This is a genomic window from Mesorhizobium sp. Mes31 (genome assembly GCF_024519675.1).
GTDB lineage: Bacteria > Pseudomonadota > Alphaproteobacteria > Rhizobiales > Rhizobiaceae > Mesorhizobium.
The window spans coordinates 1-51725 of record NZ_JALJRL010000024.1 but is presented as its reverse complement, the minus strand read 5'-3'; the positions used below and the strand labels follow the sequence as shown (position 1 = coordinate 51725).

Sequence of the window (51725 nt, the reverse complement as noted above, 5' to 3'; positions counted from 1 at the left end):
AAGCGACGTGCCGTGATGAACCAGCATATCCGCGCATCCCGTGAAACGAGGCAAGGCATCGAGCCGCGCCTCGATTCCGAAGGCCTGTTCGACCTGCGCTACAGGGCATTCCTGGAGACGGTCTCGCATTTGCGCGTCCGTCTCCACCGCTACTGCGCGCGCATGACCGGCTCGGCTCTCGACGGCGAGGACATCATGCAGGAGGCGCTGTTCGAGGCTTACCGCAAGATCGGGCTGCTCGACGATGCACAGGCATTGCGGCCATGGCTGTTCCGCATCGCCCATAACAGGTGCATCGACTTCATCCGCAATCGCCGCACGCGGCTCAAGGCCGAAGCCTCCTATGCCAGCGATGAGATCGTGCTGCCCATCGAGCCCGCCGGTGCGGGCGCCGGCCGCGCCATCGAGCGGCTGGTGGTGCACCTGCCGCCGAAGGAGCGCGCCTGCGTGCTGCTCAAGGATGTCCTCGACCATTCGCTGGAGGAGATCGCCGACCTGGTCGGCTCGACATCGGGCGGCGTCAAGTCGGCGCTCAATCGCGGCCGCGCCAAGCTCGCCGCTCTTCCGGCGCAACCGGTCGCGGCACCCGCGCACGATCCTGAACTGGAGCGGCTGCTCGGCCGCTATGTCGAACTGTTCAATGCCAGGGACTGGGACGGGGTGCGGGCGCTGACCAGCGCCGATGCCCGGCTGCGGGTTTCGGACTGCTACAATGGCCTGCTCTCCCGCTCGCCCTATTTCATCGAATATGAGCGCAGCGAGCCCTGGCGCATGCGGCAAGATGCGATCGAAGGGGAGGCCGTGCTGGTCGTCGACAGGCTGCGGGGCCAGGCATGGCGGCCGGCCTATCTGGTGCGCATCCATGCCGATGGCGGCGTCATCGATCGCATCGCAGACTATTATGCCTGTCCCTGGATCCTGGAGATGATCTTCGCGGACGCAGGATGAAGCCCGGCCTTCCTTCTCCCTCTGAGGGAGAAGGAAGAAACGCTCACTTCGCGTCGTGAAAGATGATGCCGGCGGTGTGGCGCATGCCTGAGCGCAGCCGGCTGACGCCGTGGCGCAAATTGACGCGGTAATTGCCTTTCGTTCCCTGCACCGGCCGGTTGTGGACGGCGAAGGCAACGGCGTCGCCCTGGCGCAGCGGCACCACTTCGACCCGGCTCTGCATGCGCGGCCGCTGCTCGGTCAGCGCGAACTCGCCGCCGGTGAAATCCTTGCCCGGCTCGGAGAGCAGGATCGCCACCTGCAGCGGGAAGGCGAGGTCGCCATAAAGATCCTGGTGCAGGCAGTTGAAGTCACCGGGGACATATTGCAGCAGCAGCGGCGTCGGCCGCGTCTGGCCGGCGGCGTGGCATTGTTCGAGAAACTCGGCATGCGTGGCGGGGTAGCGCGTGGCGAGGCCCATGCGTTCGTTCCACCGGTTGGCGACCTCGGCCAGCCTGGGATAGAGCGCGCTGCGCAGGCCGCCGAGCAGGTCGGGCAAGGGATAGCGGAAATAGCGGTATTCGCCCTTGCCGAAGCCGTGCCTGGCCATATGGATGTGGCTGCGGAAATGCTGCTCTTGGGGATAGAGGCCGGCGATCTGCCGGCATTCCTGCGGCGAGAGCAGCTTTTCCATCACCGCGCAGCCGAAGCCGTCGAGTTCGGTGGTCAATGCCGGCCAGTCGTAGCCGGCGACGCGTGTTTCTGCTGCCTCGACCACGGATGCGGCAACCTTGGCGTGTGCGTTCATATCGCGGCCTCCTTGTCGAGCAAGGCGCGCTTGCGTTCGACACCCCAGCGATAGCCGGCCAGCGTGCCGTCGGTGCGCAGGACACGGTGGCACGGAATGCCAAGCGCGATCGCGTTGGCGGCGCAAGCCGTCGCCACGGCGCGGGCGCCGTTCGGCTGGCCAAGACGCCGGGCAAGTGCCGTGTAGGTGATGGTGGTGCCGCAGGGGATGGCGCGCAGCACGTCCCACACACGCTGCTGGAATGGCGTGCCGTGGCGCATGTCGAGCGGCAGGTCGAGACCGATGCCGGGCGTTTCGATGAAGCGGGCTATTGCCGCCAGATCGTCGCTCAAGGTTGCCTCGTCCTCGACCAGCATCCTGTCGGGAAAGTGGTTGGCGAACTCCTGCTCCAGCCTGTCGGCGCTGGAGCCGATCAGGATGGCGCAGACGCCGATATGGCTGCGTGCCGCCAGGACTTTTCCGATCTCGGAATCGCCGATGGCATAGGTGATGGTGTCGATGGCGACAGCGTTGGAGGCCGCCGCCTTCCCGTTGATTTGCATGAGGTTCATTGCCTTCACTCCTTTGTGTGTGCCTGAACCCTACAGAGGCGACATCTCGCGCTCACTCCGATGCTTGCTTTCAAATTCAAAATTTCAGGATCTGAGGGTGAACGGCAAGGTAGATGTTCTGCGGCGCCCCCCTCTGTCCTGCCGGACATCTCCCCCACTTGTGGGGAGATCGGCAGTTCGGGCGCCGGCTCTCTTCTTGCAACGGTGAAAATTGGCGAACGCCGTGGTGACGGCCAATCTCCCTCCTTGTGGGGGAGATGTCCGGCAGGACAGAGGGGGGCGCCGTAGAGCAGAACCTCTCATGCCACACGCGTAACGAACACATCGCCGAGCAGGAACACTTCGCCGGTCAACAGCCGCAGTTCGATCTCGCCGGTCGCGGTGCGGTTCCACTCGGCTTTGCCGTCATCGACAAGCTCGCCGATGGTAGCCAGCACCAGTGACTTCGCGTCGGGCTTGCGCCGGCTGCCGGCGGCTTGGGTCTGGCTGGTCGCATCGGTGCTGCCCTCGGAAGACCTTGCCATCGTGCGCATCGCCGGTCCCCGTCAGCCCCGCGAAGACTGGTAGGCCCTGTCGGCTGGCTTGGCCGACCCGCCGGGCGCGGCCTCGCGGTCGAGCAGCGCGCGCTTGCGCTCCGCTCCCCAGGCGTAGCCCGACAGCGCTCCGTCCTTGCGGATCACCCGGTGGCAGGGGATGGCAACGGCAAGATTGTTGGCGGCGCAGGCGGCGGCGATGGCGCGGGTCGCCTTGGGCGATCCGATGCGCAGTGCGATCTCGGCATAGGAGACTGTCCGGCCGGCCGGGATATCCTGCAAGGCCTGCCAGACACGCTGCTGGAACGCGGTGCCGCGCACATCGAACGGCAGGTCGAGGCCGAGCGCCGGCGCCTCGACGAAGCCGACGACGCGGGCGACCAGCGCCTCATAGTCGCGGTCGCCGCCGATCAGCCGCGCCTTGGGGAAACGGTCCTGCAGATCGCGCACCAGCGCGTCGGGATCGTCGCCGAGCAGGATCGAGGCGACGCCCTTCTGGCTTGACGCGACCAGGATGGCGCCGAGCGAGGATTGCCCGACGGCGAAGCGGATCTCCTCGTGGGCGCCGCCGGCGCGATAGCGCGTCGGCGTCATGCCGAGCATGCCGGTCGATTTCTCGTAAAAACGCCCGCTCGAATTGAAGCCCGCTTCGTAGATCGCCGTCGTCACGCTGGCGCCGTCTTCCAGGCCCTGGCGGACCCGGGCGGCGCGGTGTGCGGCGGCATAATCCTTCGGCGTCAGCCCGGTGACGGCCTTGAAGATGCGATGGAAATAGCCGGCGCTGCGGCCGGCGGCATCAGCCAGTTCGCCAAGCGACGGTTCCTCCTCGCTCTGCTCGATCCTGCGGCAGGCATCGGCGACCATCGCGGCGTTGCTGGCTTCGAGCGACGGGCCATCGGGATTGCAGCGCCGGCACGGGCGAAAGCCGGTCGCCTTCGCCTGATGCAGCGTGTCGTGCAGTTGGACATTCTTCGGATTGGCGCGCCGCGACGGGCAGGAGGGCCGGCAATAAACGCCGGTCGTGGCCACCGAGTACCAGAATTCTCCGTCGGCCGATTTGTCGCGCGCGACGATGCGTGCCCAGCGCGGATCGTCGGCAACCGGCAGCGGCGTGGATTTCAGGTCTCTGGCCAGGGTGATGAACATGGCCGTATTGAAGCCGCTGGAAGCCGGCCTCGCCACCCGTTTCCTGACAAGTGTCGGGATTGGGAAAGCTCCCGCCCCCCTGTCCTCAAGCCCTCGGCTCTCCTACGCCGCGCGCTTGGGCTCGATCGCGAACGGGCTGAGGCCGAGCCAGGTCTGCATCTTCTTGCCGATAGCCTGGTCGCCGGTCAGGGAAATCTTCGCCCCGGCCTTCTCGACCGTAAGCAGCCCCATCCAGATCGCCGTCATCGTGTGCAGGTCGGTGGAGACGTAGAGATCGACATCGAAGCCCGGATCGTACCAGCACAGATCGACCTCGCCGTGCTTTTCGACGATCAGCCACCACGACCGTTTGGACGCCGGTAGATCCTGATACAGAAATTGTATCACCGTGCGCCCCTCGGGCAGCGGCGAGGGGTTCAGGTTGCGCCGCATGTCCCACATCAGCAGCGACGGATCGAGGTTCTTCAGCGACAGCCGGGACTCGACCCATTTCTGCCCCCAGAAGCCCATCGCCTCGACGACCGGGCGCAAATCCCGGCCGGCCTCGGTCAGCCGATACTCGGAGATGCCTTTCTCGCCCGGCACTTCCTTGCGCTCGACGATCCCCGCCAGTTCGAGCTCCTTCAGCCGTTGCGACAAAAGGGTCGGCGACATTTTGGGCACGCCGCGGCGCAGGTCGTTGAAGCGGGTCGAACCCGCCACCAGTTCGCGCAGCAGCACCATCGTCCAGCGCGTGCACAGCACCTCGGCGGCCATCGATAGCGGGCAGAACTGTTTATATCCGTGCTGGGCCATGATTTGCGTTCCTCCCTCGAAGCTGGGCCGAACATTAGCCCTTCATGATTGAGGCGGCGAGTACAGAAACTGTACCGGCCCAGTACAGTTCGCGGACTGGTTGGCGCGGGCGCTGCCATGCGAGCCCTTTGGCCGGTTGCACGGGATAGCCCTGTGCGCCGCAACCAGGAGACTACCATGACCACTTACGTCATCGCAGACATCAAGGTGAAGGATCCCAAGTGGGTGCCGTCCTATGCCGCCTCGGTGCACGACCTCGTCCACAAGCATGGCGGCAGATATCTGTCGCGCAGCGGCAATGTGAAGACGCTTGAAGGCAAGCCGCTCGACACCACGCTGATCGCCCTGATGGCATTCCCGTCGGAAGCGGCGGCGCGAGCCTTCACCAACGATCCTGCCTATGCGCCTTTCGTTTCGGCCCGTCAGGATGGCAGCGACAGCCGTTTCCAGATGATCGACAACACCGATCTGGCCGGAACGATCCCGTATCTGCCGAAGGGATGATCGGCAGTCGTCGCATCGGGATATCCAAGCAACAACAGCCACGGCGCTTGCCTGCCGGGCCGCCGTATTTTCGGCGGCCGGCCCGCTGTGCTTTTTCAGGAAGAATGGAATGAACATGATAACAAACTTTCGCAGCAGGCTTCTCATGGCGGGGGCCATGCTGGCCGTCTGCGCCACCTTCGCGCAGGCGCATCAGGAAGCGGCCGCGCCCGCGGCCGGCGCCAGTCCGCTGGCCGACAAGGTGCGTGCCGCCAACAGCCGGTTTCTCGACGTCAAGGCCGCGACGGCCGAGGGCTATGCGCCCATTCCTTGCGCCAGCGGCATCACCGGCGGCGCCATGGGCATCCACTACGTCAACGGCCAGTATCTGAAGGACGACAAGATCGACATCGCCCGCCCCGAAGCGGTGATGTACGAGCCGATGGCCGACGGCCGGCTTAAGCTGGTGGCGGTCGAATACATCACCTCCAAGGGGCCGGCGTCGCTGGAGGGACAGCTGTTTAACTTCAACAGCGCGCCCAACCGTTACGGCCTGGGTGAATTCTACGAACTGCATGTCTGGGCCTGGAAGGGGAACCCGACCGGTACCTTCGCCGACATGAATCCGAAAGTGTCGTGCGAACACACGATGGCGCCGAGCCAGTAGCCGGCAAGGCCAGGCGGCACCAACGCCGCCTGGTCACACTTCCGCGGCCAACGGCGTCAGCTGAGCTCGCTCACCGCGGCGCCGGGGTCGGGAAGCGCCAATCCTGCGTCGGCGGCGCCCCGGCTCGCTTGCGGCAGAACGAAACGCCCTGTCAGGTACCAGAGCAACGACACGACAAGGATCGAGAGGTAGCCATCCACGGCATAGTGCCAGCCGGCGTAAACCGAGCCGAACAGGATGAGCGCCGCGAAGGACCAGCCGGCCATGGCCCACCGGCGCCCGAAACCGGTCAGGAACAATGCGTTGAGCGTGACGAAGGCGACATGCATGCTCGGCATCGCCGAGATGCCGGTGCCCAGTTCCGGGCGGCCACTTTCGTAGGTTGCAAGCAGATAGTTGGCATAGGCATGGACCGGCATGGCGTGGCCGTTCTGCGCCAGGGCGATTTGCAGCCCGGCAAACCGGTCACCGCCGTAGAGCTGGTCGTAGAATATCGGGCCAACGGACGACAGCAGGGTGGCCAGAACGGTACCGCACAGGATCGTGGTCAGCGCGAACGCCCATAGATAGCGCAGGCGTCTGGCCGGGCTGTTCCAGAAGGCGACGAAGAGCAGGGTGCCGAACCATTGGGCGAACCAGGCAAACCCATAGCTGGCAAAAATTATGGCCGAGACCGGTTCGGAAACGACGCTGTGCGCCCACGCCCAGGGATCTGTGCCATGCAGCCGAAGATCAAGCCCCGCCAGGACGCGGTCGGCATAGAATGGCACGATGTCTGGGATGGCAACCTTCAAGGTGGTGAAGGCGGTGATGCCGAGAAAGAACAAGACGATGACCGGCGCGGCACCCAGCCAACGCTGCGTGAGCGTGTCGAGCATGAACCTTGTTGGAGCATGCCGGGCAAATATCAGCGCCGCCACGCCAAGGCCGGCTGCCAGCAGCGAGGGCAGGAAGAAGACGAACGGCTCGGCATAGGACTCCGCCAGACGCAGGTAGCGATGCGGCTGCAGCCAAAGAGCGGCCACGGCATAGGTCAGACACAGAGCAACCAGTAGCCAACCGCCCCTGGTTGCCGCGACGTCAAGATCAAGAACGGAGGCTGAGCGGCCATTGCCACCCCGTTGCTCGCCATGCGTACTCATCGAAGGACACCCCGCCAGCTGTCCAGAAGACCCTTATGGGTATTTCACAGGCAATGTATTACCATCTGGTTACACTTAGATTTATGTTAAAGTTATAATATTTTTAGTCGATAATATTTGACTTGATACCAACGAACCGTTGACGAAGAGGTTGCGCGGCAACGCAACAGCAACATTCGCGGCCGCCGCGAGTTTCAACTGTGGAATTGCCGCATCGGGCTTCGACCGCGATCGAGAGTGGGCCATCGCCTGGATGGCGATGGCCCTGCAATCAGGCGGCCTTGATCAGGCCGAGCTGGGTGAGGGCGGCAACGCCGTCGTCGAGGCCGATCTCCTCGACGATCCGGCCGTCGACAAGCTTCAGCACGGTGGTGCCGGTGAAGCGCATGGTGCGGCCGGTGGCGGCGGGCAGCGAGCCGACGAGGAAATCGCTGAACGCCGGGCCGGTATGCGTGCCACCACCTTCCCACTGGCCGACGACATGGTCGCCCTCGGCGATGAGGTCGGCGGTGGCCCAGAAGTTGAGGTCCGGGAAGGCGGCGCGAAAGTCGGTCATGAAGGCCTTGATGTCGTCGCGGCCACGGCGCGGTTCATGCAGCGAGTATTTCAGCAGCATGTCGGGCGCGGCGATGTCGTCGACCACCGACAGGTCGCAGGTTTCACCCCAGAAGTCGGTGAACCATCTGACGACGACGGCCTTGTTGTCTTCTTGTTTGGTCATTGGGAGGTCCTCTTGTTGCTGATGGGGATCGCCGGCCAGCCGGCGACCTCGGGATCACCGGATTTTCCGATGACCCGGGGCATCACTAGGACGATCCGGCGGGCGCAAAACTCCGGTTCTTGCCGGCCAATCGAAAGGCGAACGATGAGGAAGGTGGGGCAGAAGCAGGGTCTGCCGCCTCTGACGACCAAGTAACGCTTTCTTCTCTGGTTTTGCTGCAGATTGCCGCGTGGCGGAGGTAAGCGAAACAGAAGATGACGCGTCAGGACAAGAAAAGTCGCAATGGAGCCTTCTGGGCAAAGGCGCTGGAACGCGCCCATCTCGGCGTCTGGGACTGGGATCTTCGGACCGGCGAATGCTTCTATTCCGCGACCTGGGCGCGGATGCTGGGCTATGATGAAAGCGAACTTGCCAACACCAGCGACCTGTGGCTGCAGCTGACCCATCCCGATGATCGCGAGCGGGCGCTGGCCAGCGGCGACCGCCACATTGCCGGTCAGACCGACGCCATCGAGACCGAACTGCGGCTCCGGCACAAAGCCGGCCACTGGGTGTGGGTGCTCGATCGCGGCGGCATCGTCGAGCGCGACGCGTCCGGAAAACCTGTCAGGCTGATGGGCGTGCAGACCGACATCTCCAAGCAGAAGGCCGCCGAAGCCGAGCTGGAGCAGGTCAATGTGCGCTTCCGCCTGGCGCTCGCCGCCAGCGGCACCGGCATCTGGCATCACGACGTCGACACCAATAAAAGCTACTGGGACCAGCGCACGCGCGAAATCTTCGGGCTGGTCTCCGATACCGACGAAGTGACCGACGACCTCTGGCACACTTTCCTGTATCCCGAGGACAAGGCGGTGACCGAGCAGGCGCATCTGGCACCGATGGGCACGCAGGACGTCGTCGCCGTGCAGTACCGCATCATCAAGCGCGACGGCGAGATCCGCCATGTCGAATCGCTGGTGCGGTTCATCGCCGACACGCAGTCGGCGGGTCAGATCCTCGGCACCGTGCGCGACATCACCGAGGAAAAACTGCGCGAGATGGAGCTTGCCTATGCAGCCCGTCATGATGCGCTGACCGGCCTGTGGAACCGCTCCGCCTTCGATCGGCTGCTCGCCGACCATATCGCGGCGGGTGCGCCGCTGGCGGTGTTCTATGTCGATCTCGACTACTTCAAGGCGCTCAACGACTTTGCCGGCCACGCCGCCGGGGACCAGGCTCTGAAGAGCGTAGCCGCCGGCATCCGCGCCTGCCTGCCGCAGGCGGCGCACGCGGCACGGCTGGGCGGCGACGAATTCGCGCTGCTGGTGCCGCATTGCGATGCCTCGCAGGCCGAGCGGATCGCAACCGCCGTGCTCGGCGCGGTGCGTGAGGCCGACCTCGGCACGGCCGCGTCCGCACGCAAGCTGGCGGCCTCGATCGGCATCGCCTTCATCGATGACGCCACCACCACGGTGGCCGACGCACTGGCTTGCGCCGACGACGCCTGCTATGCGGCGAAGGCTGCCGGGCGCAATCGTTTCGCGGTGTTCTCCGCGGCGGTGGAATCGGGGTCCGGCGGGCTCAACGCGGCGCGCGTCGCCGCCGACACGGTCGACGCCATGGACGACGGCCGGCTGAAACTGTTCGGCCAGGAAATCCATCTGCTCGGCAAGCCCTGGCAAGAGAGCCGCCATGTCGAAGTGCTGGCCAGGCTCGTCGGGCGCAACGGGCGTCTGGTGCCGCCAGGCGAGTTCATTCCAGTTGCCGAGCGGTTCGGCATCGCCTCGAGGCTCGACCGCTGGATCATCCGCACCGTGCTGTCGCGGCATGGCGCGGCGTTGCGCGCGGGTGCGCTGACGCTCGGCTTCAACCTGTCGGCGCAGACGCTGAGCGATCCGCAGCTCTGGGAGTTCGTCGACAGCGTCATCGACGAGACCGGCGCGCCGCATTCGGGCATCGGCTTCGAGATCACCGAGACCGCCGCCGTCACCAATTTCGACGCCGCCGAGCAGTTCGTGCGCCGGGCGCGCGAGCGCCGCTGCCAGGTCAGCCTCGACGATTTCGGCGCCGGCATGAGTTCGTTCGAATATCTCCGGCGCTTCCCTGTCGACACGATCAAGATCGATGGCTCCTTCATCGAGCACATCACGGAAAGTCGCTTCGACCGTGAGATCGTGCTGGCCATCACCAGCATCGCCCGCAGCCTCGGCTGCAATGTGGTGGGCGAGAAGATCGAACGGCACGACACACTGGCGATGCTCAGCGACATGGGCGTCGCCTTCGGCCAGGGGTTCCTGCTGCACCGGCCGGAGCCGCTGGAGCAGATTGTCGCGCGCGCGACCGGGGTAGCGACGGCCCGGAAGGCCTCGTGATCCGCGGTGTGTCGAGGTTCAGGTGAGGCCGGCCCCACCCGAACACGTCTCAGCCGGCTTGCCGAGCTGGCGATTGGGGAAATTCCAATACCCCAGCCTGGGGGCGCTTGTGCTGGGCTTCCGTCACCGTTTCGATCAACAGATCGAGGGTGTCACATGCCGAGCGGCTCGTTTCGTCATCGCCACGCAGATAGTAATAGGCTCGTTCGAGGTGGACACGGGCTGCTGAAAAATCGCTGGTCAAGGCTCCCTCCATGATCCCGCCCTAATGTAGGTTGCCGGACCGGGCGGAACGCGAGGTAAATATCCACAGGCGGCTTTTATTCAAATGCCGCGAAATCCCGCGAGGCCTGTCAGGAGTGACGCCAGCCAACTCTTTGCCGTGCCTTGCCGCGCGGCTAGAGTGCGGTTTCTCTTGTCCGAGGCGAGATCGATGATTGTCCAGGCCTGCATCAACGGCGCGCGCCCGCGTGATTTCCACCCAAGGCTGCCGCTCGACGCCCAGACGATGGCCAGCGACGCGGCGGCCTGCGTCGCCGCCGGAGCGGCAGAACTGCACATCCATCCGCGCGGCGCCGATGGGCGCGAAAGCCTGGCGGCTGTCGATGCGACGGTCCTCGCCGTGCGCCAGGCCTGCCCCGGCACGCTCATCGGCGTGTCGACCGGCGCCTGGATCGAGAACGATGTCGAGCGGACCCGCGCGGCGATCACCGGCTGGCGGGAACTGCCCGACTACGCCTCGGTCAATCTGTCGGAGGCCGACGCGCCCGGAGTGATGGAACTGCTGCGGCAGCGCGGCGTCGGGATCGAGGCGGGGCTCGCTACCGTTGCCGACACCGAGCGTTTCGTCGGCCTTGCCGGCCACGACCGGGTGCTGCGCATCCTGATCGAGATCGACATCCAGGACCTGCCGGCTGCATTGGACGAGGCGCAGGGCATCGCCGCCGTGCTCGAACGCGCCGGGGTGCGACGGCCGATCCTGCTGCATGGCGTCGACGTCACGGTCTGGCGGTTCGTCGAACTTGCGCACCGGAAGCGCTGGTCGACACGCGTCGGGCTGGAGGACGGCAAGACACTCGCCGACGGCAGGATGGCGAGAGACAATGCGGCGATCGTAGAGGCGGCCGTGGCGATTTTTCGCGGCGCGCCTGTGGGCTGAATGGTGGTCTGCTTCAGTTGTGCCCGCTGGCCGGTGCTGTCCAGGTGTGCAAAATGTGTTTCTGGATCTTGCCGGATGCGGTGCGCGGCAGGACATCCGTGATCAGGAATTCCTTCGGCACTTTGTAGCGGGCGATGCGGGCGCCGCAATGGCTGGCCAGCGCCGCCGGATCGACAACACGACCTGGCTTCAGCACGACGAAGGCGCGCCCGACTTCGCCCCAGCGCCGATCGGCGACACCGATCACGGCTGCCTCGGCGATGTCGGGATGGTCGAGCAGCACCATCTCGATTTCGACCGGATAGACGTTCTCGCCACCGGAAATGAACATGTCCTTGCGGCGGTCGACAAGGGTGACGAAGCCTTCGTCGTCACGCCGCGCGATGTCGCCGGTGCGGAACCAGCCATCGGAAGTGAAGACGGAGGCCGTCTCTTCCGGCCGGTTCCAGTAGCCGGATGTGATGGAGGGACCGGACAGCCATATCTCGCCTGGCTCGCCGGCGGCGACGTCGCCGCCATCCTCGTCGACGATGCGCAGGCCGATCGTTGGCGCCGGCAGGCCGGCCGAGCCCGCCTTGCGGGCGATCCGGTCGGCCTCGACCGGCATGCCAAGCACCGTGCCTGCTTCCGTCATGCCGAAGCCGTCGACCATGCACACGCCCTGTTCCAGCCACCAGTTGATATTGGCGGCCGGATTTGGCGCGCCGCCGGTGAAGATGGCGGTGAGCGATGTCCAGTTCGCAGGCGCGAAATCCGGATTATCGTGCAGCATTTTGGCCATTTGCGGCACGCAGAAATAATGGGTGACGCCAAGTGCGGGATCGGCGAGGCGACGGTTGGTGAGGCCGGCATCGAAGCCGGCTGAGATCAGCACCGTGCCGCCCTGCAGCAGCGGTGGACGCAGGCTGGTGATGAGGCCGATTACATGAAACATCGGCGCGTCGCAAAGGAAGACGCTGGCATTGCCGACCCGCCCCAGCACGCCGAAATTGACGGCGGTGGCGAAGGCGTTGCGCTCGGTGACGATGACGCCCTTCGGCCGGCCTGTCGTACCCGATGTGTAGAGGATGATCGACGGCGCATCGCTGGCCGCCAAAGAACGGCGGGGTGCCGGCGCCTGCACCGCGACCGCCGCCGCGAAAGCAGCGACCTCGACGGGCACGCAGCCCTTGGGCAGTGTCATCTCGAGGGCGGCGTCATGCAGCAGCAGCACCGGGTCGCAATCGGCCAGGATCGCCTGCTGCTCGGCGCCGGCGAGCCGCCAGTTGACCGGCACGAAGATGGCGCCGAGCCGCATTGCGGCCTGCTGCAGGACAAGCAAGTCGGCGCTGTTGCGGGCAAGCGTGGCGATCCGTTGCCCCTGCTCGACGCCGTAGCGGGTTTCGAGAACGCTGACGGCGCGCTGGATGGCCTCGTCGAGCGCGGCATAGGTCCAGCGCCGGCCGGATGCCAGGTCGGCACAGGCAACACGATCCGGCTGCGTCCTGGCATGCAGGGCCACGGGATCGGGCGATGTCCAGGCCGGCATTCGCATCTCCTCCCAGATCGCGTCGGTGGTTTATTATGTCATCTGGCCTTGTCGTAAGCGCCGAGGCCCGGCTTGTAGCTCTTTTCGTCGATGAACTGGCGGATGCCTTCCTTGCGGCCCGAATTGTCGTGGAAATTGGCCGCCTCCTGCGCCCGCACCAGATAATCCTCGGCGTTGTCGTAGGTCATTTCGGCGACGCGACGGATGGCATCCTTGGTCGCCTTGAGCGCAATCGGGTTCTTCTTCAGCAAGATGTTCGCAACCTCGGTGACGCGCGCCTTCAGGTCGGCCAGGGGCAGGCTTTCATTGACCAGCTTCCAGGCGGCGGCCTTCCTGCCGTCGATAAGTTCGCCGGTCAGCGCGTGGTACATGGCATCGCGCATCGACAGCAGATCGACAACCACCTTGGTGGCGCCGCCGCCTGGCAGGATGCCCCAGTTGATCTCGGACAGGGCGAACTGCGCCTCGTCGGCGGCGAAGGCGAGGTCGCAGGCGAAGAGTGGGCCATAGCCGCCGCCGAAACACCAGCCATTGACCATGGCGATGGTCGGCTTGCCGTACCAGCGCAGGCGCCGCCACCAGCCATAGGCTTCGGACTGCGCCTTGCGGATGGCGCCGAGACCCTTGGCTTCGGTTTCGCGGAAATACTCCTTGAGGTCCATGCCCGCCGACCATGCGCTGCCTTCGCCGGACAGTACGAGCACGCCAACATCGTCACGGAATTCCAGCTCGTCGAGAACCTCCATCATCCGCCGGTTGAGCACCGGGTTCATGCAATTGCGCTTGTCCGGCCGGTTGAATCGCACCCAGGCGATGCCGTTCTCGACGTCGAAGGCAACGGTCTCTTCGGTCATGGCTGTCCTCCCGTTCCTGGATGGAATGACGTTATTAGCTATGCAGCATAGCGATAATACCGCTATGTTGCATAGTCTTTTCCGCTTGACAAGAAGGGGGGATCGCGGCGATCGATTGAAGCATGGAAAAGGCACGGCTTCGCACCAGTCCCGAGGACGCGCTCGACGCGCAGATCGGCTACAATCTGAGGCGCGCCTCGGCCTTCGCCTTGAATGATTTTGCGGTCGAGCTGGCCGATGCGGCGCTGCGTCCGGTCACTTATGGCATGCTGGCGCTGATCGACGAGAGGCCCGGCATCCGCGCCGCCGAACTGTGCCGCGTGCTTGGCATGAAGAGCGCCAACATGGCGCCGCTGCTGGCCGAGCTCGAGGAGCGCGGGCTGGTCGAGCGCGACGACCATGCCGAGGACAAGCGCGTACAGGTGCTGACCCTGACGCCAGCCGCGAGGGCGGCTATGCCCGGATGGCGGCAACAGGTTCGCCGGCACGAGGACCGGTTCCTGCATCGGCTGACGAAAAAGGAGAGGGAAACGCTGCTGCGCCTGCTGCGCCTGATCTGGACGGACGAAGACTGAGGGGCTGCCGCATCGCCTTCGATGTCGCTTGAGGAACGATTGAAATAGGGGCACGGTGCGGAGAGATTGTCTCCCGCCACCTTCAGGAGTCCTTGCATGTCGCTATCCGGTACCGCAACCCGCTACGGAAGCCTCGCCCAGGCGCTTCACTGGCTGACGGCGCTGCTCGTGCTCATCGCCTTCCTGGTCTCGGAAGGTGGTCCTCCCACGCGCGTCTATTCAGCCGCCAACGCCTCGACGCTGCTGCTTCACGAGTCGCTCGGCTTCGCTGTTTTCTGGCTGCTGGTCATCCGCCTGATCTGGCGTCTGTTTGACCGCATTCCGGACGCTCCGCCCATGCCCGGGTGGATGGACGTCGCCTCGAGGGCAACGCACTGGGCGCTCTATGCGCTCCTGTTCGCGGTTCCGGCGACCGCCATGCTCGGCGCGTGGTTTGGCGGCCACCCGGTGACCGTCTACGGCCTGGGAGCGATCGGCCCGTTTTCCGGCACATGGGGCACGTCGCTGGCGGAAATCCATGGCACGCTTGGCGACATCATCCTGTGGCTCGCGGGCCTGCACGCCGCGGCTGCCATCTACCACCATGTCATCCTTCGCGATCGCGTGCTGAGCCAGATGGTGCCGGGCCTGCCCAATCCATCGTCCGGGCTGGGACGGCAAGCGCGGCCCTGATGTCTGCTCCGAAATGTCGAGAAGTGCCGGAACGGGATATTCCAGCGCCTTCCTCTCTTCGTCCTGACGCAATTGCGGACGGAAAACCGCTCACGCTTTTGCTGGGATTGCCCTAGACCGCAGCCACGATGACATGTGCCTGAATCTTGGCGGCGACCTCGCCGGTGCCATGTCTGTCTGCAATCGCGGAGGCGGCATAGTCGGTTGCAGCTTCCAGCTTTCCGGCGTCCCTGGCCTCGATCTCGCTTCGAAGAACAGTTCCCTGGCAGTAAGCAACGGCCGGAAGGCGCGGCGAGAAGGCACGGCTTTGTTCGGCTCTGGTTTCGATCATCACACGGGAGAAACCCGCGTCTTCCAGATCGCTGCGGATCAGGGCCGTATCGTGGTAGCCGTGCGGCGTGCGTGCCAGGAAGCGCGGCGGATCGTTCGGAAACATCCTTGCGAGAGCCTTCGTCACATCATCGGCAAAGACATTCTCCTCGATGCGGTCCCATACGTTGAACAAGAAATGTCCTCCGGGCTTCAGGACCCGCTTTGCCTCGCGGTAGGCGGATGTGCGGTTGGGAAAGAACATCGCGCCGAACTGACAACAAACGAGATCGAAGGCCGCATCTTCAAACGGCAGCGCCATGGCGTCCGCCTGGCGCCATTCGATGCGACTGTCGGGCGCTTGTCGCGAAGCGGCGTAGTCGAGCATCGGCTGGTTGAGGTCGGTTACGACATAGCTTGCGCCAGGGGACAGTCTTGGCGCCAGTGCGCGGGTGACAACCCCGGTGCCCGCGGCGATTTCCAGGACGGCGCCGGGCGACAAGGACGCTGCTCGCTGTGCAAGATCCGTGGCGAACGGCTCGAAAATCAACGGCACCATATAGCGGTCGTAGTTTTCCGGAATCGAGCCAGCAAAAACCTTGTCCGTTTCCAACATCGCTATCTCCCGCCGTCCGTTCGATGGCTCGCAAGACTAGCATAGAATTGTCTGCCTTGGGTCGCTTTCGACCGCGAGGCATCCAACAGCATAGGCGGCCATGTCGGCGGCAACTCCGCGAAGGCGTCCGGAGACCTACGCCTCGATCGCCAATGTGAAGCCGGACGCCTTGCCGCTGATCCAGCCAGAGCCTGATCCCGAAAGTGGGTGCCGGTTTTCGAAAAGATCATGCTCAATCAGACAGAGAGCAGGGGCTCACGACAAAGGCCGTTCCCCCGCATCGAGCAGCCATTGCCGCACGGCCTGCGTCGGTTCGGGATGGCGCTGTTTTCTCGGCACCACGACGTGGAAATCCTGCGTGCCGCGCATCTCGCCGCTCACCGGCTGGACCAGCCGGCCGGCGGCGAGGTCGGCGGTGACGAGAAAGCGGCTGGCCAGCGCGATGCCCTGGCCGGCGATAGCGGCGTCGATGGCCAGGCTCGTCTGGTTGAAGCGCATGCGTTTCAACTCGGTCGTCATCTTCAGGCCGACGGCCTTCTCCATGAATTCCGGCCACAGATTGTGCGCGTCATGCAGCAGGACATGATGCTGGATCTCGGCCGCCGCGATCTCGACGGCTCCGTGCGGCAGCAGGGCAGGGCTGCAGACGGCGATGATCTGCTGCGCGAACAACAGGTCGACGATCAGGCCGGCGCCGAAGGGCGGGCGGCCTTGCCGGACCGCGATGTCGACGCCATCGGCCTGAAAACTCGACAGGCTTTCGCTGGCCAGGACACGCAGGTCGACCAGCGGATTGTGCGCCACGAAGTCCTGCAGCCTGGGGATCAGCCATTTGGTGGCGAAGCTCGGCGTCACGCTGATCGTCAGCCGCGCCGGCTCGGGGCGCAGCAGCAGCGTCGCCTCCGAGATCAGGTCGAAGGCGCGGCGGATGTTGGGCACATAGGCGCGACCCTCGTCGGTGAGCGCCAGGCCGCGCGGCAGCCGCTCGAACAGTTTTGTGCCGAGATCGGCCTCCAGCCCGCGAATGTGCTGGGCCACCGCGCCTTGCGTGACGTTCAATTCCTCGGCGGCGATGCGGAAGTTGAGATGGCGCGCCGAGGCCTCGAAGGCGCGCAGCGCATTCAGTGGCGGCAGGCTCAGGAAGGCTTCGGGCATGCAGGAGTTTTTCTATAGGCTGATTTCAGGCATTCTGGTTCGAACCGGGCGAGAAAACCAGCTATATCACTGCCCGGATCCCGAAAATACTGCTTGCAGAGTCCTGCCAACCCCAAGAGGAAAATCGAATGAGTGTAGAAAAAGTGGCTGTTGTGGTGGCTGGCGGCAGCGGCATGGGTGCAGCGGCGGCGAAGCGCCTGGCGGCGGACGGCTTCAAGATTGCCATCCTGTCCTCGTCCGGCAAGGGCGAGGCGCTGGCCAAGGAGTTGGGCGGGCTCGGCGTCACCGGCTCCAACCAGTCGAACGACGATCTGCAGCGTCTCGTCGACCTGACGCTCGAGCGCTTTGGCCGCATCGACGTGCTGGTCAACAGCGGCGGCCACGGGCCGCGCGCGCCGATCCTCGAAATATCAGACGAGCAATGGCACACCGGCCTCGATGTCTATCTGATGAACGTCATCCGGCCGGTGCGCATCGTGGCCCCCCACATGGTCAAGCAGAAGGCTGGCGCCATCATCAACATCTCGACGGCCTGGGTGGTCGAGCCGAGCCCGATGTTCCCGACCTCGGCGGTGTTCCGCGCCGGGCTTGCCGCCTACACCAAGATCTTCGCCAACACCTATGCCGCCGACAATGTGCGAATGAACAACGTGCTGCCCGGCTGGATCGACAGCCTGCCCGCCACCGAGGAGCGCCGCGACAGCGTGCCGATGCAGCGCTACGGCACGAGCGAGGAGATCGCCGCAACCATCGCCTTCCTGGCCTCCGAAGGCGCCGGCTATATCACCGGCCAGAACATTCGTGTCGACGGCGGCATCATCCGCGCTATCTGATGGCAAGCCAATGACAGGGGCCGCATCTCGGCGGACACTGATATCAAGTGGTTGTCGGACCGGGCCAATCGGCATTCGGCCATTGCGTGACATGCTTCGAACCGTCATCCTCGACCCATGATGAGGAGGGGCCATGTCCGACACTTTTCTGCGCCTGGTGCCGAATGAACCGCACTGGCATCCCGACGAGCCGGCTGCCACGGCGGCCGTGAAGATTGTGCGCGGTTTGTTCCCGATGGCCGAACATGTCACCGTCGAATATGAGGAAGGCGTGACGTTCTTCGACGCCGGAGCCAACACGGAAAGCGTTCATTGCCCGTTCTGCGCCAGCGATCTGGAAGATTGGTGGGGTGAAGCGATGAATGAAGCCGCGGCGTCCCGCTTCGAAGATCTGTCCGTCACCACGCCATGCTGCCACAGGCACACCTCGCTGAACGACCTGCGATATGTCTGGCCAGCGGCGTTCGGCGTCTGCGCTCTTACGGTCGTCAGCCCTGGGGTGACCTCCGTTGCCAGTGAGCAATTGCGGGCGATCGAGCAAGCCTTGGGCTCGCCGTTGAAGGTGATCTGGCAGCACCTTTGAGACGGCGGATTCCAATATCCTCAGGGAGCAACAAATGCGGCTTTTGATACTCGGCACCGGCTGGATGGCGCAGGAACATGCCCGCCGCTTCAGCGCCATCGAGGGCGTCGACATCGTCGGCGCCGTCGATGTCGATGCGGCGCGCGTCGGCGAATTCGCCGACAGCTTCAAAATTCCCAACCGCTTCACCTCGCTGGAGGAGGCGCTGAAGTGGGGTGCGTTCGACGCGGTGGCCAATGTCACGCCGGACCGCATCCATCACCCGACCACCATGGCGCTCATCGCCGCCGGCAAGCCGGTGCTGTGCGAAAAGCCGCTGGCCGAGAATTTCGGCAAGGCCACCGAGATGGCGGACGCCGCGGAGGCCGCCGGCATCGTCAACATGGTGAACCTCACCTATCGCAATGTCGCCGCGCTGCAGAAGGCCCGCCAGATGGTGCAGGCGGGCGAAATCGGCACGGTCAGGCATGTCGAGGCGTCCTATCTGCAAAGCTGGCTGGTGTCGAAATTCTGGGGCGACTGGCGCAGCGATCCGAAATGGCTGTGGCGGCTGTCGCGCGGCCACGGTTCGAATGGCGTGCTCGGCGATGTCGGCATCCACATCCTCGATTTCGCCAGCTACGGCGCCGCTCTCGACATCGACCATGTCTTCTGCCGGCTGCGCGCTTTCGACAAGGCGCCCGGTAACCGCATCGGCGAATACGGGCTCGACGCCAATGACAGCTTCGCGATGACGCTGGATTTTTCCAACGGTGCCTTCGGCGTGGTGCATGCCAGCCGCTGGGCGACCGGCCATCTCAACGAACTCCGCCTGCGCATCTATGGCGACAAGGGCGGCATCGAGGTGGTGCACAATCTCGACGGTTCGGTGCTCAAGGCCTGCGTCGGCGAGAATGTCGAGAACGCCAAATGGGAAGAGCTCGACGCCGGCGCGGTGGCGACCAACTACGAGCGTTTCGCCGATGCAGTGAAGAGTGGCATCCAGTCCGAGCCGTCCTTCCGCCACGCCGCCGGGCTGCAGAAGGTGCTGGACCTGGCAGTGGTGTCGGACGAGAAGCGGACGGAACTGAGGGCAAACGCGGATACGCAGTAGCTCCTTTCCTCGCCCCCACTTCGGGGGCGAGGGAACAGCTCCCGCGCAGCGCCGCGCAATTCTTTCAATCATTTCTTGAAACGGGAGCCAGCCGTTTCATGATTTGATGACGCCTGCCAATAGGGGAGGCGTCATTGACCGACTTCATCAGACTGCCGAAAGCCGAAGTGCACATCCACGTCGAGGGCTGCTTCGAGGCCGACGATGTGATCAGGAACTGCGAGGAGGCTGGCATTCCGCTGCGCGCGCCGCGCGACAGGTTGTTCGAAGCCCATGACCTCAAGAGCTTCCTCGAAATGCTCGACTGGTTGTGCGGGACGTTCCGGACGCGCGAGCAACTCGCCACCACGGCCTACAAGTTCGCGCAGCGCATGGGCCGAAGCGGCGTGCGTTATGCCGACGTCATCGTCAACCCGACGCACTGGCCGCATTGGCACAAGAACATCCCCGGGATGATCGACGCATTCGATGCCGGTTTCGCGGCCGCCGAAAAGGACGGACACCCGCCGGTCGGACTTTGCGTCAGCCTGCTCCGCACCCAGTCGGCGGCGGAAGCGATCGAACTGGTGGAGTTGCTGAGCGCGATCCGGCACAAGCGCGTCGTTGCGCTGTCGATCGACGGCAACGAAGCGGCTGCCGGCCGCACCGGCCCGCGCTTCGCCGAGGCGTTTCGCCGTGCCGGCGCGGCGGGCCTGCGGCGCACCGTTCATGCGGGCGAGTCGAGCGGCCCGGAAGGTGTACGCGACGCAATCGAACTGCTGGGCGCCGACCGCATCGACCACGGCGTGCGGTCGATCGAGGATCCGGAACTCGTCGACTTGCTGGCGCAAAAGCGGATTCCCCTGGGCGTCTGTCCGGTCTCCAATTTGGCGCTCGGCGTCTATCCGTCGCTTGCCGAACATCCGCTCGACGCCCTGCGCAAGGCCGGTGTCCTCGTCTCGATCAACACCGATGATCCGTCGCTGCTCGATACCACGCTCGAAGCCTCCTATGCCGCCTGCGCCGAGGCCTACGCCTGGGACAGCGAAACCATCCGCCAGCTCGCCGCGACATCCGTACATGCGAGCTACGCCGATCCCGCGTTGAAGGCGCGGATCCTGGCCGATCTGGAGGCCTGGCGGAGCTAGGTGCCGCTACCGATTCATGCTCTGGCCATCCCGGCAGCAAGGTCCTTGCCTTTCTTCCAGCCCAACCGGCAAGGATTCAATTCGCCGGTACCGCCTCGGCCTGCTGGTCCGCGTCGGTCAGCGTTTGCAGAAACGCGACGATGGCGTCGATCTCGGGGTCGGTCAGTGCAGGCTTGTCGCCGGGCTTCCCGCCGAAGGGCGGGTCCTGGTTGAGATTGGGCCAGTAAGCCTTTGGCAGATCGTCATATTCGCGCACCGTGCCGTCGGCGTTCTTCGGGTACCAGTGGCCCGGATCGCTGTCGCGGCTGGCATAGAAGGCGACCGCGTCGCGCAGCGTGTGGAAGTATCCGTTGTGGAAGAAGCTCTTTCTCAGCGCGACGTTGCGTAGCGTCGGCGTCTTGAACAGGCCGCAATAGTCCGCCCGGCCATGGAAGTCCGTCCTTAGCGGTCCGCACAGGCCGAGATCGAAATAAGCGGGATCCGCATTGGCCGATATGGCCGGATTGCGCGGCACGGCGACGGCGATCAGGCCATAGTCGGTGAACTGTGGCGGCTCGCCGTCATTGGCGGGGTCGCTCAGATGGCAGCTGGCGCAATTGCCCTTGGCCGGATCCTCGAACACGTCGCGGCCATGCAATTCCTGCGCCGACAGCGTCGCCTTGCCGGCGAGAAAGTCATCGTAGCGGCTGGAGTAGGGATAGAAGTCGGCGGCACTCTGCTCGAAGGTGCCGAGCGCCTCGGCGGCGGCGTCGAAGGCGTCGTCCGGGTGGTCGAAAACCTGGTCGCCGAAAACGGCCTTGAATGCATCGGCATAGGCGGCCTTGCGCAGGGCAGCGCTGACGGCGGCGGTGTCCTTGTTGGCCATCTCGAACGGTGACAGCAGCGGAATCTCAGCCTGATCCTTGCCGCGGTCGGCACGGCCGTCCCAGGTCAGGCCGCCGGTCGGGCCGTTGTCGACGCTCTCGTCGCCTTCGTCCTCGGAATCGTAGAAATGCTCGGTGAAGGCGGGCACCGCCTGCAGGTAGCGAAGCGAAGGCACGGCGCGCAGCCCCGGCTGATCGAGGCGCGGCCCGCCCATCTCGACAGGTGCCGCCGAGGCCGGGCCGAAGGCATGATGCGGGTCATGGCAGGACGAGCAGGCCTGTTTGCCAGAGGCAGACAGCGACGGGTCGAAGAACATCCTGCGGCCAAGCGCCGTCAGCGCCTGCGCCCTGGCGAAGGCATCGGCTCGCGACATCGGCCCGGGATGGACGCTGCCGGTCCCGGCGCGGCCAATGCTTGCCGGCAAAATCGCGGCGATGCCGAGCATCGATGCGGCGATGATGATCCTCTTCCATTGTGCTGTCGCCATGTCGTCCGATCCGCCTTTTCGCCCGGGACTTAAGACCGCACTGCTACGGATTCATGACCGGTCTGCCCGCTCACGCAACCGTGTTCGCAGGCAAGGCAAATGTCACAAAGGTGACAAGGCACCGATCTAACGTTTTCATCCATGGCTCGCCGCCCGACCATGCATTGCCCCTCCAGCCAAGCCACGAGGCACCCGATGACGACGCTGAAGTTCCTTACCTCGCTTTGCCTCGCCGGCACGGCGCTGGCCTCTGTTCCGGTCGCCGCTTCCGCAGCACCGCCCAACTATGACAAGATCGACACCGTCGTCGTCATCTATGCCGAGAATCGCAGCTTCGATAATCTCTATGGCGGCTTTCCCGGCGCCAACGGCCTGGCCAATCTCTCCGCCGACCAGGTGCGCCAGCTCGACCGCGACGGCAAGCCGCTCGCCGAACTGCCGCCGGCCTGGGGCGGCCTGACCGCCAAGGGGGTGACGCCGCCGGTGACCGAGGAGCAGTCGGCGCACCTGGCCAATGCCAGCTTCGCCATCGACGATCCCAAGGGTTTCAACGAACAGACCTCGGTGATCACGCGCGACCTCTGGCATCGTTTCTACCAGGAGCAGATGCAGATCGATGGTGGCCGCAACGACAAGTTCGTCGCCTGGGCCGATTCAGGCAGCCTGGTGATGGGCCATTATGACGGCTCCGGTTTGCCGATGTGGGCGGTGGCGAAGAAATACGTGCTGGCCGACAATTTCTTCCAGGGCGCCTTCGGCGGCTCCTTCCTCAACCATTTCATGCTCGCTTGCGCCTGCGTACCGGTCTATCCCAATGCCGACACCAGCCCGGTCAAGGGGCAGATCGCCGTCGTCGAGGCCGATGGCACAACGCTGAAGGTCGCCGACAACTCGCCGGCCTCGGCGCTTGGCGGCCCGCCGAAATTCGTCAATGACGGCGCCATCACGCCCGACTTCCATGCCGTCAACACCATGCAGCCGCCCTATCAGCCGAGCAACAACAAGCCGGCCGCGGGCGGCGATCCGGCTTTGGCCGATCCGTCCGCGGCCAGCACGCTGCCGCCGCAGCACGACATCACCATCGGCGACCTGCTGTCGCTGAAGGGCGTCGCCTGGGCCTGGTATGCCGGCGCCTGGCAGGCAACGCTCGACGGCAAGAACGCGACGCCGGTGCCGAACTTCCAGTACCACCACCAGCCGTTCAATTACTTCGCGGCCTACGCGCCTGGCACCGCCGCGCGGGCCGAGCATCTGCGGGATGGCGGCCTGGACGGCGCTGCCTTCATCAAGGACATAGACGACGGCAAGCTGCCGGCCGTCACCTTCTACAAGCCGCAGGGCAACCTCAACGAACATGGCGGCTATGCCGATGTGGCGAGCGGCGACCAGCATCTCGCCGATGTCGTCTCGCATCTCGAGAAAAGCCCGCAATGGAGCCACATGCTGGTGGTCGTCACCTATGACGAGAATGGCGGCTTCTGGGACCATGTCGCGCCGCCGAAGGCCGACCGCTGGGGGCCGGGCAACCGCATCCCCGCCTTCATCATCTCGCCCTATGCGAAGATGGGCACCGTCGACCACACGCAATACGACACGACATCGATCCTGCGCTTCATCACGGCGCGCTACGACCTGCCGGTGCTTTCCGGCATCGTCGCCCGCGACAAGGCGCTGCGCAACAACGACCAGCCGCCGATGGGGGATCTCTCAGCCGCGCTCGACCTCAACCGGTAGGGGCGGGCGGGCCTTTGGCACGATTCACCAGGGCGAGAATGAGCTTCTGGAGATTGCCGCCCTGGCCGAATTCGACGCGGTCGAAATCGCGGCTGGCCTGCCGCTGCGCCTGTGACAGTTCGGACAGCCGCTTGGTCATCTCGACCCGGATCTTGCTGCATTTGGGATCGTCGGCAACGCTGAGGCCGACGGTCGCGGCCTCGATCTTGCGCACCATGTCGGCGATGGTCTCGCCGTGCACCTTCTCGTGGGCGCTGACGCCGGCGATGAAAACCTCCCAGTTCTTCTGGACGGCTGGCGGCAGGGGCGCGGATGGGCTGGGCAAGGTGTAGGTGACGATGAGCTTCGGCCTCGCCGACACCAGCACGCAGGCTCCGGCTCGTGCCTGATAATCCCTGGTCCAGGTCAGCTTGAAATTGGTGTGGGCGATGGCGCGGACAACGCCGAGCTTGGGGCCGTTCTCGCCGATCGATTGATAGAGCTCCGGCCCGGACTGGCCTGATATGGCGTAGGTCTCGACCTTCTCGACCGGCTTCCAGTCGGCACGGGCGGCCAGCGGCAGGGCCAGCAGGGCGGCCAGCGACAGGCACAGACGAACACAGGCTCTCAACACAGCTCTCCGCGAAAATCAGGACGACCCTGCCGCAATGGGCAATGTCATGGGATGGCTTTTCCTATATGCTGCCAAGGGGTGAGGCCGCAAATGTGGAGGGGGAAATCATGAGAGTGAACTGTCTCATAATCGCCGGTGTGGTGGTGGCGCTGCAGGCCGCGCAGCCGGCGCTTGCCGCGTCGTGCAGCGGCTGGAGCGCGAAGATGGAGGAAGACGAGGGCGGCAAGGTGCTGACCGCTTCGGTCTGCGGCGGGCCGAAAGGCGATGCGTATCTGATGCTGACCTGTTTCGACACGCCGATGCTGAGCTACGACCTCGGCACCAGCGGTCAGGAACTGGAGCCCGGCATCAGCGGCGCTTTCGACTTCAAGGCCGACGGCAAGACAGTGACGAAAACGCTGCAGCTGGAGGCCATGTACAACTACTTCGTGGCGGACCTGGCCCGGACCGATCCGCTGCTGGACCTGCTGCGTTCGAAGGGTGAGGTGAGCGTCAGCGCCGCCAAATACGGCCAGGGCAGCTTTCCGCTGAAGGGTTCGAGCGCGGCCATCGGCAAGGTGCTGGCGCAGTGCGGCAAGGCCAAGCCTGCCGGTGACGGGGATTGATTGGCGGGCCCTTGCAGCGCCGCCAAAGCCTCACGTGACGCGGCATCTATCGCGTGGTCTCGCCATGCGCCGCGACATGGTCGATATCGGACCGGCTGATGCCGATATCCTTGAGCATGAAGTCCGGCATCGCCTCCAGGAGACGCCGGTCGCGACGGTGACGCCAGCGGCGCAGCAGGCGTGCCAGCAAGATCGAGGCAAAACGCCATTGTCGGGCGCGCCTCGGGACGCTTTCGGTTTGGGTCATGGCTTCCTCGAAAATCCAGTGCGAAGGGCTTGCCGGCGTGCCGCCGGCAAGCCCTGACGGCTTCAATCGCCCGTCTTCATCGCCTCGCACGACACGTTCGGGTTCATGTCGGCGAAGGTGCCGGTCGGGTTCTTCTTCCAGGCCCAGACATGCAGTTCATAGAACGGGCCGAGGCCGTAGCGGTTGGGGGCGCTGTTGAAGTTGAACAGCTGCCCTTCCAGCGAGGCCGGGCCTTTCGAGGTGATGTATTCGACCGCCACCAGCTTGAGCTTTCCGTCGGCCATCGGCTCGTACATGACAGCCTCGGGCCTGGCGAGCTCGACCGCATCGTCCTTGAGATAGCCGGCGTTGACATAGTGGATGCCCATGGCGCCGCCGGTGATGCCGCTGGCGCAAGGGATCGGTGCATAGCCTTCAGCCGTGGCCGCCGCCACGGTCTCGAAGCGGCCGTTGGCGGCACGCACCTTTTTCGCCAGGACATTCGGGTCACCGGCTACAGAGGTGTTGGCCCCGTGGGCATGAACCGCCGTCAACGCGATGGCTGACAGCATGGACAGGGCGGCAAGGCGCCGGGTCCAGGGAAGGATTATCATGTTAGCTCCATAAGTTTGCTATCGCGCACCGCCGTCTTGGCCCGGGCGCTCGGTCGTGGACGGACGCGTGGTCCGGCCGGATGGCTGGTCAGGATCCCGCGGTCTGCGGGCCGATGAAGGCGGCGATCTCGGTCACCTTGTTGGCGGGAAAGCCGCCCTCACGGGCATGCCGCTCGATCACGTCGGCGCTTTCGGCCTCGTGAATGCAGTAGATCTTGTCGCCGGCGACATAGGAGGTGAGCCATTTGTAGGGCACGCCGAGCCCGGCCACGACCTCATTGGACTTGGCCGAGATCTCCTTGAGTTCGTTGGCGCTCAATCTGTCGGCGCCAGCGATTTCGCGTTCGATGATGAAAGTTGGCATTGTCGGTCTCCGTTGTGATTGACGGCCCGATAAAACCGATCGACGTTGGACCCGGTGTGCCGCTCGCCACGGAAACAGCGCGAGAACGGTCACACGCTTCGTCCCACGGCGGTGGCGCATGTCCCGTACGAGGATGGGCAGGCGCATATGGTGGGACAATTGGGTGGTACGATCAGGCTTCTTGGCGACCCCGCCATTCTCGACGCGGATGGGCGGAGCCAGCCGGTGCGTGGTCATCAGGCCTGGGCGCTGCTCGCCCGCGTACTTTTGGCGCGCGCGCCGCTCGACCGGCGCGCACTCGCGGTCGAGCTGTTTCCCGAAACCGTCGATCCGCTAGGTTCGTTGCGCTGGTGCCTGGCCTCGCTGCGCAAAGCACTCAACACATCCGACTGTCTGAACGGTGATCCGATCGAGGGTGGCTTTGCCGATGATATCGACATCGACGTTTTGCGGCTCGACCGCGCCGATTTCGACATCGAGGCCGCCGGCCCGCTGCTCGGCACGCTGGAGCCGCGCTGCAGTCCGGAATTCGCAACCTGGCTGCTGGTGGAGCGCGCGCGCATCGCCGGCATCGTCGAAGCCCGCATCCGGCAGGAAACCATCCGCGCCATGTCGGTCGAGGATCATGGCCGTGCCACGCGGCTGGCCGAACTTGGCGTGCGGCGCAACCCCTATGACGAAAGCGCGCATATATTGCTGGTCAAGAGCCTGGCGCTGGCCGGCCGCTACCAGGCGGCGCTCGATCAGGTCGAGGCGACCGAGGCGGTGTTCATGGCCGAGCTCGGCGAAAGGCCGTCCGCCGCGTTGCGCAGTGCCGCACGCCGCACCATCTCGTCGCCGCCCAGCGGCATTTCGCGCCAGGCCTTCGTCACATCGCTCATGCAGTCGGGCCTGGCCGCGCTTTCGGCGGGTGCCGTGGATGCCGGCATCGATTGCCTGCGCCGCGCCGTTCGCGACGCGGAGAAACACAAGGACGCGCAACTGACGGCGCGGGCCATGTTCGAACTTGGCACGGCGCTTGTGCATTCGGTCAAGGGCTATGATGACGAAGGCTCGGTGCTGCTGCGCCGGAGCACGGAACTGGCGCGCCAGGCGGGCAACGCGGCGATCGCTTCGGCGGGGTTTCGCGAACTCGGCTATGTCGAGGCGCTGGCCGGGCGGCGCCCGTCGGCCGCGACCTATCTGGCGCAGGCGCTGGAACTGGCCCTTGGGGGTGAGAATCTTGCCGGCATCCATGCCGTCATCGGTTTCAACCTGGTCGACTGGGGCCGGGTCGGCGAGGGGCTCGACCACTACGCGCTGTCGCTGGAGCATGCGCGCTCGGCCGGCAACCGCCGCCGCGAGATCTGGTCGCTGGGGCTTGGCGGCTGGGGTCTGCTTGCCGCCGACCGGCTGGAGGAGGCCGATCGCTGGCTGGAAGACTGCCTGGCGCTGGTCGAGGAACAACGCTGGATATCGTTTCGCCCCTGGCCGGTGGCGGTGCTCAGCGAAGCCCGCACGCGCCGGCAGGCGCGCCCCGATGATCTGCGTCCCCGGCTGGAGGAAGCCTTCGCGCTCAGCTGCCAGATGAACGATCCCTGCTGGGAAGGGGCCGTCGCCCGCGCGCTCGCGCTGACCTACGCGGCGGAAGGGGCATTCGTGCCGGCCGTGGAGTGGTTGGGCGAGGCGCGCCGGCGCTGCATGCGCGACACCGACAGCTATGCCGGGCTGCAGGTGGAGATCCTGGCGAGCCAGGTGGACGTCAATCTGAAGCTGGACCGGCCCGAGATGGCCGACGCCGTCGCGCGCGAATGGCTGGCGCTGGCGGCGCGCACGCACCGCGACGCCCACGTCGCCCGCGCCGCCGCGTTTATCGCGCGGCGCGGCTGAACCGGCAGCCATCCCGGCTGCAAGATGACTTTATAGGCACTCGCGACCTTCTGCCGGTTCCGGGCCGGCAGCGACTGGCGTATACCGGAAGTCGCTCAGGCACTATTCAAATTGCCGGGGAGGGCTGATATAGGTCAGCCAGGTTGACCTATATCCAGTTGTCGCGGGAGGCGCGCTTTGACCTTGATGAATCTGTTGGCTTCGCGCTCGTCGCGCATGAAGGCGTCCGAAATCCGCGAGCTGCTGAAGCTGCTCGACCAGCCCGACATCATCTCGTTCGCCGGCGGCATTCCCGATCCGGCGCTGTTTCCGACCGCGGCGATCCGCGATGCCTATGCTTCGGTGCTGGGCGGCGGCGAGGCGGGGGCGGCGCTGCAGTACCAGGTCTCGGAAGGCTATCTGCCGTTGCGGCGCTGGCTGGCCGGGCAGATGGGCAAGCTCGGCGTCGCCTGCGACGAGGCCAACATCTTCATCACCTCCGGCTCGCAGCAGGCGCTGGATTATCTCGGCAAGCTGTTCCTGTCGCCGGGCGATACCGCATTGGTGACATGGCCGACCTATCTCGGCGCGCTGCAGGCCTTCAACGCCTACGAGCCGCGCTACGACCGGCTGCGGCCCGAAGGCGGCAACATGACGCCCGATGCATACCGCGCGGCGGCCGCCGCGAATGGCGGCAAGGTCAAGTTCGCCTATCTGGTGCCGGATTTCGCCAACCCGACCGGCGAGACCCTGAACCGCCAGCAGCGCGAGGCGGTGCTCGACCTCGCCGGCGAACTCGATATCGCCGTCATCGAGGATGCCGCCTATCGCGCGCTGCGCTATGACGGCGAGGGCGTGCCGCCGATGCTGGCGCTCGATTGCGCCCGCTCCGGCTCTATCGACAAGGCGCGCACGCTCTATTGCGGCTCGTTCTCGAAAATCCTGTCGCCTGGCATGCGCGTCGGCTGGGTGTGCGCGCCGCGCCACGTGGTCGAGAAGCTGGTGCTGATGAAGCAGGCCTCCGACCTGCACAGCCCGTCGATCAACCAGGTGGTGATGCACCGCGTGGCCGAGGCCGTGTTCGACCGCCAGGTGGAAAAACTGATCGGCGCCTATCGCGAGCGCCGCGACGGCCTGCTCGCGGCACTCGAGGCCAACATGCCGAAAGGCGTGACCTGGAGCCGCCCGGAAGGCGGCATGTTCGTCTGGGTGACGCTGCCCGAGGGCTCCGATGCCACAGCACTTCTGGCACGGTCGGTGAAGGAGGCGCGCGTCGCCTTCGTGCCCGGCAACGCCTTCTACGCCGACGGCAGCGGACGCAACACGCTGCGGCTGTCCTTCACGCTGGCCGACCGCCGCGCGGTGACCGAGGGCATCCCCCGGCTGGCGGCCATCCTGAAGGGGTAAGGCCTGGTCTAGATGATGCGCCTCCGGTTTGTGCTGGGGGACGAGCTAATAGCCGAAGTTGGCGCCGCCCCTCATCGCCCTGCCGGGCACTTCTCCCCGTATAGTGACGGGGAGAAGGGGCTGGTCGCAACATTGGTGCCCTTCTTGCACCGGTTGCGATTGGCGAAACCATCGATGGCAGCGCCCCTCTCCCCGTTCTACGGGGAGAGGATGCCGGCAGGCAGGTGAGGGGCAGCGCAAACGCCCGGAGATGACGAAGTCGCCCTGGCCCGCTAGTTCCCGCATTGACGGCGCCCCGTCCGAACCTAAATTCGCAGCCTTGCGAGGAGAAATTTGCATGGAACTGCATCGCGGCCGTCTCATCGATCACATCCAGCTGGTGGTTAGGGATCTTCCTGCCAGCCGGCGTTTCTACGAGGCGGTCTTGCGGGCGCTCGATGTTCCGATCGGTGGTGTCGGCGAGGACTATTTCTGGGCCGACGAACTGTTCGTCTCCAGTGCCGACAGCCCCGCGGCCCTGGGACAACTCACCGGTCGCCACCATCTGGCGTTCCAGGCCAATGACCACGCCATGGTCGATGCCTTCCACAAGGCGGGGCTCGCCGGCGGCGGCAAGGACAATGGCGCGCCGGGGGAGCGGCCCTACCATCCCGGCTACTACGCCGCCTTCCTGCTCGATCCGGACGGCAACAACATCGAGGCCGTCCATCACGGGCCAGCCACGCGCAGCGCGGCCTCGGTGAAGATCACGTTCTGAGAGACGGTTTGGAATTCCACTCCGGCGGAGCGGCGTTTTCCGCGCTTCCGGTCTCGTGCCGACTGAAATTCACCTCAAGCACAGTCAGGTGATCTCGGAATTCTCTACGGCGTCACATCCATTTGGTAGCCTTTGGCTTAAGCCGCACTACCACGTTTGAGCATGGTGCAACGCGTCGGTTGATGCATTAAAATTTTATCTGTCTTGGATTCTGCCGGTGCCTCATCCTGTTCGCGCCGGTGGCGACGCAATGCTTGCGCCGTGATGCCCACCCGATGGCAGTGCCATTCGCCTGGTGCGGAATCCGTCAACAATCCCATTCGTCCGACGCCGTGCTGGCAGGAGATACGGATTTATGAAACATTTTCAAAAGTCGATCCCACAGGCGCGAAGAAAGAGCAAAGCGGAACTTCAGGCCGCCGTCGAACGCCTCGCACCGTTTCATCACGCCATCGACTTGCCTTATGGCCTGAGCACTTACGTACCGACCGCGTCTCGCCAAGACCGCGAGCGCACGAGGATGCAAACACTCCTCGATCATGCATGGCCAAGCATTCTCACGGCCTGCGGAGGTTCATTAACAGGCAAAAGGGTTCTTGACGTAGCATGCAACTGCGGTGGTTTTTCCGTGCACGCCGCAAGGGCCGGCGCCGATTACGTGCTTGGGATTGACATTGAGCCTCACTACATCGAGCAGGCAAACCTGGTAAAAGAGGCCGTGGATCTGCATAATCTGGATTTTCAGCGGCTTGATCTGATGGATCTTGATCGGTCGAAGCACGGCATGTTCGATCTGGTCCTGTTCTTCGGGATTTTATACCACCTGGAAAACCCTGTTTTGAGCCTGAAGCGCATATCAGCAGTGGCCGGCCACGTTCTGGCGGTCGATACAACGCTCATGAAGGTGCCGATCATAAATCGCATACTGGACCGGTGGCCGATGTGGCATATGCGCAGGGTGGCGGGGGTCGATTCCAACGCAAGCAACATCACGACTTCCCGCTGGCGCCCGAAGGAGTTTTGTCAGTTTTCCCCCAATTCCCGTGCCGTCACCAACCTCTTGGAATATTGTGGATTTGCCAATGTCGAACGTCTCAAACCAAAAGTGAGCGGGCTTGAGAAGCGCTATTATGACGGGCGACGGGCGACATTCATTGCGGTGAAGGAGCAGCGATACCCCGGGAAGGCCAATCCGCGACTTGTAAGAGATCCATAGGCGAAACTGCGCGACATGGCCGATCCTGCCGCGCCGTGCCGCTGCAAGACTTCCGGAACCATTTCAGGGCAAGCTGATTGAATCGCGGTTTTGCGAGCCAGCCATGCGTTTGAAGGTCATCCCGCCGTTGATGCCGATCCTTGTTGAGCAGCCTCGCCAAGGCGACGACTGGATTCATGAAGTCAAGTTGGACGGCTCCCGCTCGCAGCTGATCATCGACGAGGACGGTATCGGGATCCGCAGGCGCAAGGGCCACGACTGGACGTCGATATATCGCGACCTGGTGAAAGAGGCCGCCAGTCTCGGCGCCGAAAACGCCATCGTCGACGGCCTGTCTGACTTCGGAGAACCGCGCATGGCAATCACTTCAGGACTTCCGGGCGGAAAGAGCCATGAACCCCATTGATCCTCCAATAGAGCGACGCTCACACGCACGTGGAATTGTCCTGAAGGATGCGACCATCATTACCGATGACGCGAGGATCGCCTGCTCCGTCAGAAATCAGCACCTTCACGGGGCGGAACTGAAGGTGGACCCCAGCGTGATAATTCCCGATCGCTTCCTCCTTCACGTGCCTGCCGATGACGCCAGCTATCGTGCCGTGGTGCGGTGGAGAAAGAACGGACGGCTTGGCGTCCAGTTCTATGGTGCCGACATTGGCCGTGGCTGAGAAGCACCAGCAGCGCATCACATAGGCGTGGATGTATGGTGCGCAGGCGCGCGTATGGCGAGGGCTTATCTGCCGGCCACAAATGCCATCCGGCGTGCAGACGGCGCAGGTGGTCGCGCCCTGAGGTAGGAGCGTGACAACACGACGGACGTCATGACGATTTGATAGGCGGTAACAATGGCACCGACGACAGGCAGGCCCAGAGACAGGGACCCTGGATTTTTGGCATCGATGCCCAGCAGGGAGAACAGCAGCATCAATGCCGCTATGAACAGAAGAGTGATCAGGCCGAACGAGATGAGCAGACGCGGAAACGCATAGCCGAACACCTTGGAACCGCGCTTGCCGGCAGCCGCAAGTGTTTGATCATCGTCGGCAATGACCGCAGGCAACATCGTACCCCATTTTGCGAAGGCGGCGATGCCGGAAAAAATCCAGACAAGAACTGCCGCCAACAGGGCGACGGCCGCATGAACGCCGCCGACGACCATGGCAATCCCGACCGCAAGGGGAGCTATCGCGCCGAGGAAGCCGAGCAAGAGGCAACGTCTCACGAAACTGAAAAATGCCTTGGGCCTTTCCTTCAGCCAATTGGGTACCTGGTCGGCATCAAGCTGCGTCAAAACGGCGATGTGAGCCGGAATAGCCAGGAAGGTCGACGTCATTACGCCGATGAAGATTGAAGCTCCGGAATTGACTTTCACGAAGCTTTCAAGCACCGCCAACCCGCCAGCCAAAACGATGTATCCGAGAACCCATTTCCGGTTGCGGATAAAAACTTCGAGCGAAGCCGCCCAGATATTGTCTTCGACCATCCCCTATCCCCTATAGCCGCCCGGACGTGCAATCAGTATCGGCGCCGCGTTGCGGTTTTCTTAATTGTAGAGAACAAATCTTTATCTTTGCAAAATGAGTTAATTAGGATCATCTAACTAACACTACTTCCCGCGAGTAAGTGGATAGAGCGCTACTTTTTCCTCCGGACTGTCTCTGCCGAACAATCCTCGACGCCATCGTGCACTGCGATGCCCGCACTCCCGGGTGACGCAGCCCAGACTTGCCGCGGTCTCGCCGCGAACGCATGGGAAATGGCTTTCCGATATGGAACGGCGCGAAGCACGGCCGGATGCTCACGGGCCAAATGTCCGCTGCCGGCTTTTCACCAATCTCGTATTCTCGTATACGAGATTGAAATGAGCCCCCGAGGAGTCGTATGAAGCCCCTGACTGAAACCGTGCCGTTTTTCAGCCAGTGGGAAACTTCAGACATGACGCTGGAGGTCCTCGCCGAAGGTGCCGACGCCGCTCTCAGGCGCGATCCGCTGTGGCGGGGTTCAGGTGCCGAAACGCTCGACGAATACGCGGTCTGGGCCGCCAATATCTGCGGCATGGCGTGCCTGAAGATGATCCTGGCGACGCGCGGCGAGATCGTTCCGACCATCGAACTCGCCAGGCAATGCACCAGATATGGCGGCTACGTCGTCAACGACGGATCGATCAAGGGGCTGATCTACGCGCCCTTCGTCAGCTTCGTGAAGGAGGCCTTCGGCCTGCGGGCCGAGGTGATGACCAATATCGCGGCATCGGACATACCGGCGATCCTTTCGCGGTCGCGCTTCTTCATTGCTTCGGTCAGCAGCTGGATCCGCTGGCCGGAGCGCGAGCCGCCGTCGAAGGGCGGCCATCTGGTGCTGGTCACTTCCGCCTCGGACGAGGCTTTCCGCTTCCACAATCCATCCGGCCATATCCGCGCCACACAGGCAAACGCAGTGTTGGCGCCAGCCGATTTCGACCGTTTCTTTGCCAATCGCGGCATTGCGGTCACCATTTGATTTTTTGAGGGATTTTCGATGAAGGACAAGACAAGGGTTGCCATCCTCTATGGCGGGCGCTCGGCCGAGCATGACGTGTCGCGCCTTTCGGCCGCCAATATGCTGAAGGCGATCGACCGGACGCGCTACGAGGTTATCCCGATTGCCATTTCCAGGGATGGCAAATGGCTGCTGCAGCCGTCGTCCGAGGCTGGCGGCGACGGGGCAGGGGCTCCGGTGTCCGAGGATGGCATTGAGGTCGCCTTGCTGCCCGGCGGCAAGGGCAGGCTGGTGGCCGCGCCGCATGGTGGCAAACAGCCTGATCTGCCGCCGGTCGATGTCGTCTTTCCCGTGCTGCACGGGCCGTTCGGCGAGGACGGCTCGGTGCAGGGCTATGCGGAAGTCGCCGATGTCGCCTATGTCGGCTGCGGCATCCTGGCTTCGGCGGCCGCCATGGACAAGGATGTCGCCAAGCGGCTGCTGCGCGAGGCCGGGCTTGCCGTTGCCCGCTCCGTCACCTTGCACCGAAACGACACGCATTCCTTCCAGGAGATCGCCGGGGCGCTTGGCCTGCCGTTCTTCGCCAAGCCGGCGCGCCAGGGTTCATCCTTCGGGGTGAGCAAGGTGGATGACAGAGATGGTTTCCAGCAGGCTGTCGACACAGCCTTCCGCTATGACGGCAAGGCGCTGATCGAGGAGTTCGTCGATGGCCGCGAGATCGAGTGCTCGGTGCTGCAGCGGGCCGATGGCTCGCTCACCGTCTCGCTGCCCGGCGAGATCATTCCAGCCGACAAGCATGGCTTCTACACCTACGAGGCAAAATATCTTGATGCCGAGGGCGCGGTGGTGAAGGTGCCGGCCGACGTCCCGGCCGCGGTCGCCGACAAGGCGAGGGCGATGGCGCGGCAAGCCTTTCTGGCGCTCGGCTGCGAAGCCATGGCGCGCGTCGACTTCTTCCTGCGCGCCGACGGCAGCCTGCTGGTCAACGAGGTCAACACGCTGCCCGGCTTCACCGACATCTCGATGTACGCCAAGGCGCTGGCGGCGATCGGCATCGGCTACAGCCAGGTCATCGACGTGCTGATCGAGCACGCGCTGGCAAGGCACGCAGCGCGCTGAGCCGCCTTATCCAACGTCACGCCGAGGTTGCCGTCAGCCCTGGAACGTCAATCCCGACGAGCCGCAAACTCATTTCTCTCCATTACCTCGGATGGCGGGGAACATACTGACCTGCCCGGCATTGAAGGTAACCAGCGGTCCGTCGGCAAAGGTTGCAAGCCGGCTCAATATGCCCGACCATGACCGCCGGCAGGGGGAGACATCAAGTGGCGGCCAATCGTCGAAACGGTACGGCGTCTCCGGCGCATGGGCTGGAGGAGATTCTTTCGGCCGCCGCGCCTCACCCGCGAACCTCATTGCCCACTGTGGCGACCATCGTCACGACGGTGGCGGCGCTGTATTTCGGGCGCGAGGTCTTCCTGCCGATCGCGATCGCGCTGCTGCTGACCTTCGCGCTCGCGCCCCTTGTGTCGGCGCTAAAACGGATCGGCATTCCCCGGATTGCCGCTGTCATCGCCAGCGTGCTGGGCGCTTTCGCGGCGCTCGCCCTGTTCAGCTTCATTGTCGCCACGCAAGTCAGCGAACTGGCGCAGAACATCCCGGTCTACCAGACCAACATCCTGGCCAAGATCCGTTCGCTCAAGGAAACCGGGGTCGGGGGAGGGATCATTGCCAGGCTGAGCCGCGTGGTCGAGCGTGTCGGCCAGGAGATCGACCGGCAGGACGCTTCGCTGCCGGCCGCCACCCCGGACAAGCCGCCGCGCGAGCCGGTGCCCGTCGAGATCATCGCGCGCGAAAGGCCGCTCGAGGTCCTGCAGAACATAGTCGGTCCGCTGATCAGCCCGCTCGGCTCGGCCGGGCTGATCATCGTCGTCGTCATTTTCATGCTGCTCGAGCGGGAGGATTTGCGCGACCGCTTCATCCGGCTTGTCGGCTACGGCGACCTCCACCGCACCACCGAGGCGCTTCAGGATGCCGGCAAGCGGGTGGGCCGCTACCTGCTCATGCAATTGGTCGTCAACATCGTCTACGCCATACCGATCGCCATCGGGCTGTGGGTCCTCGGCATTCCAAATGCGCTGCTGTGGGGGCTGCTGGCACTGGCGCTGCGTTTCGTTCCCTATATCGGCCCGGCCATAGGCATGCTGCTGCCGCTGCTCCTGGCGCTGGCCGTGGCACCCGGCTGGTCGCTCGTGCTGTGGACGGCGGCCCTGTTCGTGGTGATGGAGCTGGTCACCGGCAACGTCGTCGAACCCTGGCTTTACGGTTCGCGGACGGGGCTGTCACCGCTGGCGATCATCGTTGCGGCCATCTTCTGGACGTGGCTCTGGGGGCCGCTCGGGCTGGTTCTGTCGACGCCGCTCACCGTCTGCCTGGTGGTGCTGGGCAGGCACGTGCCGCAGTTTGAATTCCTCGACGTGCTGTTCGGCAACGAGCCGGTGCTCGAACCCCACGCCCGCCTCTACCAGAGGCTGCTGGCCGGTGATCCGGACGAAGCCACCGACCACGCCGAGGAGATGCTGGAGGAGAAGTACCTGGTCGAGTTCTACGACAAGGTCGCCATTCCCGCGCTTCTGCTGGGCGAGCGGGACCGTGCGCGCGGCGTCATGGGTGAGTTGCAAAGACGGCAGGTGGCGGCCAGCGCGCTGACGCTGGTGGCCAACCTCGACGACGACGCGCAGGAGGAAGCGGACGAGGAGGATATTCCGCTCGTGGCAGGGGAGCCGGGAGACGACGGCAAGGCCGCCGGCGAGGATGAAGCCGACCTTCCCGATGGCACTGGCATGTCGGTGCTTTGCGCCGGCGGGCGCGGTGAGCTCGACGACGCCGCCGCCGCGATGCTGGCGCAGGTGCTGGAAGTCCAGGGCGCGACAACGATGAAGGCTGGCTTTGCCGATATGGAACCATCGAACATCCGCCGCCTTGGGCTCGAAACGGTGAACACTGTCGTGGTCGGCTTCCTGAACCGGGATTCCGTCAAGCACGCCCGCTTCCTGGTTCGCCGGCTGAAGCGCGCGAAGGCGGCGCTGCGGGTCGGGATCGTGTTCTGGTCGGAGACCGGCAACGAGGACAAGGAGACGAGTGCGAAGCTTGCCCATGACATGAGCGCGGATTTCGTGGCGAATGGCATGGTGGACGCCGTTGTGGGCGCGCTGTCGAACGAGCCACCCGTCGCCCTCAAGCTCATCGCCAAACGCCGCGTGCGACGGCAGCGCACCGCCCCCAGAAAAACGCCTGCCGCAGCCGCGAGCTAGCGGGGCGCCCGCCGACCGATCGTCGCCACGGCACGCGGGGCCGGCCGATCGGCGTCACGCAATAGGGCGGCGGATTTTCCGCCGCCCTATTTTACCGGTCACGAGTGATGATGGATATGCCCTTCGGCATCGACTTCCCCAACCGTGAAGCTCTGGAAGCCCGGCATGAGCTGCCATATGGCTGCAAGGCCGATGATCAGATAGGCCATGCGGGCCAGGGTGGCGCCCCCGAGCGCCGTGCCGATTACGTCGTAGCCGGTTACACCCATGGACAGCCAGTTGAGCCCGCCAAGGATGATGAGGGCGAGGGTGACGAGGTTCATGATGCGCATAAACGCCTCCTGAATGTTGCCTGACAAAACGCCTGCAAAAAAACGCCTGTCGTTCTAAAAAACGCCTGTCGTTTCAGGCGGTTCCCTCGATCACGACATTGTGAACGGTGCTGATGCTCCGTGAACGCTTGGCCGGCTTGATCGAGCTCATTCGAGCAGGATATGCGCCTCGCGCGCGGCCTCGACAAACGCCTCCCTGGCGACATCGGGGGCGACGTCGCCGCTCGTCGCCCGACGGCAGGCACGCAGCGCCGATTGATGTTTCTGGCTGCCGGTGTCGCGCCAATGTGTCGTGAGCAATTCGATAGCCTGCTGTGTATTGGACAGATGGCGAATGGAACCCGTGACGCCGACCGAAACCACCACGGGTTTGGAAAACCAAGCGGTTTGCATTGGAACCTCGACTGCGTTGCAGTCGTAAAACGCCCCTCGCGACGCAAGGTTTCATCCCTGCCGATCACTGTGGCGTGAGGCCGCCGACATCCGTCAGCGGAAGGCAATCGTCCCAAGCCGGCCAGGAAGACGGCATATCGCGCCGCCCTTCGACGGCCCTGCGCAATCACTCACATATTGGAGGCGACGTCGCGGGCGGATTTCGGCTTGGGCTTGTGGGCTGGACGCTGCCTTGTCGTCCGTTCGGCGAGGCGGGGAGCGGCTTTGACCGTCTTCACGTCGACCGTCTTCACAGTGTCGGGTGCTTGCGCCTTGCGGCGCTTCAGCCAGTTCGAAGACATTTCGACAAGGAGACTGCGCAGGTCTTTCACGACGTCCTCCGCTTTCAAGACGACATGGTAATTTCCGAAGACCAGGCTTGTTCCCCGCCGGCAGACATCAAGCGCTCGCCTGGGCGTGCCGGCTCCGTCGCTTGATTACTGAATCGAGGCTGGTTGAGGGAAATCGAGCGGGCCAGTTGCATGCTCGTCGCCATCCTGGACGAAGCCATCTCCAAGCAGAGCCAAATCGTTGCCCAGGCCGTCGAATTCGATTGCCGCGCCAATGAGTTGTGCCGCCTGCAGGACCAGGTGTTCGATGTCCTCGAGGGCGACATTCTCGGCCAGGTTCCTGACCCTGACCTGCTCGGCCAGAGTGGTGATGTTGACGATGCCCGCCGTTTTGAACGCCCTCTGGACTGAGCAAGTCACGTCTTCGCGCAGGCGCTCCGAGTAGTCATACCGCATTGAAACCTCCCTGGGGGAAAGGGTTTCTTTCCAGATTTCACCTTGCTCCCAACGCTACGCGATGGCAAGTAACAATATAAATATTGTTCAAATAAATCAAATAGTTAGCATAGTGATCAAAACGCGTGGACGACGCTTGATGCTCATCCTGTGCGTGATGCGCTCTTCACGCATCGCAGGGTCTTGACGCATTATGAGGAATTCCCTAATTTTTAGCCGAATGAGTTAGATACTAACTCGATGTATTTTTGGTCCTGAGCGAGGAAGCGCACATGGCTGAACTGGAACGCCCGGAACGTCTGCAGATCATGCTGACTTCGGATGAACTGGCTGCTCTGGAAAACTGGCGCTTTGACAAGCGCATGCCGAGCCGCTCGGCCGCGGTCAGGGAGCTGTTGAGGCGCGGTCTTGCCTCGGACGGTTTTCTGACGGCCGAGCAAGGCCTCAAGTCGCAGGACTACGGAATCCTGCCCACAGACGGCGACGCGAAATAATCGCAATTTGGCTGTCGGCAGAGCTCTGCAACTTAATGGCGCCTGGTTTCGTAGAGCAGGAGTTGCTCCATTGTTCGCTACCGGAGCGACAGGCTCGCTGGGGAGGGTTGGGGGTCCCCGGCGAGCTACACCCTCGTCGATGATGCCGGCGCCGCCTTGCGCGGTTTGGTGTTTGGCGTCCTGTGCTCAATTCTTGACAGCCATGATCCCGCTTATCATATTTTTTGCGCCCACGGCTGCGCCAAGCCCGGGGCAGTTCGTCTCAAAAGCTCGTTCAACGGATGGAGGAGTCTATGAACGGCAGGATTTTCGAGCGGCCCGTTCTGGTCAAAAACGGGCAGTTTGTCGTCGAGGAAATTGGAAGTTTGGCCGACGCATTCGAGTTCCTGGAACGATGGCCCGAGAGCCGGCGGGGACCGATTTATCAGACCGCGCTTCGTGCCTGTCAGCGCGCCCATGACGGTCACCTGCCGCTTTCCGTGGCAGGCGACGCGTTCGCCGGGTTTGCCCGATCGGTCAAGATCCTCGAGCCCGTTTCCACCGCTTTACCCTGGATGACCGGGGCGAAATCGGGCCGCGGTGGGGTGCCGGCATAAACCGCGAGCGGAGGGCAGCAAAAGGACGATGGGGGCCACGTCCCCGCTGTGGGACAGCGGTCAGGGCGTGTTGCCGTTCCGACCATTCGGATGGCGAACGACCGGCTGTGGTGTTGCCCATCACCGTCGATAGGCCGGGCCGACAGGCGGTCATGGCCGCTACGCCGTTGCCATTGCCACGGCGCCCTTCGCCGAGGCGAGCCGCTTTCATCAATCCAGGTGATTTCCCGACGCTGCCTGCGTTAGAATATCACCTTGCCGAATGGAGACCCGTGGTGGCCAAGGCTGACAAGCACCCTTTCAATGTGAACGCCTTCCTCAATACGGTGGACGGCGGAAGGACGGTGGCGACGTATCAAAAGAACGAGACTGTCTATTCGCAGGGCGACCCGGCGGATTCCGTCTTCTACGTCCAGAAAGGCAAGGTCAAGGTCTGCATCGTTTCAGAGCAGGGCAAGGAAGCGATCGTCGCTCTCCACGAGAGCGGAGACTTCTTCGGCGAGGGTTGCTTGTCCGGCCAGCCGTTACGGTTGGCTACAGTCTCCGCGATGGTGGACAGCGTCGTCACGCGGATTGACAAAGCATCCATCACGCGGGTGCTCCATGATGAGCCGAAGTTCTCGGAGATGTTCATATCATACCTGCTGGCGAGGAACGCCCGCGTCGAAGAGGACCTGGTGGACCAGCTTTTCAATTCGAGCGAGAAGCGTCTGGCGAGGTTGCTGCTTCTGATGGCAAATTTTGGCAAGGAGGGGGAACCGCAAACTGTCATAGCGAAGGTAAGCCAGGAGACTCTCGCCGAGATGGTCGGCACCACCAGGTCGCGCGTGAGCACCTTCATGAACAAGTTCCGCAAGCTCGGGTTCATCGAATACAACGGAGATTTGAAGGTTCATAACTCTCTTCTGAACGTGGTCCTGCACGACAATCCTCACCTCAGGGGCGGGGACCTTTGAGGCACCTGTTCCGTATGGAACAGTCGAGCCACTAGCACCTGTGTTAGATTTTGCCGCGGTCCAACCCTCTGGACCGGACCTGCAGCCTAGACCGTCTTGATGCAACGACATGACTGCCGGCGTAATAACGGACCCCCCCGGTCGTGTTCTTCGGCAAGATGGTACGGCGTTGTCGGTGACCACACGGCGCGTCCGACCCAAGCCCCCCCAACGCCGGACGCGCCGGCCCCTTTTTGCGCCGTGGCCGATCGCGTTTGGAAAGCCCTTTGTCAGAGGGCGCTCGAAGCGCCTGATCGGTGCGCCGCCAAGACCACGAAGAATCCGGAAAGGATTTGGGAGGACGGACCTGGCTGATCTTGCCGCCCTTTTGGTTCCCGCTCATGGGCTCGAACCACGATTCACGCCTTCAAAGGGCGCTGTCCTACCATTAGACGAAGCGGGAAAAGCGGGCAGACGCACCACCCCTAGCCGGTTCGCGCGCCGGGATCAACGCATGCCGGCGGCCGGCACCAACAATCAGTTCGGGAAGTTGGCGACCGGTTCCTCGCAGCGGTAGACCGGGCAGTGGCCGTCAAGTGTCGGGACATAGGCCGACATCGGCACCTCCGGCCAGTCGCATTCGTTGCCGAACTGCCTGACATAGCGGTCATAGGTATTGGGCCCGGTGGTCAGCACCACGGCACGGTGGCTCTGGATCAGTTGCCGAAGCTGCCCGCAACTCATCGTGCGCGTGTCGGGCCTGGCATTGGCAAGACCCGTCGCGGCCAGCATGATGGCTGCTGTCACAGGAACAATCTGGCGGATGGACATGGCGATTACCTCGAGCGGTCGTGTCACCGGAAACTCGCATCCCGGCAAGCGATGGCGCAACAGCCAGCAGGCGGTCTTTTTGCGGCGCAACCAAATGGCATGTCGCGCATTGCTTGGGATGGACAGCAGAAAACCCTACGAGACGCCGAAATGGTGGCCTGGCGGCGACGATCGCGAAGCCATGTGCTGTTCCTTCTGCGGTGGCCGCGACCACCGCTATGAGCAATGTCCTCAACGAAACCCGGTGATCGATCCATCCTCCGACACCGCGGACGACACCATTCCCAGGTCCCCCTGGTTCTGAAGTCGCATCCAGCTTTGTCGGTGCGCAATGTTGCACGCCTATTGCAACCAAAATGTCCGTCCTGCATTGCAGGGCATGGGCGGAGATCCATCACGCAAGCCTGAAATACGCTTGAGAGGGCGACGGCAAGGCGCAGATGGTCGGGCTTGACCGGGGGAGGTCGGGGGCAATGACGGAATTGGCAAGCGTGAATGGCCCGATCGAAGCCACCGCCGACGCCAGGCTGGCGGCGATCGTCGATTCTTCCTTCGACGCCATCATCAGCAAGGATCTGAACAGCGTCATCACCAGCTGGAACGGCGCGGCGCAGCGGATGTTCGGCTACACTGCCGAGGAGGCCGTCGGCCAATCGGTGCTCATGCTCATTCCCGATCACCTCAGGGATGAAGAGGCCGACATCATCGGCCGTGTCCGCAACGGCGAACTCGTGGCCAGCTACGAGACGATCCGGCGCCGCAAGGACGGCGGGATCATTGCCGTGTCGCTGACCGTCTCACCGATCAGAAATGCATCGGGCAACATCATCGGGGCTTCGAAGATCGCGCGCGACATCACCGCGACCAAGGAGAGCGAACGCCGGATCAGACTTTTGATGCGGGAGGTGAATCATCGCGTCAAGAACCAGTTCGCGGTGATCCTGTCGATGGTCAGGGAAACAAGCAAACGCTCAACCGATCCGGCTGAGTTCGAAGCGCTTGTCCGTTCCCGCATCATGGCGCTGTCGCGTTCGCACGATCTGCTGGTGAACTCGGAATGGGCGGGCGCCAGCCTCTTCGACCTCATCCAGGAACACCTCAAGCCGTTTGGCCACGAGGAACAGGTATCGCTGTCAGGACCGCTTCTGACCCTGCAGCCGAACGCCGTGCAAAATCTCGGCATGGCATTTCATGAGCTCGGGACCAACTCATCCAAATATGGCGCGCTGGCGGGGGAGGCCGGAAGGATCGACATCACCTGGCAGATCGTCACCGGCGTTTCGGGCAAGCGGGAAATCCATCTCGTGTGGGACGAAACCTCGCCGGTACCAGCCGACGATCGGCAAGACGACAGCACGCGCAAGGGGTTCGGCACCGTCGTCCTGCAGCGGGTTTCGCCCCAATCGCTGAACGGTTCGGCGGTTCTGGAGCGTCGCCCGGGCCATCTCGGCTGGTCGCTGACAGCGCCGCTGGAATCGATCATCGTTGCGCAACTCGGCTCGGAAATGCCTGTCGCCGACAAAGATCCGTCTTTCAGCCCGTGAAGGGGCCGGTGAAGCGAAGGCGGCGACATTAATCCATCGGAAGCACGAGCCGATTTCCGCGCGGCGCGGAAATGGCCAACCTTTTTCGTCGGCAGGCGTTGTTCCTGTGAAGGCAAGGCCGCCGCGGGCGGCCGTGACAGGAAAGGAGGCCGGGATGAGAAGTCTCGCCATCGTGCCGTTCGGCCTGGTGCTGGCACTGGCCACGCCAGCCGCGGCTCAGACGGATCCGCAGCAGGACAGCCAGCCGCCGCAGGCGGACAAATGCCGGGCCCAGACAGGGCAAGGCGGCAAACAGCAGCCTGCCGGCGGCGATCTGACGGAGAAGCTCAGCGATTGCGGCGGCGTCCTGAAACCGCCCGCCACCGGTGACCAGGGGATGACGGCTCCGGCCCCGGACGAAGGCAAGACGCCGGTGATCAAGCCAGGCGAAGTGCCGGTTCAGCCGCCCGCGCAATAGAAGACGGTTTCGTCGGCATCGTCGCGGGACGGGGAACCTCGCACCGAACGAAACGTTTCTGTCACGACTTGGATTTGAAAGGACGGACCGTGAGAGATATCGCCAGCACCGCCACGCTTCTTGCGTCGATCGCCATCGTGATCGTGCTGATGCTGATGGCGCCGAAGAGCTTCGGCTTCGAAACCTCCCACCCGATCGTACAGGGCGATCCGTCCGAACAGTAGTCAGGGTCGATTCACGGCAAGCAGGCGAGGCACGATGCCTCGCCTGCTTTTTTCATGGTTTTCCAGCTAGAGGAGTTCACCGTTTCACGGAAACGGCAAACCGCTCTAACTCCTTGTTTTGACGCGATTCCCAGGGGAGAGCGCTACGCGCTTTTCCCGGGAAAACCGTTTCGCTCTTTTTCTGGAATGGCTCTATCGAACCAGCACGCCCGCATGATTGCACAGGGCCGCGAAAGCTTCCTGGGCCTGTGCGGCACCTGCCTTGCTTTCCAGCGCGGCTTCAACCTGTTCGCGCGCCGCCTGATAGAAAGGGCCACGACTGGCATGAGGCCAGTCGATCAGGATTTCGCTGGCATCCTTCAGCGTGGTGATGTCGCGGATGGTGTCCGAACCATGTGGCTTGATCCGCAACGGCGGCGATAGCATCAGCTCAGCCATCTCTTGGTTCCCCGCTATTGGAGGAGCCGCGCTTCGCGCGCGGCGTCGATCATCGCCCGCATCGCCTTTTCCGGCGGCGTCCAGCCGTCCAGTGCATCGCGACAGCTGCGCAACGCAGCCCGGTACCGCCGGCCCTGGCCAGCCGGCCAGTCGCCGAGGCACTCCAGGCCTTCCCAGGCGCTGCGCACGACGCGCTCCCGCTCGGGGGCGAATTTCAACCTGATGGGCCTTGGGAACATCTTGTCGTTCAAGCGCTCGTCTCCGGACTGTGAAGCGTCGGATAACGTCCGCAACAGGGGAGGGTTCCGTGCTCGAAAATCAAAATTCGGTCGTGCGCCACGGCGTCCCGAGCCTGGTCTGGCCAGACGGCAAAGGCTGACAAAAGCGCTGTTCCGGGCGGTGCGCCGCGGACCGTCGACCGCACGCCACCGCGCTGGTAGTTGCGGCCGAGCGCATGGTGTCGGCCCTGGTTGCGACCTAAATGCTGTCCCTCCCAAGGCGCGGGCGAATGGTTCGGCCGGACGGCTCGCGGCTGCTCGAACCTAGACAGGCGCCCACCCCGATCGCATCGGGATGGGGGCAGGCTCTATCCGCGAGCGGCCATATAGGCGTCGAGCTTCTTTCTCGATGGCCCATAGCGCTTGATGATGGTCTGCGCCTCGCTCGGCGGAATGCCATATTTCCTGGCGAAGGCAGCAACCTCGTAAGGCTCCTCGCTCGAAACCAGCTTGCGGTCCTGTTTTGTCTTGGACTTGTCGTCAGCCATCTCAGGCCTCGCTTTCTGTTTTGGGTAGGCGCATCGGCGCGGCCGTTGGCGGGCCCGACCTTGCGGCCAACAGGACATAACACACATCGGCGTCGCGGGTTCCACCGGCATGACAATAATGCCGGCCAGGAAGAGGCCTGTCTTCAGCCGGCCTTGTTCAAGCCGACCGCTGCATGGGATCGATATCGGACCGGTGGCCGCCGTCGCAGTCGGCGCAGGGCGCGCTTACGCCGGGGCAGCCGCGCTGCTGGGTGCCGGCGGGACAGCAATGACCGTTGGAACTCGTCCAGCGCGGACATTGAAAGACCTGGCCCGCGCCGCCGCAGCCGCTGCACTCCAGCACCGTCGACCGGACGATATGGGATCTTGCCCCAAACCTGACGCTCGCGCCCAATTCTCAAACCCACCCAACAACCTGCACTGGCACAGTTGTGCATTAGCCCCAGCTTAACAATACCACGATGCTGGTTACGAACAAGTTTCCGGATCGTTAATTGTTCGTGAAGGCCGCCGGGCGGTGGCGGGACCTCAGGCGGGCTTCAGCCGCATCGCGGCGAGATACATGAGCGCCGATGCGGCCTGCCCGCGGTCCCAGCCGGCGGCCTCGGCCTTGTCGAGCAAAGCGTCGAGGTGGGGGACAAGCATGTCCCTGCATTCCTGTTCATAGGCGGCGGTCATCGCCGGATGTTGCGGCGCGCCGATGGTCAATCCCTTGGCCATGTCCGATTCCTCCCCTCTGAGCGGTGCGGTACTATACCCATCAGCCGGCAAACCGAAATCGGCTTTTTGCCGGCACTGTGCATGGAATCAAGGAGTTAGCCTCATGGGCCTGCGATCGACCGGCGCAAAAGGCCGGGACACTCGACTTCCTGGCAATCTTGGCGCCATGATTTCGCGCAAGTCCGGAATCGGACAGGGATAACGGGGTGGGCAATGACTGACACGCAAGGCAATTCGAACCGTCTCCAGCAGCACGCCGTCGCCGGTTCGCGTCCGATCGGCAGCGGCATCGTCGCGCTGGCCATCGTGCTGGCGCTGATCGCCGCCGTCATGGGTTCCTGGTACACGATCGACCAGGGCGACCGCGGCGTGCTTTTGACCAATGGCGCGCTGAGCTCGGTCGTCGATCCCGGCCTGCATTTCAAATTGCCGTGGCTGCAGCGCGTCGAGAAGATCAGCCTGCGCCAGCAAGTCATCAAATGGGGCTGCGAGAACCAGAGCGACTGCGGCAACCTGCCGGCGATGCAGGCCTATTCGCGCGACCAGCAGCCGGCCAACATGCGCGTCACCGTCAATTTCCACGTGCCGGCGGCCGAGGTCAGCAACGTCTATGTCAATTACGGGTCGATCGAGGCGCTGGCCGACCGCGTCATCGCCCGCAAGGCGCCGCAGGAAATCAAGACGGTGTTCGGCCAGTATGACGCGGTGTCGGTGATCCAGAACCGCGCCAAGTTCAACAAGGATGTCGCCGACGCCATTTCGGCGGTGACCGACGGCCCGGTGATGATCGACAGCGTGCAGGTCGAGAACATCGACTTTTCCGACGCCTATGAACAGGCGGTCGAGGCGAGGATGACGGCGCAGGTGGAAGTGCAGAAGCAGGAGCAGAACCTGCAGCAGGAAAAGATCAAGGCTGACATCGCGGTGACGCAGGCCAAGGGGCGCGCCGACAGCGTCAAGGCGGAAGCCGAGGCCAGCGCCTACAAGACCAGGGTCGAGGGCGAAGCGACGGCCGAAGCGATCAAGGCGCGCGCCGGCGCCCTTGCCAACAATCCGCTGCTGGTCGAACTGACCAAGGCCGAGAAATGGGACGGGCAGTTGCCGAAATCGATGATCCCGGGCTCGACGGTGCCGTTCCTCGAACTCGGCACCCCGGCGCCGGCGGCGAACTGAGGGCGGAGCGCCAACGATCCGGGGTATGATCCGGCTCTATTGTCCGGAAAGCATCATGCCCTGGGTTCAAAAAGCTCGACCACGTTGCCGGACGGGTCTTCGCACAGAATCTGGCGGCCGCCCGGGCCGTCGACGATCTCGTTGCGGAACGGCACGCCGGCCTCGCGCATCCGGGCGGCGTGCGCCGGCAAGTCCTGAACCTCGAGGACGATGCGGTTCCATCCGCCGGGCTCCGGCGTGCGGCCATCCGGCATCGGTCTCGCCGCCGACGCCATCGGGCCCGCGAGCCAGAATGTGAGGTCGCCGCGCTTCAGGATGGCCATCGCCGGACCGAACTGCTGCTGCAACGCGAAACCCAGATGCTTCGTGTAGAACGCTATGGACAACTCGACATCGCTGACGAGATACCGGACCGTCGCCATCCGCTGGCTCCTCACAACAGATCAAGCACCCCGTGCAAGGAATAGCGTCCAGGGCAGGTCGCGGCAAGGTTCGAGGGCCATCGCGGTGAGTTGGTCAACCGTGCCGTGGCCGGCGTCCGTCGCGGCAGTGCCTGCGGATAAAAAGTTTCAGGCCGGTGTCGGAACCGCGCGGGGTCACCCGTCCTTGGGTCGAAATCCATTGCAACCCTGGAGAGACAGCATGTCGGACATCACTCAATCGCCGTGGCAGACCGCGGCCCTTCTCGTCGCCCGGCTGATCTTCGCCGCCGTCTTCCTCATGGCAGTGACCTTCAAGTTCATGGGCATGGAGGCGACCGCCGGCTACATAGCCGCCGCCGGCTTTCCGTTCCCGCTGTTGCTCGCCTGGTGCGCGGCGATCCTGGAGGTCGCGCTCGTGCTGTGCTTTCTGAGCGGCGCCTTCTTCACGCAGGCGGCGCTGGTCGCGGCGGCCTATGTGCTGTTCCTCGGCTTCGCCTTCCACGGGCCGAGCCACTGGGCCGGCAACCAGGCGGAGTTCGGCTTCTTCGTCGACCATTTTTCCTTCCTGGCCGGCCTTCTGTTCGCCGCCGTGCACGGGCCGGGCAAGGTGCTGGCACTGAACCTGGGATGGCCGGGCCGGGCGTGAGGCGAGGACAGGAGGAACGCTCCGGTGGCTAATGTAGCCTGGCCGGTCTGAAGTCCGCCAGCGCGTCAAATGCCTTCTCCACCAGCCACAGATGGGAGGGCGGTGTGCGACCGCGTGCCGCCAACAGCATCTTGTGCACGGGCGGGCCGAGCAGCCAGCGCCGCATGCGGTGGATCTCTGTTTCGTCCACGTAGCTCCAGATAGCGCGCTCGGAAGTATCGTTCTCGAACACAAATTTTGCGTCATGCTGCATGAACTGGGCAAGCTGCAAGGCGGCATCGATCGATGGCGTGACAAGCCATTGTTCTAGTATGGGCGCCAGATCAAGATCGAGGCATGCGTAGGCGCAAATCCAGTTCCCGGCTTCTTCTTCGTCAGGGTGCGCGAGGATCACTTGTGAGCACGCGGCGTCGAACAGCGCCCGGATTGCAGCCTGTTCGCGCGTCGGCCAGTCTAGCCACCGGGCCCTCTTCAGGCGAAGGACGATGCTGGTCGGTTGAGTCCCCGGCCAGCGTTGCTCATGAACCGCCAATTCGAGCATGCGTGGCAGGAAGTGCTTGTAGTCGTCAACATCGCCGACTGTCGTCAGGGCGTAACTGGCGTAGGGATCGATTTGCTCGCCGGCCAAGTTCCGCAACGGGGCCGAGCTCAGCGTCTTCAACAGCGCGACGGTATCGCGCAATGGCGAGGCATGCATGGTATGCGGCCGAGGATAGGGCGAGAATGCCGTGTAGAAGTCGTCGATCAGGCGCTGAAGCTGGTCGTCGGGCTGCATGGCCTATTACCGCCTCAGCCGGTTGGCGAGCAACGTCATCGTGATGGCGGGAATGCCGTGGACCGGCGCGTCCAGGCGATTACGGGGGAGGTGGGCTTTTGCGGGCATTTGGCTGTTATATGCGAAGGCGCGTGATGACGGATAGGCGCAACAACTCCGGGCGCGGAGCAGGCCGGCCTCAAATGCTCGACAGCTAAGTCTTCGCCTCACATCTGGTCGTTGTAAGGCTCCTTGATCTGGCCGACCATGCGGGCGAGTTTCGAAAAGGAGGGTATGTCCGCCTCCGGCTGGCATTGATTGGCGAGTTCCAGCAGCCGGATCGGGAAGTTGACGGCGTCACGGCTCGACGCCGACATGCCGCCGGACCGCTCCTGGCTGGTTTCGCTGGCTTCGGCCTTGCGCAGGGCGACGTCGATCTCCTCGGCCGTCAGCACACCCTTGCGAACCAGCACGTGGTTGATCGATGCGACGGCCATGAGCAGGCCCTCGAGTTGCAGATTGGCGACATTCATGACGATTGCTCCCGTGGCTAGGTTCGAAACGCGCGAGCGGCGTTTCCGATCCGGAGGATGGCGCGGAACCGGTTCCGGCTAGAGCCTGTTCCATCCCGATGGAATCGGGATGGGGCTCTATCTCTTTGTTTGAGCATGATCTTGCCCGAAAACCGGATTCCACTTTTCGGGATCATGCTCTAGGGATGGCCGGGCCGGGCATGGGCGAGGGGCGGACGGCCTATTCCAGCGTCCAGTGCTCGCCATACTCGCGCCACAGCGCCTTCGCTTCCAGGCTGCCGAGACGCGGGGCCGACGGGTCGCCAGGGATGATGGCGACGGCGCTGATATCGTAGTTTGGAAAGGCATTGGCGACGAAACGGATCGCTTCGCCAAGCGAGCGCACGCGGATAATCGGATCGGCCTGGCCCTGGCCGGTGCTGCGCACACCGGAAACCGTGGCTGGCGCGTGCCGCATCCTGAACACGGATGCCATGGTTGGTCTGTCCATCGTCCTCTCCCACAAGGCGACGCGAATCATTCCATGAGCTGTAGCTGATGATTCCACAGTTGCCGGCTCATGAAAAGCCGGTCGAGAAGTCGATCCTCAGGGCTCGACCTGTGTCGATCGGGTTGTCCGGTGAGGGCAATTGTGCTATCGTTTCGGTCATGGTGCTGATTTGCGCCAACGACCTCTGGACCCGCCGCGAAGGCGGGTTTTTGTTTTCCCGCCCACCCTTCGGCGATGCCGGTCACCTCTTCGGTGCGGCGCCGAGAAATTCGAGAAAGGAATTTTTTCCTAGAAAGTCCTTGACCGGGTGAGGGCAGCCATGCTACATATTTGTCCATGGTGCTGATTTGCGCCAACGACCCGCCACCGAGGCGGGTTTTGTGTTTCTGGCGCTTTGTGACTTCGGCTGCCAACTTGTGTGCCAGCGCTCTACGGCGCCCCCCCCTCTGTCCTGTCGGACATCTCCCAACCTGTGGGGGAGATGTCCGGCAGGACAGAGGGGGGCGCGAAGGAACGCGACATTTGCGAGAAATCTTCATGCCACGCTACGCCACCATCATCACCGACGATGACGGCCGCGAGATCGTCAGTGCCATTGGCGAGTTCGAGGGTGCCGCGCCACGGCCGCGTCTGGGGCGCGTCGAGCAGGTGGCGCCCGGCGTGCTGATCGGCATGGTGCGGGACACGGCTGGTGGCTTTTCTTTCCCGCAAGCAGGCATCGGTGCTGTCGGCCTCGCCATGGCGCGTCTCAGGGCGCGGGCCGGCGCGGCGAAGTCTGCCCAGGCGGCGAAGCCTGCCGGGACGGCAAAGCCGAAGCGCGCCAAGAGGGCCGGGAAGAACCGCTCGAAGAAGCCGGCCAGATCGATGCCGAAGGCTGGCAGGACGGTCTCCGCCAGCGATGCCGGCGCCATGGCGCAAGCCGATGGCTGACGATGCCGCCGGGCCAAGGCGCGGCAAGGCGAAGCCGGCAAGGCGTCAGCCCGCCGCCGGCCCGGCGCCCCGCCCGAAGCGGACGAAGAAGACGCTGGGCGATGATTTCCTGGCCGCCGTGCGCGCCGATTTCCGCGCCCATGGCGCCGGCGTCATCGCCGAAGTGCGCGCCGAGAAGCCGGACCAGTATCTGAAGATCGTGCTTTCGGTGCTGCCCAAGGATTTGCCCGGGGGTGTACTTGTTTCCCTCAACCAATTGGACGCGCTGAGCGATGAGGAGATCCGCAGCCGCATCCGTGGCCTCGAAGCCGTCCTCAGACCGTTCCTCGAAGATCCCGCTGATGGCGGCGAGGGCGGAATATCTGGCGCTGCTGGCGGAGCTTGACCGCAGGCGCCGCACAAACCTGCTGGCGACCTACACGCCGTATCAGCGCCAGGCCGAATTTCACGCGGCAGGCGCGGTCAACCGCGAACGGCTGTTCATGGCCGGCAACCAGCTCGGCAAGACCAGGGCCGGCGGCGCCGAATGGGCGATGCACCTGACCGGGCGTTATCCCGCGTGGTGGCAAGGCAAGGTTTTCGACGGGGCGGTGCGGCTCTGGGCCGCCGGCGTCACCGGCGAGGGCACGCGCGACAATCCGCAACGCGTGCTGGTCGGCCCGCCGCAGCAGCAGGCGGCCTGGGGCACCGGCATGATCCCGGCCGATGCTATCTTGCAGACCATCATGGGCCGTGGCGCGCCGGGCGCGCTCGACAGCGTCGTCGTGCGCCATGGCGGCGGCGGCGACGTGCAGGCCGGCGAGAGCGTGCTGTCCTTCAAGAGCTTCGAGAAAGGCCGCGAGAAATGGCAGGGCGAGACGCTGCACGGCGTCTGGTTCGACGAGGAACCGCCACTCGACATCTATTCCGAAGGCCTGACCCGCACCAACGCGACCGGCGGGATCACGATCGTGACGTTCACGCCGCTGCTGGGGATGAGCGACGTGGTGTTGTTGTTTTTGACTGCGGGTGAGGTGGAGAGGATGGCGAAGGGGTGAGAAGTGGCCCGCGCAGCGGACGAAAAGCCAATTGCTTGGCTTTTCGAGCTTCGAACGCCCTGAGCCT

At 64.0% G+C, this 51725-nt stretch carries 67 protein-coding genes and 1 tRNA gene (1 of these 68 running past the window's edge); 36 read left to right on the top strand and 32 right to left on the bottom strand.

Annotation, left to right across the window (positions count from 1 at the left end; genetic code table 11):
* Nucleotides 1-16 carry the 3' portion of a hypothetical protein gene (locus NR193_RS28990; protein WP_256754119.1) on the top strand. 179 nt of this gene lie to the left of the window's left edge, so 16 of the gene's 195 nt are visible here — the last part of the coding sequence; its start codon lies off the left edge, out of view; it ends in the stop codon at nt 14-16.
* Nucleotides 16-948, top strand: coding sequence for a sigma-70 family RNA polymerase sigma factor (locus NR193_RS28985; protein WP_256754118.1), 933 nt, complete (start codon nt 16-18; stop codon nt 946-948). The genes NR193_RS28990 and NR193_RS28985 overlap by 1 nt, the downstream gene beginning before the upstream one ends.
* 43 nt (nt 949-991) lie before the next feature.
* Here the strand turns inward: NR193_RS28985 and NR193_RS28980 are convergent, their stop codons facing one another.
* From NR193_RS28980 to NR193_RS28960, 5 genes are all read right to left on the bottom strand, one after another.
* On the bottom strand, nt 992-1735 hold the full coding sequence (locus NR193_RS28980) for a 2OG-Fe(II) oxygenase (RefSeq protein WP_256754117.1): 744 nt from the start codon (nt 1733-1735) through the stop codon (nt 992-994).
* On the bottom strand, nt 1732-2286 hold the full coding sequence (locus tag NR193_RS28975) for a methylated-DNA--[protein]-cysteine S-methyltransferase (protein ID WP_256754116.1): 555 nt from the start codon (nt 2284-2286) through the stop codon (nt 1732-1734). Before NR193_RS28975 ends, NR193_RS28980 begins: the two co-directional genes overlap by 4 nt.
* Nucleotides 2287-2585: 299 nt before the next feature.
* The gene (locus NR193_RS28970) at nt 2586-2810 is read right to left on the bottom strand and encodes a hypothetical protein (protein WP_256754115.1); all 225 of its coding nucleotides are present in this window, start codon (nt 2808-2810) and stop codon (nt 2586-2588) included.
* 21 nt (nt 2811-2831) lie between these two features.
* Nucleotides 2832-3965 (bottom strand): bifunctional DNA-binding transcriptional regulator/O6-methylguanine-DNA methyltransferase Ada, encoded by a 1134-nt coding sequence (gene ada, locus NR193_RS28965; protein WP_256754114.1) that lies wholly within the window; start codon nt 3963-3965, stop codon nt 2832-2834.
* Nucleotides 3966-4067: 102 nt separating this feature from the next.
* Complete coding sequence (locus NR193_RS28960) at nt 4068-4760, bottom strand: helix-turn-helix domain-containing protein (RefSeq protein ID WP_256754113.1); 693 nt, start codon at nt 4758-4760, stop codon at nt 4068-4070.
* Between the two features lie 177 nt (nt 4761-4937).
* Between NR193_RS28960 and NR193_RS28955 the strand changes: the two genes are divergently transcribed.
* Both NR193_RS28955 and NR193_RS28950 read left to right on the top strand, forming a co-directional pair.
* Nucleotides 4938-5264 (top strand): DUF1330 domain-containing protein, encoded by a 327-nt coding sequence (locus NR193_RS28955; RefSeq protein ID WP_256754112.1) that lies wholly within the window; start codon nt 4938-4940, stop codon nt 5262-5264.
* Between the two features lie 109 nt (nt 5265-5373).
* Complete coding sequence (locus NR193_RS28950; protein ID WP_256754111.1) at nt 5374-5910, top strand: hypothetical protein; 537 nt, start codon at nt 5374-5376, stop codon at nt 5908-5910.
* Between the two features lie 56 nt (nt 5911-5966).
* Here the strand turns inward: NR193_RS28950 and NR193_RS28945 are convergent, their stop codons facing one another.
* Together NR193_RS28945 and NR193_RS28940 are read right to left on the bottom strand one after the other, a co-directional pair.
* Nucleotides 5967-7052 (bottom strand): phosphatase PAP2 family protein, encoded by a 1086-nt coding sequence (locus NR193_RS28945; protein ID WP_256754110.1) that lies wholly within the window; start codon nt 7050-7052, stop codon nt 5967-5969.
* A 271-nt stretch (nt 7053-7323) separates the two neighbouring features.
* Entirely contained in the window at nt 7324-7773 is a 450-nt protein-coding gene (locus NR193_RS28940) for an ester cyclase (protein WP_091581423.1), read from the bottom strand.
* A gap of 254 nt (nt 7774-8027) precedes the next feature.
* Between NR193_RS28940 and NR193_RS28935 the strand changes: the two genes are divergently transcribed.
* Nucleotides 8028-10124 (top strand): EAL domain-containing protein, encoded by a 2097-nt coding sequence (locus tag NR193_RS28935; RefSeq protein WP_256754109.1) that lies wholly within the window; start codon nt 8028-8030, stop codon nt 10122-10124.
* 49 nt (nt 10125-10173) lie between these two features.
* Here the strand turns inward: NR193_RS28935 and NR193_RS28930 are convergent, their stop codons facing one another.
* Nucleotides 10174-10368 (bottom strand): hypothetical protein, encoded by a 195-nt coding sequence (locus NR193_RS28930; protein WP_256754108.1) that lies wholly within the window; start codon nt 10366-10368, stop codon nt 10174-10176.
* Nucleotides 10369-10557: 189 nt separating this feature from the next.
* On the opposite strand from NR193_RS28930, the gene NR193_RS28925 reads away from it, so the two are divergent.
* Nucleotides 10558-11283 (top strand): 3-keto-5-aminohexanoate cleavage protein, encoded by a 726-nt coding sequence (locus tag NR193_RS28925; protein ID WP_256754107.1) that lies wholly within the window; start codon nt 10558-10560, stop codon nt 11281-11283.
* A 13-nt stretch (nt 11284-11296) separates the two neighbouring features.
* Here NR193_RS28925 and NR193_RS28920 read toward each other — a convergent pair whose 3' ends face one another.
* Both NR193_RS28920 and NR193_RS28915 read right to left on the bottom strand, forming a co-directional pair.
* The gene (locus NR193_RS28920) at nt 11297-12817 is read right to left on the bottom strand and encodes an AMP-binding protein (RefSeq protein WP_256754106.1); all 1521 of its coding nucleotides are present in this window, start codon (nt 12815-12817) and stop codon (nt 11297-11299) included.
* 32 nt (nt 12818-12849) lie between these two features.
* Nucleotides 12850-13665, bottom strand: coding sequence for a p-hydroxycinnamoyl CoA hydratase/lyase (locus NR193_RS28915; RefSeq protein ID WP_256754105.1), 816 nt, complete (start codon nt 13663-13665; stop codon nt 12850-12852).
* A 122-nt stretch (nt 13666-13787) separates the two neighbouring features.
* On the opposite strand from NR193_RS28915, the gene NR193_RS28910 reads away from it, so the two are divergent.
* Both NR193_RS28910 and NR193_RS28905 read left to right on the top strand, forming a co-directional pair.
* Nucleotides 13788-14240: a MarR family winged helix-turn-helix transcriptional regulator gene (locus NR193_RS28910; RefSeq protein WP_256754104.1), complete on the top strand. Its 453-nt coding sequence runs from the start codon at nt 13788-13790 to the stop codon at nt 14238-14240.
* Nucleotides 14241-14336: 96 nt separating this feature from the next.
* The gene (locus NR193_RS28905; RefSeq protein WP_256754103.1) at nt 14337-14912 is read left to right on the top strand and encodes a cytochrome b; all 576 of its coding nucleotides are present in this window, start codon (nt 14337-14339) and stop codon (nt 14910-14912) included.
* A gap of 112 nt (nt 14913-15024) precedes the next feature.
* On the opposite strand, the gene NR193_RS28900 is transcribed toward NR193_RS28905, so the two are convergent.
* Complete coding sequence (locus NR193_RS28900; RefSeq protein ID WP_256754102.1) at nt 15025-15837, bottom strand: class I SAM-dependent methyltransferase; 813 nt, start codon at nt 15835-15837, stop codon at nt 15025-15027.
* Nucleotides 15838-16092: 255 nt separating this feature from the next.
* Nucleotides 16093-16992, bottom strand: coding sequence for a transcriptional regulator GcvA (gene gcvA / locus NR193_RS28895; RefSeq protein WP_256754101.1), 900 nt, complete (start codon nt 16990-16992; stop codon nt 16093-16095).
* Between the two features lie 128 nt (nt 16993-17120).
* Here gcvA and NR193_RS28890 point away from each other — a divergent pair, with 128 nt between their 5' ends.
* The 4 genes from NR193_RS28890 (at nt 17121) to add (ending at nt 20628) form a co-directional block, all read left to right on the top strand.
* Nucleotides 17121-17825, top strand: a complete 705-nt coding sequence (locus NR193_RS28890; protein WP_256754100.1) for an SDR family oxidoreductase — start codon at nt 17121-17123, stop codon at nt 17823-17825.
* A gap of 133 nt (nt 17826-17958) precedes the next feature.
* Nucleotides 17959-18408: a hypothetical protein gene (locus NR193_RS28885; protein WP_256754099.1), complete on the top strand. Its 450-nt coding sequence runs from the start codon at nt 17959-17961 to the stop codon at nt 18406-18408.
* Between the two features lie 34 nt (nt 18409-18442).
* Nucleotides 18443-19501 (top strand): Gfo/Idh/MocA family protein, encoded by a 1059-nt coding sequence (locus NR193_RS28880; RefSeq protein ID WP_256754098.1) that lies wholly within the window; start codon nt 18443-18445, stop codon nt 19499-19501.
* Between the two features lie 134 nt (nt 19502-19635).
* Nucleotides 19636-20628, top strand: a complete 993-nt coding sequence (gene add / locus NR193_RS28875) for an adenosine deaminase (protein WP_256754097.1) — start codon at nt 19636-19638, stop codon at nt 20626-20628.
* Between the two features lie 76 nt (nt 20629-20704).
* On the opposite strand, the gene NR193_RS28870 is transcribed toward add, so the two are convergent.
* Entirely contained in the window at nt 20705-21937 is a 1233-nt protein-coding gene (locus NR193_RS28870; protein WP_256754160.1) for a cytochrome-c peroxidase, read from the bottom strand.
* Between the two features lie 237 nt (nt 21938-22174).
* Between NR193_RS28870 and NR193_RS28865 the strand changes: the two genes are divergently transcribed.
* A complete protein-coding gene (locus NR193_RS28865) occupies nt 22175-23713 on the top strand; it encodes an acid phosphatase (RefSeq protein WP_256754096.1) in 1539 nt (512 codons plus the stop codon).
* Here NR193_RS28865 and NR193_RS28860 read toward each other — a convergent pair.
* The gene (locus NR193_RS28860) at nt 23703-24323 is read right to left on the bottom strand and encodes a DUF922 domain-containing Zn-dependent protease (protein WP_256754095.1); all 621 of its coding nucleotides are present in this window, start codon (nt 24321-24323) and stop codon (nt 23703-23705) included. The genes NR193_RS28865 and NR193_RS28860 overlap by 11 nt on opposite strands.
* 110 nt (nt 24324-24433) lie before the next feature.
* Between NR193_RS28860 and NR193_RS28855 the strand changes: the two genes are divergently transcribed.
* Nucleotides 24434-24931: a hypothetical protein gene (locus NR193_RS28855; protein WP_256754094.1), complete on the top strand. Its 498-nt coding sequence runs from the start codon at nt 24434-24436 to the stop codon at nt 24929-24931.
* Between the two features lie 46 nt (nt 24932-24977).
* Here NR193_RS28855 and NR193_RS28850 read toward each other — a convergent pair whose 3' ends face one another.
* From NR193_RS28850 to NR193_RS28840, 3 genes are all read right to left on the bottom strand, one after another.
* Entirely contained in the window at nt 24978-25178 is a 201-nt protein-coding gene (locus NR193_RS28850) for a DUF1127 domain-containing protein (protein ID WP_256754093.1), read from the bottom strand.
* 62 nt (nt 25179-25240) lie between these two features.
* Complete coding sequence (locus tag NR193_RS28845) at nt 25241-25771, bottom strand: hypothetical protein (RefSeq protein ID WP_256754092.1); 531 nt, start codon at nt 25769-25771, stop codon at nt 25241-25243.
* A gap of 88 nt (nt 25772-25859) precedes the next feature.
* Nucleotides 25860-26135: a DUF4242 domain-containing protein gene (locus NR193_RS28840; RefSeq protein WP_256754091.1), complete on the bottom strand. Its 276-nt coding sequence runs from the start codon at nt 26133-26135 to the stop codon at nt 25860-25862.
* 147 nt (nt 26136-26282) lie between these two features.
* Between NR193_RS28840 and NR193_RS28835 the strand changes: the two genes are divergently transcribed.
* The 6 genes from NR193_RS28835 (at nt 26283) to NR193_RS28810 (ending at nt 32034) form a co-directional block, all read left to right on the top strand.
* Entirely contained in the window at nt 26283-28004 is a 1722-nt protein-coding gene (locus tag NR193_RS28835) for a BTAD domain-containing putative transcriptional regulator (RefSeq protein ID WP_256754090.1), read from the top strand.
* Nucleotides 28005-28190: 186 nt separating this feature from the next.
* The gene (locus NR193_RS28830; RefSeq protein WP_256754159.1) at nt 28191-29390 is read left to right on the top strand and encodes a PLP-dependent aminotransferase family protein; all 1200 of its coding nucleotides are present in this window, start codon (nt 28191-28193) and stop codon (nt 29388-29390) included.
* A 337-nt stretch (nt 29391-29727) separates the two neighbouring features.
* A complete protein-coding gene (locus NR193_RS28825) occupies nt 29728-30147 on the top strand; it encodes a VOC family protein (protein WP_256754089.1) in 420 nt (139 codons plus the stop codon).
* A gap of 355 nt (nt 30148-30502) precedes the next feature.
* On the top strand, nt 30503-31363 hold the full coding sequence (locus tag NR193_RS28820; RefSeq protein ID WP_256754088.1) for a bifunctional 2-polyprenyl-6-hydroxyphenol methylase/3-demethylubiquinol 3-O-methyltransferase UbiG: 861 nt from the start codon (nt 30503-30505) through the stop codon (nt 31361-31363).
* Nucleotides 31364-31466: 103 nt separating this feature from the next.
* Complete coding sequence (locus NR193_RS28815) at nt 31467-31769, top strand: hypothetical protein (RefSeq protein ID WP_256754087.1); 303 nt, start codon at nt 31467-31469, stop codon at nt 31767-31769.
* A complete protein-coding gene (locus NR193_RS28810; RefSeq protein WP_256754086.1) occupies nt 31756-32034 on the top strand; it encodes a PilZ domain-containing protein in 279 nt (92 codons plus the stop codon). The genes NR193_RS28815 and NR193_RS28810 overlap by 14 nt, the downstream gene beginning before the upstream one ends.
* Before the next feature lie 65 nt (nt 32035-32099).
* Here NR193_RS28810 and NR193_RS28805 read toward each other — a convergent pair whose 3' ends face one another.
* Nucleotides 32100-32849, bottom strand: coding sequence for a hypothetical protein (locus NR193_RS28805; RefSeq protein WP_256754085.1), 750 nt, complete (start codon nt 32847-32849; stop codon nt 32100-32102).
* A 398-nt stretch (nt 32850-33247) separates the two neighbouring features.
* Between NR193_RS28805 and NR193_RS28800 the strand changes: the two genes are divergently transcribed.
* The 3 genes from NR193_RS28800 to NR193_RS28790 all read left to right on the top strand — a co-directional run bounded on the left by NR193_RS28800 (nt 33248) and on the right by NR193_RS28790 (nt 37158).
* Entirely contained in the window at nt 33248-33865 is a 618-nt protein-coding gene (locus NR193_RS28800) for a C39 family peptidase (protein WP_256754084.1), read from the top strand.
* An 18-nt stretch (nt 33866-33883) separates the two neighbouring features.
* A complete protein-coding gene (locus NR193_RS28795; RefSeq protein WP_256754083.1) occupies nt 33884-34963 on the top strand; it encodes a D-alanine--D-alanine ligase family protein in 1080 nt (359 codons plus the stop codon).
* A gap of 206 nt (nt 34964-35169) precedes the next feature.
* Complete coding sequence (locus NR193_RS28790; RefSeq protein WP_256754082.1) at nt 35170-37158, top strand: AI-2E family transporter; 1989 nt, start codon at nt 35170-35172, stop codon at nt 37156-37158.
* Between the two features lie 98 nt (nt 37159-37256).
* Here the strand turns inward: NR193_RS28790 and NR193_RS28785 are convergent, their stop codons facing one another.
* The 3 genes from NR193_RS28785 to NR193_RS28775 form a co-directional block, all read right to left on the bottom strand.
* Nucleotides 37257-37490 carry a DUF378 domain-containing protein gene (locus NR193_RS28785; protein WP_256754081.1) on the bottom strand — a complete coding sequence of 78 codons (234 nt, stop codon included), beginning with the start codon at nt 37488-37490 and terminating at the stop codon, nt 37257-37259.
* Nucleotides 37491-37637: 147 nt separating this feature from the next.
* The gene (locus NR193_RS28780; RefSeq protein ID WP_256754080.1) at nt 37638-37883 is read right to left on the bottom strand and encodes a DUF982 domain-containing protein; all 246 of its coding nucleotides are present in this window, start codon (nt 37881-37883) and stop codon (nt 37638-37640) included.
* A 170-nt stretch (nt 37884-38053) separates the two neighbouring features.
* Nucleotides 38054-38254, bottom strand: a complete 201-nt coding sequence (locus tag NR193_RS28775; RefSeq protein ID WP_256754079.1) for a hypothetical protein — start codon at nt 38252-38254, stop codon at nt 38054-38056.
* Between the two features lie 150 nt (nt 38255-38404).
* On the opposite strand from NR193_RS28775, the gene NR193_RS28770 reads away from it, so the two are divergent.
* The 4 genes from NR193_RS28770 to NR193_RS28755 all read left to right on the top strand — a co-directional run bounded on the left by NR193_RS28770 (nt 38405) and on the right by NR193_RS28755 (nt 40714).
* A complete protein-coding gene (locus NR193_RS28770; RefSeq protein ID WP_256754078.1) occupies nt 38405-38623 on the top strand; it encodes a hypothetical protein in 219 nt (72 codons plus the stop codon).
* Between the two features lie 317 nt (nt 38624-38940).
* On the top strand, nt 38941-39162 hold the full coding sequence (locus tag NR193_RS28765) for a hypothetical protein (protein WP_256754077.1): 222 nt from the start codon (nt 38941-38943) through the stop codon (nt 39160-39162).
* Between the two features lie 293 nt (nt 39163-39455).
* On the top strand, nt 39456-39758 hold the full coding sequence (locus tag NR193_RS28760) for a DUF982 domain-containing protein (protein WP_256754076.1): 303 nt from the start codon (nt 39456-39458) through the stop codon (nt 39756-39758).
* A gap of 275 nt (nt 39759-40033) precedes the next feature.
* A complete protein-coding gene (locus NR193_RS28755; protein ID WP_256754075.1) occupies nt 40034-40714 on the top strand; it encodes a Crp/Fnr family transcriptional regulator in 681 nt (226 codons plus the stop codon).
* Nucleotides 40715-41082: 368 nt separating this feature from the next.
* Here NR193_RS28755 and NR193_RS28750 read toward each other — a convergent pair.
* Nucleotides 41083-41156 (bottom strand) — tRNA-Gln (locus NR193_RS28750).
* Between the two features lie 74 nt (nt 41157-41230).
* On the bottom strand, nt 41231-41524 hold the full coding sequence (locus NR193_RS28745) for a hypothetical protein (protein ID WP_256754074.1): 294 nt from the start codon (nt 41522-41524) through the stop codon (nt 41231-41233).
* Between NR193_RS28745 and NR193_RS28740 the strand changes: the two genes are divergently transcribed.
* The 4 genes from NR193_RS28740 (at nt 41517) to NR193_RS28725 (ending at nt 43749) form a co-directional block, all read left to right on the top strand.
* Nucleotides 41517-41828: a hypothetical protein gene (locus NR193_RS28740; protein WP_256754073.1), complete on the top strand. Its 312-nt coding sequence runs from the start codon at nt 41517-41519 to the stop codon at nt 41826-41828. The genes NR193_RS28745 and NR193_RS28740 overlap by 8 nt on opposite strands.
* Nucleotides 41829-41997: 169 nt before the next feature.
* Nucleotides 41998-43068 (top strand): sensor histidine kinase, encoded by a 1071-nt coding sequence (locus tag NR193_RS28735; RefSeq protein WP_256754072.1) that lies wholly within the window; start codon nt 41998-42000, stop codon nt 43066-43068.
* A 154-nt stretch (nt 43069-43222) separates the two neighbouring features.
* Entirely contained in the window at nt 43223-43525 is a 303-nt protein-coding gene (locus NR193_RS28730) for a hypothetical protein (protein WP_256754071.1), read from the top strand.
* An 89-nt stretch (nt 43526-43614) separates the two neighbouring features.
* Nucleotides 43615-43749, top strand: a complete 135-nt coding sequence (locus NR193_RS28725; RefSeq protein ID WP_256754070.1) for a hypothetical protein — start codon at nt 43615-43617, stop codon at nt 43747-43749.
* A gap of 192 nt (nt 43750-43941) precedes the next feature.
* Here the strand turns inward: NR193_RS28725 and NR193_RS28720 are convergent, their stop codons facing one another.
* The 4 genes from NR193_RS28720 to NR193_RS28705 form a co-directional block, all read right to left on the bottom strand.
* Nucleotides 43942-44187: a DUF982 domain-containing protein gene (locus NR193_RS28720; RefSeq protein WP_256754069.1), complete on the bottom strand. Its 246-nt coding sequence runs from the start codon at nt 44185-44187 to the stop codon at nt 43942-43944.
* A gap of 14 nt (nt 44188-44201) precedes the next feature.
* Nucleotides 44202-44438 (bottom strand): DUF982 domain-containing protein, encoded by a 237-nt coding sequence (locus tag NR193_RS28715; protein ID WP_256754068.1) that lies wholly within the window; start codon nt 44436-44438, stop codon nt 44202-44204.
* A gap of 335 nt (nt 44439-44773) precedes the next feature.
* Nucleotides 44774-44953, bottom strand: coding sequence for a DUF3606 domain-containing protein (locus NR193_RS28710; protein ID WP_256754067.1), 180 nt, complete (start codon nt 44951-44953; stop codon nt 44774-44776).
* A gap of 528 nt (nt 44954-45481) precedes the next feature.
* Entirely contained in the window at nt 45482-45673 is a 192-nt protein-coding gene (locus tag NR193_RS28705) for a hypothetical protein (RefSeq protein WP_256754066.1), read from the bottom strand.
* A gap of 213 nt (nt 45674-45886) precedes the next feature.
* On the opposite strand from NR193_RS28705, the gene NR193_RS28700 reads away from it, so the two are divergent.
* Nucleotides 45887-46846: a prohibitin family protein gene (locus tag NR193_RS28700; protein WP_256754065.1), complete on the top strand. Its 960-nt coding sequence runs from the start codon at nt 45887-45889 to the stop codon at nt 46844-46846.
* Nucleotides 46847-46899: 53 nt separating this feature from the next.
* Here NR193_RS28700 and NR193_RS28695 read toward each other — a convergent pair whose 3' ends face one another.
* Nucleotides 46900-47268 carry a VOC family protein gene (locus NR193_RS28695; RefSeq protein WP_256754064.1) on the bottom strand — a complete coding sequence of 123 codons (369 nt, stop codon included), beginning with the start codon at nt 47266-47268 and terminating at the stop codon, nt 46900-46902.
* A gap of 220 nt (nt 47269-47488) precedes the next feature.
* Here NR193_RS28695 and NR193_RS28690 point away from each other — a divergent pair, with 220 nt between their 5' ends.
* Nucleotides 47489-47914 carry a DoxX family protein gene (locus NR193_RS28690; RefSeq protein ID WP_256754063.1) on the top strand — a complete coding sequence of 142 codons (426 nt, stop codon included), beginning with the start codon at nt 47489-47491 and terminating at the stop codon, nt 47912-47914.
* A 28-nt stretch (nt 47915-47942) separates the two neighbouring features.
* On the opposite strand, the gene NR193_RS28685 is transcribed toward NR193_RS28690, so the two are convergent.
* The 4 genes from NR193_RS28685 to NR193_RS28670 form a co-directional block, all read right to left on the bottom strand.
* Complete coding sequence (locus tag NR193_RS28685) at nt 47943-48689, bottom strand: hypothetical protein (RefSeq protein ID WP_256754062.1); 747 nt, start codon at nt 48687-48689, stop codon at nt 47943-47945.
* 206 nt (nt 48690-48895) lie between these two features.
* The gene (locus tag NR193_RS28680; RefSeq protein ID WP_256754061.1) at nt 48896-49201 is read right to left on the bottom strand and encodes a hypothetical protein; all 306 of its coding nucleotides are present in this window, start codon (nt 49199-49201) and stop codon (nt 48896-48898) included.
* 220 nt (nt 49202-49421) lie between these two features.
* Nucleotides 49422-49691: a hypothetical protein gene (locus NR193_RS28675; protein WP_256754060.1), complete on the bottom strand. Its 270-nt coding sequence runs from the start codon at nt 49689-49691 to the stop codon at nt 49422-49424.
* Nucleotides 49692-49717: 26 nt separating this feature from the next.
* Entirely contained in the window at nt 49718-50104 is a 387-nt protein-coding gene (locus tag NR193_RS28670; RefSeq protein ID WP_256754059.1) for a hypothetical protein, read from the bottom strand.
* Nucleotides 50105-50228: 124 nt separating this feature from the next.
* Between NR193_RS28670 and NR193_RS28665 the strand changes: the two genes are divergently transcribed.
* The 3 genes from NR193_RS28665 to NR193_RS28655 are packed head-to-tail and all read left to right on the top strand — an operon-like array spanning nt 50229 to nt 51658.
* Entirely contained in the window at nt 50229-50621 is a 393-nt protein-coding gene (locus tag NR193_RS28665; RefSeq protein WP_256754058.1) for a hypothetical protein, read from the top strand.
* The gene (locus NR193_RS28660) at nt 50614-51006 is read left to right on the top strand and encodes a hypothetical protein (RefSeq protein WP_256754057.1); all 393 of its coding nucleotides are present in this window, start codon (nt 50614-50616) and stop codon (nt 51004-51006) included. The genes NR193_RS28665 and NR193_RS28660 overlap by 8 nt, the downstream gene beginning before the upstream one ends.
* The gene (locus tag NR193_RS28655; RefSeq protein ID WP_256754056.1) at nt 50963-51658 is read left to right on the top strand and encodes a terminase large subunit domain-containing protein; all 696 of its coding nucleotides are present in this window, start codon (nt 50963-50965) and stop codon (nt 51656-51658) included. Before NR193_RS28660 ends, NR193_RS28655 begins: the two co-directional genes overlap by 44 nt.
* Nucleotides 51659-51725: the final 67 nt, after the last annotated feature.

Excerpts from the sequence above, each read along its gene's own strand:
- NR193_RS28985 (WP_256754118.1), top strand. The coding sequence starts at position 16 with ATGAACCAGCATATCCGCGCATCCCGTGAAACGAGGCAAGGCATCGAG.
- NR193_RS28980 (WP_256754117.1), bottom strand. The coding sequence starts at position 1,735 with ATGAACGCACACGCCAAGGTTGCCGCATCCGTGGTCGAGGCAGCAGAA.
- NR193_RS28975 (WP_256754116.1), bottom strand. The coding sequence starts at position 2,286 with ATGAACCTCATGCAAATCAACGGGAAGGCGGCGGCCTCCAACGCTGTC.
- NR193_RS28970 (WP_256754115.1), bottom strand. The coding sequence starts at position 2,810 with ATGGCAAGGTCTTCCGAGGGCAGCACCGATGCGACCAGCCAGACCCAA.
- ada (WP_256754114.1), bottom strand. The coding sequence starts at position 3,965 with ATGTTCATCACCCTGGCCAGAGACCTGAAATCCACGCCGCTGCCGGTT.
- NR193_RS28960 (WP_256754113.1), bottom strand. The coding sequence starts at position 4,760 with ATGGCCCAGCACGGATATAAACAGTTCTGCCCGCTATCGATGGCCGCC.
- NR193_RS28955 (WP_256754112.1), top strand. The coding sequence starts at position 4,938 with ATGACCACTTACGTCATCGCAGACATCAAGGTGAAGGATCCCAAGTGG.
- NR193_RS28950 (WP_256754111.1), top strand. The coding sequence starts at position 5,374 with ATGAACATGATAACAAACTTTCGCAGCAGGCTTCTCATGGCGGGGGCC.
- NR193_RS28945 (WP_256754110.1), bottom strand. The coding sequence starts at position 7,052 with ATGAGTACGCATGGCGAGCAACGGGGTGGCAATGGCCGCTCAGCCTCC.
- NR193_RS28940 (WP_091581423.1), bottom strand. The coding sequence starts at position 7,773 with ATGACCAAACAAGAAGACAACAAGGCCGTCGTCGTCAGATGGTTCACC.
- NR193_RS28935 (WP_256754109.1), top strand. The coding sequence starts at position 8,028 with ATGACGCGTCAGGACAAGAAAAGTCGCAATGGAGCCTTCTGGGCAAAG.
- NR193_RS28925 (WP_256754107.1), top strand. The coding sequence starts at position 10,558 with ATGATTGTCCAGGCCTGCATCAACGGCGCGCGCCCGCGTGATTTCCAC.
- NR193_RS28920 (WP_256754106.1), bottom strand. The coding sequence starts at position 12,817 with ATGCGAATGCCGGCCTGGACATCGCCCGATCCCGTGGCCCTGCATGCC.
- NR193_RS28915 (WP_256754105.1), bottom strand. The coding sequence starts at position 13,665 with ATGACCGAAGAGACCGTTGCCTTCGACGTCGAGAACGGCATCGCCTGG.
- NR193_RS28910 (WP_256754104.1), top strand. The coding sequence starts at position 13,788 with ATGGAAAAGGCACGGCTTCGCACCAGTCCCGAGGACGCGCTCGACGCG.
- NR193_RS28905 (WP_256754103.1), top strand. The coding sequence starts at position 14,337 with ATGTCGCTATCCGGTACCGCAACCCGCTACGGAAGCCTCGCCCAGGCG.
- NR193_RS28900 (WP_256754102.1), bottom strand. The coding sequence starts at position 15,837 with ATGTTGGAAACGGACAAGGTTTTTGCTGGCTCGATTCCGGAAAACTAC.
- gcvA (WP_256754101.1), bottom strand. The coding sequence starts at position 16,992 with ATGCCCGAAGCCTTCCTGAGCCTGCCGCCACTGAATGCGCTGCGCGCC.
- NR193_RS28890 (WP_256754100.1), top strand. The coding sequence starts at position 17,121 with ATGAGTGTAGAAAAAGTGGCTGTTGTGGTGGCTGGCGGCAGCGGCATG.
- NR193_RS28885 (WP_256754099.1), top strand. The coding sequence starts at position 17,959 with ATGTCCGACACTTTTCTGCGCCTGGTGCCGAATGAACCGCACTGGCAT.
- NR193_RS28880 (WP_256754098.1), top strand. The coding sequence starts at position 18,443 with ATGCGGCTTTTGATACTCGGCACCGGCTGGATGGCGCAGGAACATGCC.
- NR193_RS28870 (WP_256754160.1), bottom strand. The coding sequence starts at position 21,937 with ATGCTCGGCATCGCCGCGATTTTGCCGGCAAGCATTGGCCGCGCCGGG.
- NR193_RS28865 (WP_256754096.1), top strand. The coding sequence starts at position 22,175 with ATGACGACGCTGAAGTTCCTTACCTCGCTTTGCCTCGCCGGCACGGCG.
- NR193_RS28855 (WP_256754094.1), top strand. The coding sequence starts at position 24,434 with ATGAGAGTGAACTGTCTCATAATCGCCGGTGTGGTGGTGGCGCTGCAG.
- NR193_RS28850 (WP_256754093.1), bottom strand. The coding sequence starts at position 25,178 with ATGACCCAAACCGAAAGCGTCCCGAGGCGCGCCCGACAATGGCGTTTT.
- NR193_RS28845 (WP_256754092.1), bottom strand. The coding sequence starts at position 25,771 with ATGATAATCCTTCCCTGGACCCGGCGCCTTGCCGCCCTGTCCATGCTG.
- NR193_RS28840 (WP_256754091.1), bottom strand. The coding sequence starts at position 26,135 with ATGCCAACTTTCATCATCGAACGCGAAATCGCTGGCGCCGACAGATTG.
- NR193_RS28835 (WP_256754090.1), top strand. The coding sequence starts at position 26,283 with ATGGTGGGACAATTGGGTGGTACGATCAGGCTTCTTGGCGACCCCGCC.
- NR193_RS28830 (WP_256754159.1), top strand. The coding sequence starts at position 28,191 with ATGAATCTGTTGGCTTCGCGCTCGTCGCGCATGAAGGCGTCCGAAATC.
- NR193_RS28825 (WP_256754089.1), top strand. The coding sequence starts at position 29,728 with ATGGAACTGCATCGCGGCCGTCTCATCGATCACATCCAGCTGGTGGTT.
- NR193_RS28820 (WP_256754088.1), top strand. The coding sequence starts at position 30,503 with ATGAAACATTTTCAAAAGTCGATCCCACAGGCGCGAAGAAAGAGCAAA.
- NR193_RS28815 (WP_256754087.1), top strand. The coding sequence starts at position 31,467 with ATGCGTTTGAAGGTCATCCCGCCGTTGATGCCGATCCTTGTTGAGCAG.
- NR193_RS28810 (WP_256754086.1), top strand. The coding sequence starts at position 31,756 with ATGAACCCCATTGATCCTCCAATAGAGCGACGCTCACACGCACGTGGA.
- NR193_RS28805 (WP_256754085.1), bottom strand. The coding sequence starts at position 32,849 with ATGGTCGAAGACAATATCTGGGCGGCTTCGCTCGAAGTTTTTATCCGC.
- NR193_RS28800 (WP_256754084.1), top strand. The coding sequence starts at position 33,248 with ATGAAGCCCCTGACTGAAACCGTGCCGTTTTTCAGCCAGTGGGAAACT.
- NR193_RS28795 (WP_256754083.1), top strand. The coding sequence starts at position 33,884 with ATGAAGGACAAGACAAGGGTTGCCATCCTCTATGGCGGGCGCTCGGCC.
- NR193_RS28785 (WP_256754081.1), bottom strand. The coding sequence starts at position 37,490 with ATGCGCATCATGAACCTCGTCACCCTCGCCCTCATCATCCTTGGCGGG.
- NR193_RS28780 (WP_256754080.1), bottom strand. The coding sequence starts at position 37,883 with ATGCAAACCGCTTGGTTTTCCAAACCCGTGGTGGTTTCGGTCGGCGTC.
- NR193_RS28770 (WP_256754078.1), top strand. The coding sequence starts at position 38,405 with ATGCTCGTCGCCATCCTGGACGAAGCCATCTCCAAGCAGAGCCAAATC.
- NR193_RS28765 (WP_256754077.1), top strand. The coding sequence starts at position 38,941 with ATGGCTGAACTGGAACGCCCGGAACGTCTGCAGATCATGCTGACTTCG.
- NR193_RS28760 (WP_256754076.1), top strand. The coding sequence starts at position 39,456 with ATGAACGGCAGGATTTTCGAGCGGCCCGTTCTGGTCAAAAACGGGCAG.
- NR193_RS28740 (WP_256754073.1), top strand. The coding sequence starts at position 41,517 with ATGGACATGGCGATTACCTCGAGCGGTCGTGTCACCGGAAACTCGCAT.
- NR193_RS28745 (WP_256754074.1), bottom strand. The coding sequence starts at position 41,524 with ATGTCCATCCGCCAGATTGTTCCTGTGACAGCAGCCATCATGCTGGCC.
- NR193_RS28735 (WP_256754072.1), top strand. The coding sequence starts at position 41,998 with ATGACGGAATTGGCAAGCGTGAATGGCCCGATCGAAGCCACCGCCGAC.
- NR193_RS28730 (WP_256754071.1), top strand. The coding sequence starts at position 43,223 with ATGAGAAGTCTCGCCATCGTGCCGTTCGGCCTGGTGCTGGCACTGGCC.
- NR193_RS28720 (WP_256754069.1), bottom strand. The coding sequence starts at position 44,187 with ATGGCTGAGCTGATGCTATCGCCGCCGTTGCGGATCAAGCCACATGGT.
- NR193_RS28710 (WP_256754067.1), bottom strand. The coding sequence starts at position 44,953 with ATGGCTGACGACAAGTCCAAGACAAAACAGGACCGCAAGCTGGTTTCG.
- NR193_RS28705 (WP_256754066.1), bottom strand. The coding sequence starts at position 45,673 with ATGGCCAAGGGATTGACCATCGGCGCGCCGCAACATCCGGCGATGACC.
- NR193_RS28700 (WP_256754065.1), top strand. The coding sequence starts at position 45,887 with ATGACTGACACGCAAGGCAATTCGAACCGTCTCCAGCAGCACGCCGTC.
- NR193_RS28695 (WP_256754064.1), bottom strand. The coding sequence starts at position 47,268 with ATGGCGACGGTCCGGTATCTCGTCAGCGATGTCGAGTTGTCCATAGCG.
- NR193_RS28690 (WP_256754063.1), top strand. The coding sequence starts at position 47,489 with ATGTCGGACATCACTCAATCGCCGTGGCAGACCGCGGCCCTTCTCGTC.
- NR193_RS28685 (WP_256754062.1), bottom strand. The coding sequence starts at position 48,689 with ATGCAGCCCGACGACCAGCTTCAGCGCCTGATCGACGACTTCTACACG.
- NR193_RS28680 (WP_256754061.1), bottom strand. The coding sequence starts at position 49,201 with ATGAATGTCGCCAATCTGCAACTCGAGGGCCTGCTCATGGCCGTCGCA.
- NR193_RS28675 (WP_256754060.1), bottom strand. The coding sequence starts at position 49,691 with ATGGACAGACCAACCATGGCATCCGTGTTCAGGATGCGGCACGCGCCA.
- NR193_RS28665 (WP_256754058.1), top strand. The coding sequence starts at position 50,229 with ATGCCACGCTACGCCACCATCATCACCGACGATGACGGCCGCGAGATC.
- NR193_RS28660 (WP_256754057.1), top strand. The coding sequence starts at position 50,614 with ATGGCTGACGATGCCGCCGGGCCAAGGCGCGGCAAGGCGAAGCCGGCA.
- NR193_RS28655 (WP_256754056.1), top strand. The coding sequence starts at position 50,963 with ATGGCGGCGAGGGCGGAATATCTGGCGCTGCTGGCGGAGCTTGACCGC.